At 56.6% G+C, this 57,671-nt stretch carries 50 protein-coding genes (1 of these 50 cut by a window edge); 20 read left to right on the top strand and 30 right to left on the bottom strand.

Annotated elements, in window-relative coordinates; all coding sequences use genetic code 11:
* Positions 1-220, bottom strand: the start of a protein-coding gene (locus tag C5Y96_RS03915; protein WP_105350222.1) for a 7-carboxy-7-deazaguanine synthase QueE. It extends 467 nt beyond the left edge of the window; the window shows 220 of its 687 coding nt (coding positions 1-220); the start codon lies at positions 218-220; the stop codon falls past the left edge of the window.
* Positions 221-488: 268 nt separating this feature from the next.
* On the opposite strand from C5Y96_RS03915, the gene queF reads away from it, so the two are divergent.
* Positions 489-872 carry a preQ(1) synthase gene (gene queF, locus C5Y96_RS03910; protein ID WP_214609071.1) on the top strand — a complete coding sequence of 128 codons (384 nt, stop codon included), beginning with the start codon at positions 489-491 and terminating at the stop codon, positions 870-872.
* Between the two features lie 37 nt (positions 873-909).
* On the opposite strand, the gene C5Y96_RS03905 is transcribed toward queF, so the two are convergent.
* The 4 genes from C5Y96_RS03905 to C5Y96_RS03890 all read right to left on the bottom strand — a co-directional run bounded on the left by C5Y96_RS03905 (position 910) and on the right by C5Y96_RS03890 (position 5,772).
* Complete coding sequence (locus tag C5Y96_RS03905) at positions 910-1,572, bottom strand: hypothetical protein (RefSeq protein WP_146115504.1); 663 nt, start codon at positions 1,570-1,572, stop codon at positions 910-912.
* 110 nt (positions 1,573-1,682) lie between these two features.
* A complete protein-coding gene (locus C5Y96_RS03900; RefSeq protein WP_233198764.1) occupies positions 1,683-3,200 on the bottom strand; it encodes an alkaline phosphatase D family protein in 1,518 nt (505 codons plus the stop codon).
* Between the two features lie 139 nt (positions 3,201-3,339).
* Positions 3,340-5,265 carry a HEAT repeat domain-containing protein gene (locus C5Y96_RS03895; RefSeq protein ID WP_105350219.1) on the bottom strand — a complete coding sequence of 642 codons (1,926 nt, stop codon included), beginning with the start codon at positions 5,263-5,265 and terminating at the stop codon, positions 3,340-3,342.
* A gap of 36 nt (positions 5,266-5,301) precedes the next feature.
* Positions 5,302-5,772 (bottom strand): nucleoside deaminase, encoded by a 471-nt coding sequence (locus C5Y96_RS03890; protein WP_105350218.1) that lies wholly within the window; start codon positions 5,770-5,772, stop codon positions 5,302-5,304.
* 280 nt (positions 5,773-6,052) lie between these two features.
* Here C5Y96_RS03890 and C5Y96_RS03885 point away from each other — a divergent pair, with 280 nt between their 5' ends.
* Positions 6,053-7,063, top strand: coding sequence for a sugar phosphate isomerase/epimerase family protein (locus tag C5Y96_RS03885; protein WP_105350217.1), 1,011 nt, complete (start codon positions 6,053-6,055; stop codon positions 7,061-7,063).
* Positions 7,064-7,150: 87 nt separating this feature from the next.
* On the top strand, positions 7,151-7,390 hold the full coding sequence (locus C5Y96_RS03880) for a hypothetical protein (protein ID WP_105350216.1): 240 nt from the start codon (positions 7,151-7,153) through the stop codon (positions 7,388-7,390).
* A gap of 3 nt (positions 7,391-7,393) precedes the next feature.
* On the opposite strand, the gene C5Y96_RS03875 is transcribed toward C5Y96_RS03880, so the two are convergent.
* A complete protein-coding gene (locus C5Y96_RS03875; protein WP_105350215.1) occupies positions 7,394-8,584 on the bottom strand; it encodes an LptF/LptG family permease in 1,191 nt (396 codons plus the stop codon).
* 95 nt (positions 8,585-8,679) lie between these two features.
* Positions 8,680-9,960, bottom strand: a complete 1,281-nt coding sequence (locus C5Y96_RS03870; protein WP_158261082.1) for a PP2C family protein-serine/threonine phosphatase — start codon at positions 9,958-9,960, stop codon at positions 8,680-8,682.
* Positions 9,961-10,424: 464 nt separating this feature from the next.
* Here C5Y96_RS03870 and C5Y96_RS03865 point away from each other — a divergent pair, with 464 nt between their 5' ends.
* On the top strand, positions 10,425-11,051 hold the full coding sequence (locus C5Y96_RS03865; RefSeq protein ID WP_105350213.1) for a PEGA domain-containing protein: 627 nt from the start codon (positions 10,425-10,427) through the stop codon (positions 11,049-11,051).
* A gap of 217 nt (positions 11,052-11,268) precedes the next feature.
* Here C5Y96_RS03865 and C5Y96_RS03860 read toward each other — a convergent pair whose 3' ends face one another.
* From C5Y96_RS03860 to C5Y96_RS03850, 3 genes are read right to left on the bottom strand one after another with little or no spacing between them, the layout of a single operon-like run.
* Entirely contained in the window at positions 11,269-12,345 is a 1,077-nt protein-coding gene (locus C5Y96_RS03860) for an MlaD family protein (RefSeq protein ID WP_105350212.1), read from the bottom strand.
* 18 nt (positions 12,346-12,363) lie between these two features.
* Complete coding sequence (locus C5Y96_RS03855) at positions 12,364-13,191, bottom strand: ABC transporter ATP-binding protein (protein ID WP_105350211.1); 828 nt, start codon at positions 13,189-13,191, stop codon at positions 12,364-12,366.
* A 3-nt stretch (positions 13,192-13,194) separates the two neighbouring features.
* Positions 13,195-14,028: an MlaE family ABC transporter permease gene (locus tag C5Y96_RS03850; RefSeq protein WP_233198814.1), complete on the bottom strand. Its 834-nt coding sequence runs from the start codon at positions 14,026-14,028 to the stop codon at positions 13,195-13,197.
* A 410-nt stretch (positions 14,029-14,438) separates the two neighbouring features.
* Between C5Y96_RS03850 and C5Y96_RS03845 the strand changes: the two genes are divergently transcribed.
* A complete protein-coding gene (locus tag C5Y96_RS03845; protein ID WP_105350210.1) occupies positions 14,439-14,885 on the top strand; it encodes a hypothetical protein in 447 nt (148 codons plus the stop codon).
* A 74-nt stretch (positions 14,886-14,959) separates the two neighbouring features.
* Here C5Y96_RS03845 and C5Y96_RS03840 read toward each other — a convergent pair whose 3' ends face one another.
* The 9 genes from C5Y96_RS03840 to C5Y96_RS03800 all read right to left on the bottom strand — a co-directional run bounded on the left by C5Y96_RS03840 (position 14,960) and on the right by C5Y96_RS03800 (position 23,845).
* Positions 14,960-15,445, bottom strand: coding sequence for a fasciclin domain-containing protein (locus C5Y96_RS03840; RefSeq protein ID WP_105350209.1), 486 nt, complete (start codon positions 15,443-15,445; stop codon positions 14,960-14,962).
* Between the two features lie 205 nt (positions 15,446-15,650).
* Positions 15,651-16,649, bottom strand: coding sequence for a response regulator (locus C5Y96_RS03835; protein ID WP_199188624.1), 999 nt, complete (start codon positions 16,647-16,649; stop codon positions 15,651-15,653).
* 266 nt (positions 16,650-16,915) lie between these two features.
* A complete protein-coding gene (locus C5Y96_RS03830) occupies positions 16,916-18,508 on the bottom strand; it encodes an arylsulfatase (RefSeq protein ID WP_105350208.1) in 1,593 nt (530 codons plus the stop codon).
* A gap of 141 nt (positions 18,509-18,649) precedes the next feature.
* A complete protein-coding gene (locus tag C5Y96_RS03825) occupies positions 18,650-19,804 on the bottom strand; it encodes an HlyD family secretion protein (RefSeq protein WP_105350207.1) in 1,155 nt (384 codons plus the stop codon).
* Between the two features lies 1 nt (position 19,805).
* Positions 19,806-20,201, bottom strand: coding sequence for a DUF3302 domain-containing protein (locus C5Y96_RS03820; protein WP_105350206.1), 396 nt, complete (start codon positions 20,199-20,201; stop codon positions 19,806-19,808).
* 183 nt (positions 20,202-20,384) lie between these two features.
* Positions 20,385-20,840 carry a GNAT family N-acetyltransferase gene (locus C5Y96_RS03815; protein WP_105350205.1) on the bottom strand — a complete coding sequence of 152 codons (456 nt, stop codon included), beginning with the start codon at positions 20,838-20,840 and terminating at the stop codon, positions 20,385-20,387.
* Positions 20,841-20,906: 66 nt separating this feature from the next.
* Positions 20,907-21,443 (bottom strand): GIY-YIG nuclease family protein, encoded by a 537-nt coding sequence (locus C5Y96_RS28095; RefSeq protein WP_105350204.1) that lies wholly within the window; start codon positions 21,441-21,443, stop codon positions 20,907-20,909.
* Positions 21,397-22,632, bottom strand: coding sequence for a DNA cytosine methyltransferase (locus C5Y96_RS03805; RefSeq protein ID WP_233198762.1), 1,236 nt, complete (start codon positions 22,630-22,632; stop codon positions 21,397-21,399). Before C5Y96_RS03805 ends, C5Y96_RS28095 begins: the two co-directional genes overlap by 47 nt.
* A 130-nt stretch (positions 22,633-22,762) precedes the next feature.
* Complete coding sequence (locus C5Y96_RS03800) at positions 22,763-23,845, bottom strand: thiamine phosphate synthase (protein ID WP_233198760.1); 1,083 nt, start codon at positions 23,843-23,845, stop codon at positions 22,763-22,765.
* A 256-nt stretch (positions 23,846-24,101) separates the two neighbouring features.
* Here C5Y96_RS03800 and C5Y96_RS03795 point away from each other — a divergent pair, with 256 nt between their 5' ends.
* The 4 genes from C5Y96_RS03795 (at position 24,102) to C5Y96_RS03780 (ending at position 29,183) form a co-directional block, all read left to right on the top strand.
* Positions 24,102-24,725 carry a tetratricopeptide repeat protein gene (locus C5Y96_RS03795; protein WP_105350202.1) on the top strand — a complete coding sequence of 208 codons (624 nt, stop codon included), beginning with the start codon at positions 24,102-24,104 and terminating at the stop codon, positions 24,723-24,725.
* Between the two features lie 71 nt (positions 24,726-24,796).
* On the top strand, positions 24,797-27,373 hold the full coding sequence (locus tag C5Y96_RS03790) for an ATP-dependent Clp protease ATP-binding subunit (RefSeq protein WP_105350912.1): 2,577 nt from the start codon (positions 24,797-24,799) through the stop codon (positions 27,371-27,373).
* A gap of 140 nt (positions 27,374-27,513) precedes the next feature.
* Positions 27,514-28,113 carry a hypothetical protein gene (locus tag C5Y96_RS03785; RefSeq protein WP_146115503.1) on the top strand — a complete coding sequence of 200 codons (600 nt, stop codon included), beginning with the start codon at positions 27,514-27,516 and terminating at the stop codon, positions 28,111-28,113.
* Positions 28,110-29,183: a hypothetical protein gene (locus C5Y96_RS03780; RefSeq protein ID WP_105350200.1), complete on the top strand. Its 1,074-nt coding sequence runs from the start codon at positions 28,110-28,112 to the stop codon at positions 29,181-29,183. Before C5Y96_RS03785 ends, C5Y96_RS03780 begins: the two co-directional genes overlap by 4 nt.
* On the opposite strand, the gene C5Y96_RS03775 is transcribed toward C5Y96_RS03780, so the two are convergent.
* The 5 genes from C5Y96_RS03775 to C5Y96_RS03755 form a co-directional block, all read right to left on the bottom strand.
* The gene (locus C5Y96_RS03775; RefSeq protein WP_146115502.1) at positions 29,176-29,625 is read right to left on the bottom strand and encodes a hypothetical protein; all 450 of its coding nucleotides are present in this window, start codon (positions 29,623-29,625) and stop codon (positions 29,176-29,178) included. The genes C5Y96_RS03780 and C5Y96_RS03775 overlap by 8 nt on opposite strands.
* 62 nt (positions 29,626-29,687) lie before the next feature.
* Positions 29,688-31,103: a carbohydrate porin gene (locus C5Y96_RS03770; protein ID WP_105350198.1), complete on the bottom strand. Its 1,416-nt coding sequence runs from the start codon at positions 31,101-31,103 to the stop codon at positions 29,688-29,690.
* Positions 31,104-31,343: 240 nt separating this feature from the next.
* Positions 31,344-32,405 (bottom strand): hypothetical protein, encoded by a 1,062-nt coding sequence (locus tag C5Y96_RS03765; RefSeq protein WP_105350197.1) that lies wholly within the window; start codon positions 32,403-32,405, stop codon positions 31,344-31,346.
* Positions 32,406-32,651: 246 nt separating this feature from the next.
* Positions 32,652-32,945 (bottom strand): hypothetical protein, encoded by a 294-nt coding sequence (locus C5Y96_RS03760; RefSeq protein ID WP_105350196.1) that lies wholly within the window; start codon positions 32,943-32,945, stop codon positions 32,652-32,654.
* 12 nt (positions 32,946-32,957) lie between these two features.
* Positions 32,958-33,248: a DUF4236 domain-containing protein gene (locus C5Y96_RS03755; protein WP_105350195.1), complete on the bottom strand. Its 291-nt coding sequence runs from the start codon at positions 33,246-33,248 to the stop codon at positions 32,958-32,960.
* Between the two features lie 199 nt (positions 33,249-33,447).
* Between C5Y96_RS03755 and C5Y96_RS03750 the strand changes: the two genes are divergently transcribed.
* The 4 genes from C5Y96_RS03750 to lpxK all read left to right on the top strand — a co-directional run bounded on the left by C5Y96_RS03750 (position 33,448) and on the right by lpxK (position 38,915).
* Positions 33,448-34,722, top strand: a complete 1,275-nt coding sequence (locus C5Y96_RS03750) for a PQQ-binding-like beta-propeller repeat protein (RefSeq protein WP_105350194.1) — start codon at positions 33,448-33,450, stop codon at positions 34,720-34,722.
* 398 nt (positions 34,723-35,120) lie between these two features.
* Positions 35,121-36,095, top strand: a complete 975-nt coding sequence (locus C5Y96_RS03745) for a hypothetical protein (RefSeq protein ID WP_146115501.1) — start codon at positions 35,121-35,123, stop codon at positions 36,093-36,095.
* Positions 36,096-36,639: 544 nt separating this feature from the next.
* Positions 36,640-37,740: an isocitrate/isopropylmalate dehydrogenase family protein gene (locus C5Y96_RS03740; RefSeq protein WP_105350192.1), complete on the top strand. Its 1,101-nt coding sequence runs from the start codon at positions 36,640-36,642 to the stop codon at positions 37,738-37,740.
* A 92-nt stretch (positions 37,741-37,832) separates the two neighbouring features.
* On the top strand, positions 37,833-38,915 hold the full coding sequence (lpxK, locus tag C5Y96_RS03735) for a tetraacyldisaccharide 4'-kinase (RefSeq protein ID WP_105350191.1): 1,083 nt from the start codon (positions 37,833-37,835) through the stop codon (positions 38,913-38,915).
* Here lpxK and C5Y96_RS03730 read toward each other — a convergent pair.
* The 4 genes from C5Y96_RS03730 to C5Y96_RS03715 are packed head-to-tail and all read right to left on the bottom strand — an operon-like array spanning position 38,909 to position 42,058.
* Positions 38,909-39,553: a histidine phosphatase family protein gene (locus tag C5Y96_RS03730; RefSeq protein WP_105350190.1), complete on the bottom strand. Its 645-nt coding sequence runs from the start codon at positions 39,551-39,553 to the stop codon at positions 38,909-38,911. The two genes, lpxK and C5Y96_RS03730, sit on opposite strands and share 7 nt — an antisense overlap.
* Positions 39,550-40,533: an ABC transporter substrate-binding protein gene (locus C5Y96_RS03725; RefSeq protein WP_158261081.1), complete on the bottom strand. Its 984-nt coding sequence runs from the start codon at positions 40,531-40,533 to the stop codon at positions 39,550-39,552. The genes C5Y96_RS03730 and C5Y96_RS03725 overlap by 4 nt, the downstream gene beginning before the upstream one ends.
* Positions 40,530-41,315, bottom strand: a complete 786-nt coding sequence (locus C5Y96_RS03720; protein WP_105350909.1) for an ABC transporter permease — start codon at positions 41,313-41,315, stop codon at positions 40,530-40,532. The genes C5Y96_RS03725 and C5Y96_RS03720 overlap by 4 nt, the downstream gene beginning before the upstream one ends.
* Positions 41,312-42,058: an ABC transporter ATP-binding protein gene (locus C5Y96_RS03715; RefSeq protein ID WP_233198758.1), complete on the bottom strand. Its 747-nt coding sequence runs from the start codon at positions 42,056-42,058 to the stop codon at positions 41,312-41,314. The genes C5Y96_RS03720 and C5Y96_RS03715 overlap by 4 nt, the downstream gene beginning before the upstream one ends.
* Before the next feature lie 353 nt (positions 42,059-42,411).
* On the opposite strand from C5Y96_RS03715, the gene C5Y96_RS03705 reads away from it, so the two are divergent.
* The 5 genes from C5Y96_RS03705 to C5Y96_RS03685 all read left to right on the top strand — a co-directional run bounded on the left by C5Y96_RS03705 (position 42,412) and on the right by C5Y96_RS03685 (position 49,754).
* Positions 42,412-44,358: a DUF1592 domain-containing protein gene (locus C5Y96_RS03705; RefSeq protein ID WP_105350187.1), complete on the top strand. Its 1,947-nt coding sequence runs from the start codon at positions 42,412-42,414 to the stop codon at positions 44,356-44,358.
* A gap of 37 nt (positions 44,359-44,395) precedes the next feature.
* Positions 44,396-45,760 (top strand): DUF1552 domain-containing protein, encoded by a 1,365-nt coding sequence (locus C5Y96_RS03700; RefSeq protein WP_105350186.1) that lies wholly within the window; start codon positions 44,396-44,398, stop codon positions 45,758-45,760.
* A 271-nt stretch (positions 45,761-46,031) separates the two neighbouring features.
* Positions 46,032-47,642: a sensor histidine kinase gene (locus C5Y96_RS03695; RefSeq protein ID WP_105350185.1), complete on the top strand. Its 1,611-nt coding sequence runs from the start codon at positions 46,032-46,034 to the stop codon at positions 47,640-47,642.
* 4 nt (positions 47,643-47,646) lie between these two features.
* Complete coding sequence (locus tag C5Y96_RS03690) at positions 47,647-49,017, top strand: sigma-54-dependent transcriptional regulator (RefSeq protein WP_105350905.1); 1,371 nt, start codon at positions 47,647-47,649, stop codon at positions 49,015-49,017.
* Between the two features lie 59 nt (positions 49,018-49,076).
* Positions 49,077-49,754, top strand: coding sequence for a hypothetical protein (locus C5Y96_RS03685; RefSeq protein ID WP_105350184.1), 678 nt, complete (start codon positions 49,077-49,079; stop codon positions 49,752-49,754).
* Positions 49,755-49,861: 107 nt separating this feature from the next.
* Here C5Y96_RS03685 and lexA read toward each other — a convergent pair whose 3' ends face one another.
* Entirely contained in the window at positions 49,862-50,473 is a 612-nt protein-coding gene (gene lexA / locus C5Y96_RS03680; RefSeq protein ID WP_105350183.1) for a transcriptional repressor LexA, read from the bottom strand.
* Positions 50,474-50,734: 261 nt separating this feature from the next.
* On the opposite strand from lexA, the gene C5Y96_RS03675 reads away from it, so the two are divergent.
* A complete protein-coding gene (locus tag C5Y96_RS03675) occupies positions 50,735-50,923 on the top strand; it encodes a Flp family type IVb pilin (protein ID WP_105350182.1) in 189 nt (62 codons plus the stop codon).
* Between the two features lie 73 nt (positions 50,924-50,996).
* On the opposite strand, the gene nagB is transcribed toward C5Y96_RS03675, so the two are convergent.
* Positions 50,997-52,886 carry a glucosamine-6-phosphate deaminase gene (gene nagB, locus C5Y96_RS03670; protein ID WP_199188623.1) on the bottom strand — a complete coding sequence of 630 codons (1,890 nt, stop codon included), beginning with the start codon at positions 52,884-52,886 and terminating at the stop codon, positions 50,997-50,999.
* 309 nt (positions 52,887-53,195) lie between these two features.
* Between nagB and C5Y96_RS03665 the strand changes: the two genes are divergently transcribed.
* Entirely contained in the window at positions 53,196-57,635 is a 4,440-nt protein-coding gene (locus C5Y96_RS03665; RefSeq protein WP_105350181.1) for a PVC-type heme-binding CxxCH protein, read from the top strand.
* Positions 57,636-57,671 lie beyond the last annotated feature (36 nt).

Here is a 57,671-nt window from a genome sequence, read left to right as displayed (position 1 = left end):
GCTCGCCACCGGTGAGCACGACCTTGTCGACTTCCAGAAGCTCGATCCGCCCCAAGATCTCGGCAACCGAAAGATCTTCCCCCTCGGGGTTCCAAGAGGCGTGCGGCGTGTCGCAGAACCAGCAGCGCAGATTGCAGCCGCTGGCCCGGACAAACGTACTGGGCTCGCCGGTCAGTAGGCCTTCGCCTTGAATCGATCGATATATTTCCGCTATTCGCACGCTGGCAGCACCGCTGTTCGGATGGTTCGTCGCTTTTAGTGCGAGAAACCGCTCCCTGGTTGTTACGTTCCGGCATTCCGCTCTTCACACATCCTGGCGGCATGGTCGAGGGAATCCTTCAGAATACCCGCAAGGACGGACCTCGTGTGGGGCAAGTTCGGCAGACCGCAGGGGAATTTGGGCAAATATCCGCCAAAAGCCGGGTCTAGTCAGGCCGGCGGTTTGCCTCCAAAATAGCAGTTTACCCAACCAAGAGGAGAATCGGACCGTGTCAGAAGAGAATCGCGGACTTCTCGAAACCTTCGAGAACCAGCACCCCAACCGAGATTACGAGATCGAAATCAGCGTGCCTGAGTTCACTTCGGTCTGCCCTAAGACCGGCCAGCCTGACTTCGGTACGATCCACATCACGTACATTCCTGAAGCTCTGTGCGTCGAACTGAAGAGCCTGAAAATGTACATGCAGGCCTACCGCAACCAGGGGATCTTCTACGAAAACGTGACCAACGTCATTCTCAACGACCTGGTCGAGTGCCTACAGCCACGCTGGATGCAAGTTCGGGCCGAGTTCACCCCACGCGGCGGCATTAGTTCGACGATCACGGTCGAGCACTACAGCGAAACGCCACCGGATGAATTAACGGTGATCTAAGGTTCACGCCAAGAGGAGTCAGGCCGCCCCTGTTTTATCACGCAGCCTGACTTCGTGGCTCCGCCGGCGGCAAGCCGAGATCTTCTTGAACCTCTAGCAGCAGCGTGTCCAGACAGCGCTGGCTCATTCCCCAGTCGAACGCCTGGCCGGGGATATCGGTAGCAACCGTGATAACACAGCCGTTGTCTTGCCGCATCAGCTTCACAGTCAAGACACCCTTCATGGCCCAGATGCTCGAGGGCAACTCGGCCTGAATGGTGCATCCATCGGCCTCTTGCTCAACCCTTTGTACCGCCTGTTGATTCTTGGCCAGACTACACAGCACGCGGGCTATTGCTCGACCGATTGGCACGGTCATCACCGCCGATCTTTGTTTGCCTGTTCGTACACCCAGCGAAGCCCACATCGGCTGGGCAACGGCGGCCACGGCCGAATAAGAGATACCGATGGGAACCACCTTGTCGGCGATCTCCATCAATGCTTCCGCCGAGAGTCCAGGACGTGCTTGCGCTGCATGGCTGGCAATGACAGTACGCACCTCAGGGTGCTTGGCAATACGCTCGTAGTCAGCGTCGTCTTCCCAGGAAAGAACCGCGGGCACGAGATCTTCGAAAGCGACTACACCTTCATGCTGAAGTCGATACCCGCATTGAAAACAGAAGTTGCCGCCTGCTTTGACGCCACAGTTCGAACAATACATCCGTCGCATCCCTTCCTCGTCGGTCCCCATTTCTCTTTCTTTTCATCGGAAAGATAAGGAGGAAGTCACGAGAAAAGTTACCCACAAATGCGCCGCTGGGCATTCCGTGATCACTTCGCCGTAAACGTTTCCTGATACAACGGCTTCCCAGCTACGTCGTAATAACGAAACGTCAACGTCGGCTTGCCATCTTGATTTTCGACGAAACCTCCCAGAAATCCGCCAGTGACGTTCAGGTAATGATGCTCAGCGCGAACCTCATCATTCGTCCATCCGCCTGCGTGCTCGTCGGAAGCAGGTCCGCACGAGAACTCGCGGATGCCGGTCTTCAGGTCCTTGGAAGCGAATTGCCAATGGCGATCACCGCAAACGACGAACATGTTCTTCTGCTGGGCGATGAAGTTCCGCACGATGTCCCCTTCGTGCTTCCAATTGATGTTGGAGTGGTTGTCGAACTTGTTATCACGATCAGGCCCGACGATCGGTGTCGGCGACATCAGGATCTTGAACGTCGCGTCCGATTCGCTCACCGACTTCTTAAACCATGCCATCTGCTCAGCTCCCCAGATCGTTTTATTGGGGCCGTCAGGATCCTTATTGTTGGAGCGGAATTCACGACCTTCCACCAGCCAAATCTGCAAGTCCTTCCCCCAGCGAAACGTTCGATAGGGTTGCTCGCTCATCGGCAATTGCTCCCGGAACAGTTGCTTCCCCTGCTCGAACGTAAACGTTCCCATGAAGACCGACTCCATCTGTGGATAGCAGTCGTCCATCCACGTATCGTGGTCGTCTTTCATGTAGTAACACGGCACCACCTGATGAAAGTGGCGGAGAAACGGCAGGCTGAACATGCGATGAAAGTGCCAGCGGGCCAGGTCCAAGTTCTTCGCCATTCGGTCGAAGTAAACGAAGTCGCCGCACTGCACGAAAAAGTCGGGATGCAGCTTCTCCATCTCGCGATAGATTTTGAAGCCCCCTTCCCGGTCGTCTTGATGGATGTAGGCCTGGCAGGTGGAAACTACAAACGAAATCGGTTTCTCAACGGAAGCCGCCGGTGCCGTGCCAAACTCTCCAGTGAGCTTCGCTCCGATATGGCCTTCTTCCAGTTGCGATTCGACGATCACCTGGTAGCGTGTGCCTGGCTTCAGATCTTTCAGGCGGAACGAGTGAGTGTAATCCTGCTCCTGATCGACGGTCTCCCACGGGGTCTCTTGCCACTGGTTGCTTCCCTTGGCCTGATAAAGAACACGTACCTGGCCTGGGGCACCGGGCACAGCGCCGTCGACCGTCTCGGGCGACTCCCCTTCGGGATACTTCGGTACCGGGGTGTAAACGGTATCTTTGTTGGCAACGCTGTTGTCAACGTTTTCGACGATCCAATCTTCCCGCCCGTCGTCAGGTTTAAGCAGCAACTTGCCGGTCTTTGAGTTTTGATAATAAATGAGCGGCTCGATACCGGGGCGATCGATGCGATCCTGGTTCTTGGTCAGGCGAGTCCAGACAACCGCAGTCGTATCCGAGACTTCCCCGACCTTGAATCCATTGGCCTGCCACGGACCAGCAGCGGCCATGGTGGCACTTCCCCAGACCATCGACACAACCATCAGGGCAACTGGCAAGCTTCTCACTTCGTTCTCCACTCACTGGAAGAGGATCAAAATCAGGCATGATGAGGGCGGCAAGATACGGGGGCCGCTCACAGGATCGATCCCTCAAAGTAATTGACCGGCCATGCCGGTTCAACGCTCCGTTTGCACTAGCATCGATTTACTGGGAGCTTTCTCGCACTCGCTGTTCGAATTCGATCCCTTTCTGCATGGCCTGAGATGCGTCCTCGGCCAGAGGGATACGATACTTTTCGGCTAATGGAAAGAACTTGGCCGGATCGGCAAACACCAGGCTGACAAACTGCCCGGAACTTTCCAGCGAGATAAACCGCTCAGCATGGCCAGTCTCAGTCAAGGTAAAGTTGGCCAGGTTCATCACGGCCTGAACATCGTACCAATCGCCGTAGTTCTCGGCCCCGCAGCGGAAGAGCCGCCCGTCGGAAATGAACTGGACAATGTACGGACCGTCGTAATCGTCCTCTGCTTTACGGAGCCAGAACTGAACCGGGGCCTCTGGGGCGAACTTCCCGCGAGATGCGCGGGCGAAGTCGAACAGCAACTGCGCATGGTCACAAGGAATCTGCCCCGATTCGGCATCGAACATCACCACGATCTCAGCAAAGGCCAGTGCTCCAATTAACTCGTAGGGATTGTTGAAGTCGATCTCTTTCGGGCCATCGCCACTCGGACCAGGCTTGGCCATCTCGGCCAGAAGTTCGTCGGGCATCTGACTCACAATGCCCGCAGCATGAAAGTCGGCGAGCGCCACTTTCAAATCGATTCCCTGCGATTTCCAGTAAGCAACCGACTGGGCAACAGGGTCAAGTCGATCTTGATTCTGCTCGATAAACTTCTTTCCTGCTTCATCGAATGTGTCGTAACACAGCAAAACGACCGACCCGTCCCACGGCTTATCCATCGCCAGCAGCCGCTGCGAGATTCGCTCGAAATCGCCCGGCTTGGCATACTTGGCAATGTCATCCGAGATGTTGCCATACCACTTATTATCATCGACAAACGCCAGATAGAGATTCACTCCCTGCTCAGGCTGTAGCCGTGCCAAGGCTTCGGTGGCGTACATTCGACTAACCGGATCTTTGGCATTCTTTTGGATGTCGGACAGGACGTCGGTCGCATCGGGCCCGGCGGCCGCAGCGAGATCGCGAACTAGCGATTGATCGTAGCGCTGCTGCGGGAACTTGAGTGTGTACGCGTAAAGTGCCTTACGAATCGGTCCGGATATCGCTGCCTCAGGATTCTTAAGCAAATTGCGAAACGGATACCCAGCGTTCCAGTTGTACTTTTCCGGCGAATCTTGCAGCACGTGTGGCAAGATCGCCTCGACCGTTTCCCGGTTCGTTGCCAGTTCAGCGAGGTTCTCGGCAAGCTTAGCGGGGCTTTCGGCTTTGCCTGACTCGAGTGCCGCCAGCATCGCCCCCTCGGCCCCAGGTATCTTGCGGGTCCAACATAGCCGCGAGGCGACTTCGACAACTCGAGAATCGGGATCGTCCAATAGCCCGATGACAAGTTCGCTCATCCCCTCGCTGTTGAAGTCGGTACGAAGTTCGTATTGCCCCAGGCTATTAAGAGCCGCCAAGCGAAGTTCGGCATCCGAGCTATTCAGGCTATCAAGCAGAAACGCTTCGCCACAGGGATCTTTCAATCGAGCAAACATCTCCGCCGCTTTCGTCCGTGACTTGGCCGGCAGCGACGAGCTATTCATGATCTGCTGAAGGTCGGCCGTGGCTTTCTGCGATTGGGCTTCCAGCGCACGTATGTATTCGAGAAATACCCAGTCCCCCTTCTTCACCTGAGAGATCGCCGTGGCGTAACGTTGATCGAGCTCGCGCTGGTATGTCTCGCGGGTCTTACGAATCTCTTCGGCATCCTGCAGAAGGACTGGGTTCCGATCAACACGGGCCGGGGCATCGGGCGAACGTCCCTCGTGCAGCATCACTCCATCGGGCAGTTCCCCTTCGCCAGAGTAACTTCCCACCAGCATCTTCGGCTTGTCGGTGTCACCACTATCACAGCCAAACCCGAGACTGACGGCCAACAGAGACAACAACCGGCTGAACCAATTCATGTGTTTCACCCTTCCGCCCTTCGAGTGATCGCGCGCTTAGTAAAGTCGCCGCATGTCGTCCTGCAGCCACAGGTCGAACAATTCCCGGCATTCATCCCGCAACAAATTAGGCACCAGGATCGTCGAACCACCGCCGGCGGCGATCACCGTTTCGGCCGGCAGGTCCAACTCGCTGAACCCAGCCGCGTCGGCATCGGCGATCGTTGCGCCGAAGTACACCTTGTCGACCCGAGCCCAGTGCAGCGCCGCCGCGCACATCGGACACGGCTCGCAGGTCGTAACCACAATAGCCCCCTTCAGTAGCGGATGCCCCGTGTGCTGACACGCTTCTCGCAAGGCGTTGATCTCGGCGTGGGCCGTTATGTCGATCGTTTGCCAGACGGTGTTATGCGCGACGGCAATCACCTGGCCATCCAACTCAATCGCACAACCAAACGGCGTCTGACCTTGGGCGATGCCTTCGCGGCATTTGTCGATCGCCAATTGCATCAAAGATTCCGGCGTCATGGGGCAGGCCTACTCAAGAAAAGGGTGCTTGTGGGCATATCAGTTGTATCAGAACGGAAGGTCGCATCCGAAGACTTTTCTTGCCATAGAGGTCACCGAGAGAGCCGTACAATCCGTGGTCAAAAACCTCTTCCCTCCGTGATCCCTGTGCTCTCTGTGGCAAACCCCTCTTTTCGCAGGGCACTTGCGATGGCGCGTCCTGGCATTCACAATACGACTTCCCGTGCATGAAACTTAATGCATTAGAGAATTGTTACGCGACACAAGCTGGAATGACGACATGACCACGTCCCAAGTGATATTGACCGGTTTTGCTGACGAATCAGCCAATCAGAAGACGGCCGAACAACAGTTCAGTGCGTTTGCTGCTTTGGGGCTGGAATACTACAGCATTCGCTTCATCGACGTCGGCAACGGCATCAAGAATGTCATGGACCTGACCAAGGCCGAGATCGCCAAACTGCGAACCATGGAAGGTGAGTACGGCCTGAACGTTTCGTCCCTCGGCTCGCCGATCGGCAAGGTCAAGCTGTTGGATCAGGAAGACGGCACCAAGAACCGCTTCGTTCCTTTCAAGAAGTACCTGGAGAAGGACGTCGCCAAGGCCTGCGAACTGGCTCATGCGTTCGAGACCAAGTTGATTCGTGGCTTCTCTTTCTATCATCCGAAGGGAACCGACCCGAAAGACCACATCTCCCAGGCCGTCGATCAACTGGGACAAATTGCCGAGGCCTGTCACCGCAGCGACCTCACCTTTGGCCTGGAAGTCGAAGCGAACCTGATCGGTCAAAACGGCGACATCCTGGCCGAGATTCATAAGAAGGTGAATCACCCAGCGATGATGCTGATCTTCGATGCCGGTAACCTCGTCTGCCAGGGCTACACGCCTGACGAAGTGTACGACCAGTACGTCGCCATGAAACCAGGCATGGGCTGGATGCACGTCAAAGACTACAAGATCACCAAGCCGGTCGGCGAAAAGGGACACATCGACGAAGACGCGCTCAAGAACTTCGTGCCGTCCGACCTGGGCGATAGTGCCTACGAACGCATCATGCGGGACTTCGCCTTGTCGATTCCGAAGTTGGAAAAGAAACTGAAGAAGCGCGGCATCCCAGGCGTCTTCTGCGACCTCGAACCACACGTCAAAGGTGGCGGCCAGTTCGGCGGCTTCAGCGGTCCCGATGGGTTCGGCGTTGCCCTGCGTGGCTTCTGCCGCGTCCTCGACTTCGCCGGCGTCGGCTACCACCTGCGCGACTTCGACGACGTCATCGCCGCTCGCGGTTTTTAACGCGCGATGACTCGCGAAGTGTGATAGAAAGTTAAATAGCAGGTTCTTTTGGGAGCCTGCTTTTTTTATCTAGGGAAGTAAGAACTTATGTCTCGCGAGCGGATTACAATCGGCGGTTGTCCCAAGTGCGGCAGCGAACTTTTAACCTGCCAACAGAATCATTTCCAGAACGACGAGCTAGAGATCTACTCTTGGGAGCACAAGTGCCCTGACTGCGGGTTCCGCCAGACTGAAGCGTTCCGCAGTGATGACGAAGACGAACCGCTCGATCCGGCCGCCGCTGCTACGTGCCCTTTCTGTGGACGCACGGCGGCGACTTCCGAGTAGCACTTAGTTCTTCATCGTGCGGTGCAATAGCCATCCACCGACCGCGATCACCACCACGTTCCCCAACCAGACCATCGCAGCCGGCCACTGGCCATCTTTGGCGCGATCGACCCCCAGGGCCATCAGCGGATAATAAAGAAGCAGCACCGGTAAGAAGGCTGCGAAGAAGCTGGTGATGAAGTCGTTGCTGCGTTGGCGAATCGCCAGAGGAATGCCGAGCAGCGCGAAGCACAAACAACTGAACCCATTTGCCCAACGGCGATGCGGTTCCGTTTTCAGGCGGCTGATCTGAATCTTCGACCACTGCTGTTCGTTGGTCCAATACAACCACGAGGGATCATCGATCGACGGAGATTGTCCCGTCACCAGGCACGCCGCTCCTTTCGCAGCCAATACCTGCGATACCTGGTGATGGTAGTTTTTCATCTTGGCCTGCCATGCGGGAATCCGCCGCATCGGCTGATGCGAGGCATCGCGAATCCCTTCCACTGCCGTAGGATCTTCGAGCGGAATCGAAGTCACGAAACTGCCGGGGTGCTCGAAAAGCTGGCCTTCGGGGCCGGTGCAATGGATCCGGCTATCGGTCAGCGTCACCATTACACGCTTGTGCTCGGGATCCGATTTCAGCTGAGCCGTTGCCGCCGAAATGGTGACCAGCCCCTGATTACCGGATTGGGCCATCGTGATTTCAGGTCGAATCAAGAGATCTCCCTGCACGTCCTTGACCAGGATCGAGAACTTATCGCTGTAGAATGATTTCTTCGTACGGAGCACGCTGTAGGCGATGTCGTCGATCGATTGCATTACCACGTGCCGCAGCCCCATGTGCCCCCACGATACGGCCACATCATTCAGCCAGACACAAACCAGCGAAAGTACCAGGGCCAGGATCAGCCCTGGGGCAATCAGCGAGATCGGCGAGATGCCAGCCGCTTTGATCGCGGTCAGTTCGTTGCTAGCACTGACGCGTCCGTAAACGTTGCAGACGGCGAATAAGATCGTTCCGGGAATGGCAAACCGCAGAGCATTGGGAAGCAGGTAAGGAATGGCCTTCAACAGAGGAATGAACCCCAGGCCTTCCTTGATCGCTTGCTGACCGAGCCCGATAAACAGCAACAGGGCCGTCAACGAGACGAGCGCGAGAAGGAAGACCTTCAATAGCTCTTCGACGATATATCGTTGTAATATGCCCATCGCGATCGAAATCCATTTCGATCCGGTCTCGGCACCGTGCCAAGAAGAGAATCGGCCAGTACTGTAGCAACTATCAGAATCTGGGAAAACGACAATCAGGCCAGATCGAGCCGGGAATCATCTTCCAAGGGGTTTTTGGCCCCTTTCTGGCCGCGAATCTGCGACATGAGCGAGCCAATTGCTAGTAGAAAGTGCTTGGCTGCCCCGTAATACTGCCCCTTCTTCATTTCCCCTTCGGCCCGATCCCCCATCAGCCGGACGCTTTCCCATTCGATCGTCCAGTTATTGGACTGGGCCGCATCCGAGAGTTCGTCGTACAGAATCTTGAGGTTTAAGGCCGTGTTGGAATCGGCGTGACAAGGGACCTCTGAATACGGCCCTTTGCCGAAGCGAAACTTCTTCTTCACCGGCACCGGAATGAGTTCACCGGTAAACTTATAGACAAATGCCATAATGGTCGCCACAAACGCCACCATCACGCCGGCCAACGCGTACGGCATCTGCTCCAGGTAATAGGCCATTCCAGCCGCTACCAATAGCAAACCAATCCCTAGCCAAAGGGTGAGCGGAATACGACGTACCTGTCGCTCGACCGGCGGTGGAGGGAGGTCCTCTTCTTCGATCAGCGGATCACTCTTACACCGATCGTTGGTCATCTTCTCGTCGGTGACCTTGGCGACGATCACGGTAATGTTGTCCGGTCCACCACGCAGGTTGGCCAGGTCGATCATTAACTGAGCCGCTTTGTTCGGGTCGAGCGAATGCAGGATCAGGGCAATCTCTTCGTCGGTGACCGGGCCGGAAGCCCCGTCGCTGCACATCATAAACGTGTCGCCGACTTCCAGCGGAAAGGCCCCCTCCAGGTCGACCTCGACCTCAGCCGAAGGCCCCAGCGAGCGGGTAATCACGTTCTTGGGAATTGCCGCGTAGACATCCGAGGAATAGTCTTTGCCGGCGGTAGCGGCTTTGATCTCCCAGGCCATGCTATGGTCGAACGTCATCTGTTCGAGCTTTTCGCCCCGCAGCCGATAGATACGGCTGTCGCCGACATGCCCCATTACGGCCCCTTGCGGAAGCAGCAAGAGACAACTGCACGTCGTTCCCATTTTGTGGAACGCGGCGTTCGATTCCCCCCGGCGGTTGATGATCGTGTTGGCTTCCTCGATGGCCGAGGTCAGCGCCATCGCCGGACGCTTACTGATGTATTTCTTATAGAGATGCCGAACCTGTTCGACGGCGATTTCGCTGGCCAGTTCCCCGGCCGCGTGGGCTCCCATACCGTCGGCGACGATGAACAAATGCCCCCGGGCCTGCCAGTCTTCCCACGTCTGAGCCAGGGCCACGCCAAAGTGATCTTGATTGTTGGAACGTCGCATCCCAACATCGCTCATTGCAGCGACTTGGAGACATCCGGCCCAATCATGCTTTTCATTCTGGGGCATACCAGGGGAAACCTACGCGATCCTCGTCCAGCAGGGTCATTCCAATCATCACTAGATCGAGATATCGATCTGCGTCGTGCCCTGCATCCTTGATTCAACAAAGGGCCCTGTTCGAGCCCCAATGATATATCAACAAAGTTTATCGGAAGCCTTCGATAATAAACGCCGCCGCTAGCAAGGGCAACTCGCCCGGGCCTCGCTGGCTACGAATTGTTCTAATCTCAAAACGGCAAAAACCAAGCTCGCCGGTGCACCATCATTGCCGGAAAAGGCTTCTTTTCAACGCGAAAGCCTCAAGTTCTTCTGGGGTGCCAGCACGGCTCGGAAAACTATCTAGCCATGGATCAGGCAGATCGCTATACTCCCGCCCCACGTCTCCCCAGATTTCAGGATAGCTCATGGGGCATTTTTTCACACAAAAATCGACCGTTTTTCATCACATTAGTGTGCTGGCACTGCTGGTCACCCTTTTGATGAGCTCGGGCTGCGTGCGCCGCCGCTTCACCGTCCGGACCAATCCGCCGGGTGCCGTGCTGTACGTCGATAACCAGGAAATTGGCGTTACGCCGGTTGCCACCAGCTATACCTATTACGGCACACGCGAGATCCGACTTGAGAAAGACGGGTACGAACCAGTCGTCAAGCTGCACACGTTTCGGACACCTTGGTACCAATACCCGGGCCTCGACTTCGTGAGCGAAAACGTCATACCGTGGGAAATTCGAGACCAACGAGAGCTCGATTTCGAGATGGTTCCGCTGCGGATCGTTCCGCCGGAAGAACTGCGGGCCAGGGCCGAACAACTGCGGGCCAATGCCCGGGCAGGCTACATGACCCCGATCGTTCCGCCTCAACAGCAGATCGTCCCATCGACGGTCGTTCCTCCATCGGCCAACCAACGCGTTCCTTACTGGGACCCGGCCACGCTGCCACCACCGGCCGAGCAAGTTCCGCTGACAGCCCCTGGCATGAACAGCCTCCCCTCAGGCGGCTACGAACTACCGCCTCTGCCACCTGGCAATTAGCAACTTAAGTCCCCTCTCCACCGTCCTCGGGGGAAAGGGGTAGCGGGAATCCCGGTAGCAACGAGTGATTCCACGGCCAGCATGCCGATTAGTCTTTTCGTACTTCGACTAACGCTGTTAGAAGAAGCTTCGCGTAGAAAACCCTCACTCTAGCCCTCTCCCTGCACGGGAGAGGGGACAAGATTCATAGCGAAGCGTGTGAGAGGCCGTCGCCAGCCTACTTGATGCCGGACTGAGTCCGGTCCCGCAAACCCTTCACACCGATACGGCCTGGGTCGCGGGCGATCTTGTCGGCAAACACCCGTGCATCTTCCACAATGGGGCGCAGACGCAGCGTCAACTCGCGGATATTGGCAGCCGCATCGTTCAGGTTCTGGTAGAGATGGGGGTCATTGATCAACTGCCCCAGCGTACCATCCGATTCGTTCACCTTGCGTCCGAATTGGGCCAACTGAGCTACCAGGATGTTCAGGTTCTCGGTGCTGTTTTCCAGGTTAGCCACCAACTGTTCGCCGCGTTCGCCTAGGGGTTCGGTGAAGCCTTCCAGATTTTCCAGGTTACGGTCCGCACGACCGGCGACCGTTCGTAGTTCGTCAATCAGCTTACGCGATTCGGTAAGCGTTTCTGGCAACCCTTGCAAGGCCGTTTTCAGCTGCTCGTTGAGTTGCTGGTCGCCGACCAGGTTCTGTACCGCGGCCAATGCCGAGTCGAAGCGATCGAGCGCCCCTTCCGTTTTCGTCATGATGCGGCTTACACCGTCGCCGTTCTGTTCGAGCAGCCTGTTCGCGTTCTCGGCAAACTGACCGACGTTATTGCCGGCTTGCTCGATCGTCGTAAGCGCCGAGACCATCGACCCTTCCAGCTTGACCAGCACATCCAGTGGATTCGTTTGGACAAGCCCCTTGATCTTCGCGCCGTCAGGCAACGGTTCGCTGGGAAGTCCTGTCTGAGCGGTGGGGACAAATTCGAGCGCGGCATCCCCTAGCAGCGACTCCGACACGATCCGCACCACTTCGTTCTGGTGCGGCATGTTTTCCTTTTCAACTTTGAGCGTCACGAGAACCGATCGGTCGTCCTGCAATTTCACGTTGCTGACGCGGCCAATCAAGATACCGCTGGTCCGCACCGGCGTATCGATGGTGACACCAGGAGCGGTCTCGAACACAACGTAAACAGTTTCTTTCTTCGAGAGAAACTGCGGCTGTTCACCCAACAAGAAAAAGAGAATCCCTGTTAGCAGCACGGCCACTAACATGACGAAACCAACTCGGAATTGTAGTACTCGGTCGTCCATGACCTTCGCTCCTTCGGGCTAATCGCCGATGAAGGCTCCCAGTTCTTCGATGCGCTGACCTGCCTCGCCACGGACAAACTGCGTCACGCGCTCGTCCGGGCAATCTTCGACCTCTTCGGGTCGTCCGTCATATAAGATCTGCGGCTCGGCGTCTTTCAGCCGGGCAGCCGGATACATCATGATCATCCGATCGGCCACCTTCTGGGCCGTTCGCATATCATGCGTGACCACGATACTGGTCACAGGGTATTTACTGCGTGTGCGCAGAATAAGTTCATTGATCACGTCGCTCATGATCGGATCGAGCCCGGTCGTTGGTTCGTCGTACAGCACGACATCCGGCTTGAGCACCAAGGCCCGCGCCAGCCCAACCCGTTTTCGCATCCCGCCGGAAAGCTCGGCCGGCTTCTTCCATACGACCGACTCCGGCAAACCGACTTCTTTCAAATGCTGAAAGACGATGTCGCGGATTTCGGATAATGGTTTGTTGGTGTGCTGTTTCAGCGGAAACGCCACGTTCTGCCCGATCGTCATGCTGTCGAACAGGGCCGCGTTTTGAAACACAAACCCAAAGCGAATTCGCTGCTTGGTGAGTTGCTTGTCGTTCAGATGGTGGATATTCTGCCCGTCGAAAATGACGTCGCCATGGGTAGGATTCACCAAGCCGATCAGCGACTTCAAAAGGACCGTCTTGCCGCAACCACTTTCACCGATTAAGGCCAGCGTTTGCCCACGTGGGATACTCAGCCCGATATCGCGCAGAATGGTCTGGCCATCGAACTTGACCAGCAAGTCGTCGACTTCAATCAAAGGGCGGGCATCGTCGGCTTCCAGGCGGGCATGCATTACCTAGCCACCTCCGATCGATACGATGGCATCTGGCCACAACGACATGTAAACGCGTTCTAGCCCAATGTTCAGGACCAGGTCGATGATCAGAATCAGGACGAACGAGTACACAAACGCATTCGTCGCCGCCTTACCAACCCCTTCGGCACCGGCGGTACAGTAGAACCCTTGATGGCAACTGACCAGGGCAATCACCCCTCCGAAGAAGACACTTTTGAACAGCCCACAGAAGATATCCCACGAGCCGACAAACACCTGCGAGTTATACAGGTAAAAGTGCTTGTCGATACCGATGATAATCACGCTATAGAAATAGCCCCCCACGAATCCCATAAAGTCGGCCATCACCGTCAAGGCCGGGATCAACAGCAGCATGGCCAGCACACGGGGCACCACCAGGTAATGAATGGGGTTGGCCCCCATCGAGGTCAGCGCGTCGATCTGCTCGGTCACGCGCATCGTTCCCAGTTCAGCCGCCATGGCACTACCGACCCGGCCGGCCAGCATGGTGGCGGCCAGCACTGGTCCCAGTTCACGTACCAGCGACATATTAATGACAGCCCCAAGCCGGGTTTCCAGACCCAACTCGCGAAACTGGTAGTAGCTTTGAACGGCCAGCACCATCCCGATGAACGTACCCGTCAGCGCAACCACCGGCAGGCTCATCACCCCGACCTGGTAGAAGCTAGGGAGCAGCGTTTCACGCTTCGGCAAACGGCCAAACGTCCAGACAATGGTTCGCCAGGCAAAGAGAGTTAGCTCCCCAACGGCGACTACGCAGTCGATTGCCACGGCACCCCAGTCAGCCAGCCAATTGAAAAGGGCCAATTGGATTGCGGCGAACACCGAGCCTGGCTCGTGCTGCTGGTCGCCGTTCGAGTTTTCAGCCGTCCCTGTGGCCAAAGTGCTTTTCTTTCCGTGCTAGCATTGGGTTCACGATAGCGCTATGCCGCTTCGTCTCTCTCATCATCGACGAAACGCACCCTGCGGCTTCAGTAAGTTGTAACGATTAGAGAAACTATTCGCACACTTATTAGCTGCGATTGCTAGCAAGAATGGACCAGTCAGCCAGGGGCGAACAATTTACCGCAATCCGCAGGAATGCTATTATCGAAAGCATTCGCCCCGTCGATAATTGTCCGACGAATCCCACCCAAATTCACGTCGCGAGGGATTATCAGTTCGCGACGTCCTCCCCTCCCCCAATACACGAGGCCGCATTTCCACCTGGAGCGGCGACCAACATGATGGCAACCTTACGGGCCATTGTTTCCATTCCTTTGGGTGTCGTTGTCGGCATGGCCATGATGGTCTTGTTGTTGACCCCCTGTTTTTTGATGTACCCGCTCCCCTCTGGAATTGACGTTAACGACCCGAGCGATGCTGAAGCTTTCGGCCAACACATCGCTTCCCTCCCCTTCACTGCATTTGTTTTGGTTTGGCTGGCTCATGCTGGCGGTTCGCTCAGCGGGGCAGCTTGCGGACGCTTGATTGAAGGGGGCAAAGTATGGCGAGAATCGCTGGCCATTGGCGGTCTCTTCACCGCGATGGGGATCATCAATGCCATCTCGATGGCGTTTCCCTTCTGGTTTGTCGTGATCGATCTGGCTTTGTACTTGCCGGCCGCGATCCTCGGTGGATGGGGTTCCGATCAACTACTACACAATCGCCCGGTCGCCAACAACAAGTAAGCCCGTTCACTGTGCGCATAGAAAAAGACCAAAGTCGCATGGGACTTCGGTCTTCTCGTTTGTTGAAATCAGCACTACGGCATAATGACCTTATCAATCACGTGGATCACACCGTTCGAGGTAACGATGTTCGCCTTGACGACCTTGGCTTCGTCGATCATGACCGAGCCATCCTTTACCTGGACATCAATCGTCGAGCCTTCGACCGTCTTGGCTTCTTTCAGTTTCATCGCATCCTTTGCCATAACCTTGCCGGGCACAACATGATAGGTCAGGATCTTGACCAGCTTTTCCTTGTTCTCAGGCTTCAGCAGGGCTTGCACGGTACCTTCAGGCAAGGCGGCAAAGGCCTCGTCCGTCGGGGCAAAGACGGTAAATGGTCCTTTACTCTTCAGCGTTGCGACCAGATCAGCTTCCGAAACGGCCGCAACTAACGTCTTGAACGAACCGGCTTCAACGGCCGTGTCGACGATGTCCTTCTTCGCATCAGCCGCGAAGGAAGTCGAGCAAACCAAAACAAGAGAGCACAGAGCAGCGAGAGCAATCTTAGGGAAAGCCATAGCGATTAACCTTTGGGTTACAAATGAAAATTCAGTTTTGGCAAATCCCGAAGCAAGGCGGCAACGCATCAATGCATTTACCATGGCACTTGGCTACCGGGAACACGTTGACGAGATCTCGTGTTCTCGGTCAGCAACCGCCAGCAGGGCGGCTGGATTAACGAAAGATTTTTGAACTGGTCAGAAGTTAACCGGATCGATCAACCTAGATCGATACCTCATCAAAGGCCAGACAGTCCCCCATCTTGGGACGGAAGATCATTGTGATCTCGTTGCCGACTTCATTGAAGTTAACCTCGTCCATGAACGTACGAATCAGAAACAGCCCTCGTCCGCTGGGCCGGGTTAGCTGCGTCGGATCGGCCGGATCGAATGCCTGCCCCTTCACGTCGAACCCCACGCCATGGTCGCGAATCACAAACCGGATTTCTTCGCGGCGGCAAGTCAACGTGAAGTGAACCGTTCGATCGCGATACGGATCGACCTGTTGCCGCCGTTCGGCTTCGGCATAGAACTTCTCAGGATCGACTGCCCACAATTCAGATTCCAACTGCAAGTTGCCGTGGAACATAGCGTTACGCAGCGCTTCATCCAGGGCAACACCCAGACGAACCAGTTCGTTCTCCGGCACACTGCGAAACTTCTGCAGGTAGTTCTGAACGTGCCCCGTCACGGCTCCAATCAGACTCGCGTCATTCGAGAGCGTAAAGTGTGAGGTCGTTTCCAGCCAGCAGTCATCAAAGCGCCGCGAAACTCGCTCGTGGTGGGCAGATGCCAGCACGTTGATCAGCGTCGACGCAAGTTTCTTGATCAAGTCCGTCTTGGGCACATAGCTCGCGGCCCCTTGCCGCAGGGCCTCGGCGGCAATCTCTTCGCTACCGTGCCCGGTCATCAAGATACATGGTATGAACGGGAACTCGAAACGCATCGCCTTGACCAGTTCCAGCCCGTCCATGCCTGGCATCCGCAGGTCGGTCAACACCACGTCTGGCTCTTCCGAGGCAACCATCTCCAGGGCTTCTTCACCACTCTCGGCAAAATGGATCGTCAGATTACCGGAATTATTCTTTTGCAGAATGCCCCCAACCAGCGCACGATCAACCGCCGTGTCGTCGACGACAAGGATTGTGATTTCTTCGTACCCGGAGATAAAGATTCCACCCCTGGGAAGATGAGCATTTTCCGAAATTTGAGACAACTCCACGGGCAGCCTTCACACGACTACTTCACGGTAATTGAAGCCAGTTATGACATTAACGTCCTATTAAGCCCATTAAGCTATCGCGTGAGGATGGATACCGTGTTCAGAGATTGTAAAGTTCCGATGAAGCCTGGATGGGATCGGAACGGCCTCGCTCGCATTCTCGGCAAGAAATCGGCGATCACCTCTGCTTCGATCCGTTGAATCCAGTTGGACTTACAATCGGAGCAGCTATAGTCGCCGTTACATAATCTTCAGCGCAGGCAAGACTACTTCTTACCCTTCTTCGCAGGCTTCTCTGGCTTCGGCATGACGTCGGAAGTTGTCGCCCATTGTCGCCATTGCTTTCGCATCTGCTCGACTTTCTTCGGCTGGCTCTCGGCCAGGTTGACCTGCTCGGTACGGTCTTTACCCAAATCGAACAACTCCCAGTCACCTCGAATGCCCTGACGAACGAGCTTCTCGTTTCCCACTCGGATGGCCGCGTTCCCTTCGTGCTCCCAGAAGAGTGCCCGCTGAGGGAAGCTTCCTTCCGCGGTGAACAGCGGCTTCAAGCTTTGCCCGGCCATTGGCGTAATCGTGCGATCACCGATCGTCTCGGGATACTTCGCCCCAGCTAGATCGACGCAGGTACTCATGATGTCGATCACATGGGTCGGCGTGTCGATCCATCCAGACGACGCTTCCAAGCTGGCGGGAATTCCTTTCGGCCAATGCGCAATCAGCGGAGTCGCGATGCCTCCTTCGTGATTGTAATGCTTGTAGAGCCGAAACGGGGTGTTGTTCAAATGAGCCCAACAGCGGCCAATGAAGACGTTCGAATGAGGATCGCCGGGCGAGTCGCCGTCGTAGTGCCCCTCGACGCCAGACTCGGCATTGCCGCCGTTGTCGGAAAGAAACAGGATCAACGTATTGTCGAGTTCCCCTCGCTCTTTCAAAGCAGCGACCAGGTCGCCGACACTCTGATCGATCTCGGATATCATCGCGGCATAAATGGCCATCATGTCGTCGTAACGAACTTTTTGCTCTTGCGAAAGCGACTCCCAAGCAGGGATCGGTTCGGGGCGAGGTTCCAACTGCCATGCTTTATCGATCAGGCCTGACTCAAGCTGCCGGGCATACCGTGCTTCCCGCAGCTTGTCCCACCCTTGCATATACTTGCCGCGAAACCTGGCGATCGTTTTTTCCGGGGCCATGCACGGAAAATGAGGTGCTGTGTGAGCAATGTACAAAAAGAATGGCTTGTCTTGCTCGATCGCTTCGTCAATGAACTTCACCCCTTGCCGGGTCCACATGTCGGTTCCATACCACGGCGGATCGAACTGCGGATCGTCGCGTGCGACCTCCTCACCATTGAGATACAGTTTCGAGCCCCCTTTCGATCCCGTTTGGTTCGAGAAATGAATACCGCCAGCCGGCAAGTTCAAACTCCGATCGAAGCCTCGTTTCCAAGGGGTGCTGCCGTGATTAAAACCGACATGCCATTTACCGGTCATCGCCGTGAAGTAGCCGGCATGTCGCAAGACCTCGGCGATTGTCACACAGTCGTCCGAAAGCTGACCTCGATACCCCGGTGCGTGCTGGTCGGTTGTCATCCAGCCGATACCAGCCTGATGCGAATAAAGCCCGGTAAGCAGCGAGGCTCGCGTCGGGCAGCAACGCCCCGTGTTATAGAACTGCGAGAAACAAACGCCAGCTTTTGCCAGCGATTCGAGATTGGGGGTGGAAATCTCACTGCCATAGGGGCCAATATCGGAAAAGCCCATGTCATCGACCATGATCAACACGATGTTCGGGCGATCGCTGGCTTTCAGATACGCAGGGGCGAGTAAGACGAAACCAAGTACGAGCAGTCGCAACATGAAGGGTTCTCGCAAGCACGATGAGATGGGACAGCAGAGAGTTCCGCGGCAAGGCAGCTTTGAAGTTGACCCAAAATGAAACGAGAATCAATGAGATTCCGCGTCAAGCCTGTAAGAATTATTGCCCCCCACGGCAGAACCTCAGTGGGCATTGGGTAAACTATGGCCGTCGGAGAAGACAAAATTCGTCCACGACTTCATCCTCATCAGTATGCGACGAACCACAGCCGTCTCTTTCATATACTGGCTGTAAACGGCGACCTCCCCCGTAAAGCCGTCAGCAATTCGGAAATCATCGAGCTCCCCTTCGTCAAACTCAATCACCACGTTAAGCCGACCGTCATACTGGATTTGTTCCGCATCAATCATATTGCCACTTGGCTGCAACTGCCCGGGAGCCACAGCGGATGCGATGGTCTTTACTTTTCCTTTGAAGATGTACCCGGCCGCGGCTGGAAACGCGACCTCGGCTTCGTCCCCCACCTCGATACGCTGGGCACTATTTTGCAGGAACGATCCGACGAATAATCGGTTTTCGCTATGGCTGAAAATCATGACCGGCTTCAGGGGAAGTGGCACCGCCATCATGCCAGGCCTGAGCATCACCTGAAGCACTCTTCCGTCGGTCGGCGCTCGCACGACGGTATTCTCGAGGTCCACCTCCGCGGCTTCTAAATTGGCTTTCGCTTCGGCGACTTCAGGGGTCACACCATCGATCATCGACTCGACCTCCAAACGCACCGTTTCGAGTTCGGCTTTGGACCGGCTCACCAAAGCGACCGACCCCAGATAGGTCTGCCGTGCCTGTTCAAGTGCCTGTTCCGAGACCGAATTGCTTTCCCGCAACTTGATATCGCGTTCATAGACATCCTTGGCGGCATCTCGTTCTGCTTCGGCAGCATGTAATGCCTCTTCATAGGCGACCAAATTCACTTTAGACTGTTCCGCTCGACGCGTGGCCGCGGCCAACTGCGCACGCTTCTGATCGACGATCTTTTGAAACGGAACCGGGTCGATTTTGAAAAGGAGATCTCCCTTTTTGACCTCTTGGGCATCACTTACGGCAACCTCGATCACGTTCCCGCGAACTTCGGGAACAATTGGTGTCGTGTGGAAATAGAACCTCCCCATGCGCGTGTATGGATGGTTGTAATTCATTGCCAGCATCAGGCCTGACAATATCCCCACGCCTACCAACACGGCCGTTAAGACCGTAAACCCGTTGACCGGTACCCTGAATAGCTTGAAGACCACGATCGTGATGGCACCGTACGTCAGCATGATAAGGATGTCCATCTTACTTTTCCTCCGCCGGCGGCTCAGTGTTTGCGTTTGTCTCGTGGGAGGCCAGCTTGGCTTCCAGTTCGGTGATGCGCTGCTCCAAGGCCTTCAACTTCTCCCCATCGATTTCCTCCAGAAGCTCTTGCGTCGTGCTGACTATCTCTCCCTCGATCTTCCGGCCGAAGTAGCCTGTTTCCGGGTCGTAGGAATACGCCCACACCCACAACAAAGGCCAAATCGCATGCAGCGTGAACAAGCTGATCCAACCGCCCGCATGTATGGCGTCTTGATGTGGATGATTGCGTGCCTTGGCAATGTGATACGGGACATCGTGAAGAGCGATGATTCCGTACGACAACACTAAGATCACAAAAAAGATGAGCCCTAAGGCAAACCAGCTAAGTGCGTCCATCGAACGAACTTTCGGAACCGAAATCAAGAAGACGATCAGCGCACCAACTCAGGCGATATCGGATTTCAGAATTCCATCACCGGTGCGGCAGCAGTATCTGAATTCTATCTTGCTAGTATTTGCAGTCTCAAGCAAATTCGCACGGCTCACGCAAGAATTAACCTGGACACCAAGCGATGAATCTCACGCTTCCGCACCAGACAAGTCGTCCCAGTTCTGCATCATCCGGTGCAAGATATCGCACTCGTAATACTCCGGGCCGTAGGCATGAAAGCCGTACTTCTCGTAGAACCCGATCTTGTCGGACTGGGCACTCAGAAAGACGCGGTGTTTCCCTTTCGCTTTCAGGTCGGCAAGCACAAACGCCATCATCCTCCCCCCAACCCCCAGACCGCGCACCGCCTTGCGAACGGCAAACCGCGAGAGCTTGCACCCTTCTTCTTTATGAATCACCCGCGACGTCGCCACCACGTCCCCATCCCGAACCAGCACATAGTGATCCGCCGTCATGTCGTACTCGTCGAGCTCCCCTTCGGCTGGCACGCCTTGCTCGGTAACGAAGACTTCCCGGCGCAGGGTGAACGCGAGATTGGCGAGATCGCTGAAGACAGGGACTTGAAGGATGGTTTCAGTGGGCATTTACTCGTTTCTTCAACCACGACGCGAGATTCACTCCGCAAACACAAATCACTCTTCCGCTGATGACTAAATAAAGCCTTGATAGTATCGCTCCAATCTCTCAAAGTGTGCCATCAACGATCGTCGCAAATGTGCCTTATCAGACGTTTCTAGAATGTAATCCAGTAAGATTGCAAGTTGTTGAACTTGCCTTGGAAATCGAAGCCTTGGTTCTTTTCGTCTTGTTATCTCTTCCTCGCTTAGAACACTCAGCGTGAGCTTTTCGGGAATCTCAGGCTTTTCGGAGGGGGAATTCAACGTCGACCCATTCATCAGTCGTGACTGGTTATCGAACTCATTGAACAGCCAAGACTCAATCGAACTAATCAACTCCTTTTTTTGCACTGGCCATGCCCATACGAATGCGACTTCCCAAACATCGATCTGCCTGTTTGCAATCACATCACTTCTTGCACTGGTCAAATGCCTTCGTACTCGCGATCGAATTCCATCTGTGGATTGGCCAACATAAATCGGAATTCCATCTAGATCACAGAGCGCGTACACGCCGATATCGTTAGTTAGTTGCCGAAGTTGTAGATCGCGAAATTTTTGAACGTCCATTTGAGCCAGTCGTTAAATATTTTCGTCCGTCAACAAGATGCAGCAATGGCTCTAAGTAATTTTTAGAAATCCACCTAATGGCATCGACACAGACCCCATCTCCGAAAGCAAAGTAAGCGTTAGATGCTGATACACCGTCGAGATTGTAGCCCCTCGCTCCCATTAAGGCAGCACACTCACGAGGAGACACTAACCGAACGGCCAATTTACCCTTTCCAGCACGAACCAGGATTTGACGCCCGCTCCCGCCCTTAGGTGTTCGTAGGCAACCAGCTATCCCATCGGTTCTCAATTCTGCCATCGACCTCTTTGAACCATCAGGCTGTGGACGAACTCGCCGAAAAGCAGTTGCGTAATGATAGTGCGATGAACCTATAAACTCTTGGACCCAAGACTGATGACGCTCAAACATTTGATCATATAAATAATCACGTCGATCCGTATTCCACCAATCCTTATGTTCATCCGGGGGATCTTCAATAACACTTGGTAACATAGCGTTTGAAACTTCAGGCTGTGGTAATTGCGGACCACGATACTCAATGTCGCCAGACGTCTGTGAAATGAATTCCGCAAGCTGCTTAGATCGCAACGGCCCAACTTCCACCCTGCGGTAAAGACGCAGTAAATTCCTTGAAAATGATTTCTTTGCGCACACGATGAAGAGCCTTGGCCGACTCTGTGGCACAAACCACTTCGCATCAAGAATAAATGGATCTACTGAATAGCCCAGACTATTAATAGACCGCAGTAACGTCCTTAGGTCTTCTCCTCCATGAGAATTTAGAAGGCCCGTGACGTTTTCAAGCATTATTAGCCGGGGACGATTTCGCGTCGTCATGCTCTCTAACAATCTTGCAAATCCCCAAAATGCTGAGGACTGCCCAGAATGAAGCCCCATCCTTGAACCAGCCAACGACAAATCAGTACATGGGAAAGACGCAGTTGCGAGATCTACTACGGGCACTCGTTGAATTTGCAACGCATTAACATCGCATTCCATCAACTCATCTGATTTCCGAGCGAAGTGGTTTCGGTATATTTCGCATTTAACCGGATCGAAATCATTCGCGAAGGAACACTTCCAACGCGAACTAGCGTCCTCAAGCCCCATTCGTACGAGACCAATACCTGAAAAGAATTCAGCAAAAGTCCACATCTGGTCACTTGTTTCTTCCCTGCGTTTCATCCTGATCGTCCATTTCTAAGTAACCAGAACCTCGAACCGAAATACACTTCTTCGAACCGTAGCAACCAAATTTATTTGAACATTAACCAACAGGAATCGCTAGTTGCATTTCACGAGTGCGTTCTCTTCACTACATATTTTGGCACTTCTCTCGCAGCTGACGAACCACCATCCCAGGATCATCCGCCTTCGAAACGCACCCTGAAACAGCCACACGCCGGATACCGGCCGCGGACACTTTTGCCACGTTGCCAAGATCGATCCCGCCAATCGCAAACCCAGGCAGCGTGATCTCGCCGGCTACCTCGCGTAGTAGATCGACGCCGGGAAACGCATCAAACGTTTTTGTCCCGCTGGGAAAGGTCGGGCCGATGCCGATGTAGTCGGCTCCATCGCGAACCGCTTGCCGGGCCTGGTCGATGCTGTGGGTCGAAACGCCTACCAGCTTCCCTATGCCCAGCACGCTACGAGCCTGACTTACCGTTAGTTCTTCCTGACCGACATGCACCCCGTCAGCACCGCTGACCTTGGCCAGGTCGGCTCGGTCGTTCAGGATCATCTTCGTGGTGGTGCCAGCGGTTCGTTTTCGCAGCAGTTCAGCGCGGACCAGGAGCGTGCGGTCGTCCAGGTTCTTATCACGTAGTTGGATGACCTCGACTTCCGCTTCGACCAGTTGCGCCACAAAAGTGTCGAACAACTGTCCATCGGCCCAGCCGTCGGTCAGAACGTAGATCGATACTTCAGGAAATACACCGCTGGCGGCGACCGTGGTCATCACCATCTTTTCCAGCGAGTAGGCGAGGTAACGCGCTCGCTCGAAATTGGCGGCGACCTCCCCGTCGATCAGCTTGGCATGTTCTTCCAGGCTACGCAGGGCTTGTTGTAGGCGTTTGAAGTTAGCCGTCAGCAGATCGGACCAGCCAGAGCGAGCATGTTCCAGCTTCCCTTGCACGGTCGTTCCCACATCGCCAAAGGTGTCTCGCGAAGTAATCGCCTGCAACCGATCGAATCGCTGGAGGGTACTGTCCAGTTGATGCCGCAGTGATTTCAGTTCGGTCGTCAGGAAAACGTCGTTCTGACCGTAACGGACGAAATCTTCGATGACTCGCAGCCCTTCGCTGGCCCGGTTGGCGGCGGCGTCCAAGGTCCGCCAGAGCGAAATGTCCATCGTCGGCGGTAAGCCGCCATCGGCCGGAATATTGGGGTCGGTCATGAACTTACTGGTTATGCGGATAGATTTGCCCAGGCAATTGGTGCGTTTTCGGCCGGTTTTCAGGCTCGGGAAAGGAGAATTACTCACCGAATGATGGGCTATTAACGATTGCGGGATGCTCCTAGTTTAGCTAACTGCAAGCACTCTGCCGACTTACCTTGCTCCCCCTGGTTTCTGAAGTTACAATTCCCCGGCGTTTCCTAGCGGATCAGGCCTGAATTCCCAGTTGCCTTCCGCACATTATGGAATAGTAAGGATGCTATCAACGCCATGGATTACCTGCCTGTGGCCGGGGCTCAGCGAGCTTTGGGTACGCGGGCGCTGGACTGGACTGGTCTGGGCTCTAGGATTCACGCTGCTATTGAATGCGGCGCTGGTATCCAAAGGAGTTTGGCCAGAGCTGGGAAATGTCTGGGTTCGTAGTGGACTCTGGTATTTCGTCCTTGGCTTCTGGCTAATAAACGCAGGGTGGATGGGCTTCCGAATTGCCTCTGGCAGTTGGGATGCCATCGATGCCACCATCGACCAACTCTACCAAAGCGCCCAAACTGCCTATTTAAAAGGTCAATGGTACCAAGCCGAGGCAGTATTACTGAGGCTTCTACGGCGCGAGCCAGATGACGCGGAGGCGCTCCTATTATTAGCGACGCTGAAGCGGCATACGAAGCAATTTGATGAAGCACATCAGACGCTCGAAAAATTAGAGCGGCTCGATGCAAGCCGACGTTGGTGGTTTGAAATCCATCGCGAAAAGCAGCTTCTCGCTGATCGAGAAGAGGGGGAATCGGAAGCCCACGTCGAAGCATCCAAACCTTCGACAACAAACTTGGGTGAACAAAACGCGGAGAGAGGCGAACCCAGCCTACCGGAAGCCGCGTAATTGTGAGACAACATAGAGTTGGAACGACAGTAGTTGATGCAGTCGCCAACTCGATATGAGGACGGATGACCATGTACGAACGATTTACAGATCGTGCTCGCAAGGTGATGCAGCTGGCCAACCAAGAGGCCCAGCGGTTCAACCACGAATATATCGGCACCGAGCACATCCTTCTGGGCTTGATCAAAGAAGGTAGCGGCGTGGCTGCCAACGTCTTGAAGACGCTGGAAGTCGACCTGCGGAAGATTCGACTTGAAGTCGAAAAGCTCGTCCAGTCTGGTCCCGACATGGTGACCATGGGCAAGTTGCCGCAAACGCCCCGGGCCAAGAAAGTCATCGAGTATTCGATGGAAGAGGCTCGCAACTTAAACCACAACTACGTAGGCACCGAGCACATCTTGCTGGGTCTTCTGCGAGAACAGGAAGGCGTCGCCGCTCAGGTTCTCATGAACTTGGGTCTGAAGCTGGAAGACGTTCGCGAAGAAGTTCTCAACCTGCTGGGCCACGGTATGGAAGGGGACAGCAGCCGCGAAGGTCGTGGCGAGCCTGGCGGTACTTCCGAACCTGGTGGCACCCCCGGCAAAGGCAGCAAGAGCAAGACCCCTGCCCTGGATAGCTTCGGTCGCGACCTGACCGAACTGGCCAAGCAAGGCAAGCTCGACCCGGTCATCGGTCGCCAACGCGAAATCGAACGAGCCATTCAGGTTCTCTGCCGCCGTACCAAGAACAACCCGGTTTTGCTGGGTGAAGCTGGTGTCGGTAAGACAGCCATCGTCGAAGGTTTCGCCCAACGCGTGATCGACGGCGACGTGCCGGAACTGCTGGCCGAAAAGCGAATCGTCGTGCTCGACCTGGCCATGATGGTCGCCGGTACCAAGTACCGCGGTCAGTTTGAAGAACGCATCAAAGCCGTGATGAACGAAGTGCGTCGTGCCAAGAACACGATCCTCTTCATCGACGAGCTTCACACCCTGGTCGGTGCCGGTGGTGCCGAAGGTGCCATCGACGCAGCCAACGTGCTGAAGCCTGCTTTGGCTCGTGGCGAAATCCAATGTATCGGTGCGACCACCCTGGACGAGTACCGCAAGTACATCGAAAAGGACAGCGCCCTCGCTCGACGTTTCCAGGAAATCCAGGTCGATCCGGCCTCGAAGGACGAAACGGTCGAGATCCTCAAGGGTCTGCGGGATCGCTACGAAGAACACCATAATGTTCAAATCACCGACGACGCCATCGTCGCCGCGGCTGAATTCTCCGATCGTTACATCACCGGACGCTGCCTGCCTGATAAGGCGATCGACGTGATCGACGAAGCAGGTGCCCGTGTGCGGCTTCGCGTGATGACCCGTCCGCCGGATCTCAAGGAAATCGACGAAGAAGTCGAAACCTTGAACCGCAAGAAGGAACAGGCCGTCGCCGATCAAGACTTCGAGAAGGCTGCCTCCCTGCGTGATCAGGCCGACAAGCTGAAGAAGAAAAAGGAAGACATCGTCAAAGAATGGCAAGCCAAGAGCCGCCAGAAAGACGGTGTGGTCGACGAAGAAGTGATCGCCGAAGTCGTCAGCAAGATGACCGGCATTCCTCTGACACGTATGTCGACTGAAGACAGCATGCGTCTGATGCAGATGGAAGACGTACTGCATAAGAAGGTCATCAGCCAGGACGACGCCATCAAGGCGATCTCCAAGGCGGTTCGCCGTAGCCGTAGCGGTCTGAAAGATCCGAAGCGTCCCACGGGCACCTTCGTGTTCGCAGGCCCGACCGGTGTCGGTAAAACCTTGCTGGCCAAGGCCCTCGCTGAATTCATGTTCGGTGATGCCGACGCTTTGATTCAAATCGACATGTCCGAGTACATGGAGAAGCACAACGTCAGCCGTCTGATCGGTGCCCCTCCAGGCTATGTCGGTTACGAAGAAGGTGGTCAGCTGACCGAGAAGATTCGCCGTCGTCCTTACGCGGTCGTGCTGCTCGACGAAATCGAAAAGGCACACCCGGACGTCTTCAACATGCTCCTGCAAGTGATGGAAGAAGGCCGCCTGACCGATAGCTTCGGTCGCAACGTCGACTTCCGGAACGTGATCTTGATCATGACCACCAATGCTGGTGCCGGCGCGATCAAGAACGAATCGGCTTTCGGTTTCCAGGCTCCTGACGAAGGTGCCGAATACCAAAGCATGAAGGTTCGCGTGGAAGAAGAAATCGGCAAGGTCTTCCGCCCTGAATTTATCAACCGCTTGGACCAGGTCATCATCTTCCATCACCTGACGAAGGAAGACCTGAAGCAGGTCATCGACCTGGAACTGGCCAAGGTTCGCGAACGTCTGGTCGAACGTGGCTACAACCTCGTCCTGACCGACGCCGCCAAGGAACTGATCATCAAGCGAAGCCACCAGTCGGACAAGGGCCAAGACTTTGGTGCCCGACCGCTTCGCCGTGCGATCGAAAACTCGATCGAAGATCCACTGTCCGAGGAACTGCTCAAGGGCGAGTTCCAAGGCCAGGATACGATCACGGTCGACGCCATCGCCAACGATGAAGGCAAACTGACTCGCTTGGACTTCAAAGGTTCGATCCAGGAACCAGAAGCCGAACACGCAGTCGGTGCCGGCAGTGGCGGCGAAGGGAGCGATTCAAGCGACGAAGGCTAGTCCTTCCTCGCCAGTTCCCATTTGAAATCAAAGAGCCCCGCATCCAATCGATGCGGGGCTCTTTTTTTGTATCTCCATCAAGATCCTGATAGAAAGCAGGGATCATACCTCGTCATCAACCGTCAGAAGCTTCGACCTGCATGTCTACGAATCCATATCATTCACCCCAAGCAGAGAGTGCGCCTCTCGAAACGCAACCGCCACTACGACGCGAAGCATTGAAGTCGGTGCGTGTGGCAACCGCCTTATTGACGCTCGCTGGCGTGTTTAACTTCTATTGCTTTTGCGTCCACGGCAGGACGTTGTATCTCGGCACTCCGGCCCCCTCAATGCTCGACCTTACAGAGTTCGCCGCCGGCAGCGTGGGGATCGGACTCATTGCGGTCGTCTGTTGGTTTGCGTTCGTACCGGTTCTCGAATTCCTGAGTCGAACGATCCGTTCGATCGTCGCGCGGAATACCGATCCCAAGCAGTGGGACGAAGTGCTCTACGTCAGCCTGAAACCCGCCGCCCTGCTCGCCATCCCAGGCATGATCCTGTGGATCATCTGGGTCACCGGCTTTTACTTCCTGGGGGCCAACTTCTTCGTGATCTCCTACGCCGTTGGCATCCCGTCGCACATTCTGGCCGCCTGCCTCTATGTGCCGCTACTTTATCGCTGGTACAAATTATGGGACCGTAGCGTTCCTCGCCCCGATAGCGAAGCAAGTTCAACCTCCCTGGAAGTTACCCCGTCGTGAACCACAGAATTGAACTCCCCGGCGGCTTGTCCGTCACGATGTGGCTTCCGCTCGTGCTACTTTGCCTGATCGCCTTGTTCGTAGGCTGCGACATGCCGGTCGATCCCACCATGAAGTTGGATCAGGCAAAACCGAAAGTCGATCTGCTTCGCTTGGACTTCGATCGCTCGAACCTTGAAATTGACGTCCATACGAAAGACCAGCTATCCGTATTCAATGATCAGTGGATGGCCACCCTGACCCCAATCACCGGCGAGGCGCTCATCAACACCGAGTTGGCACTTCGCCGCATCATCCGGCAAGGGGGAGAGACGTATCATTCCAGTTCTACCGAAAGCGAAGCCAAGGGACTGACGGTCTATCGTTACCTGCGTGTCGTGAAGAACGATCACTTCGTCAGCCAGGGTGATTACCTGATCAACATCGACGGCTACTGGCTCAACGGCGTCGTCTTCTCGCGCAAGACACTGTCCCAGTTCGATCAGCGGCAAGTCGACCAGTTCTTCTTCTCTCTGAAACTGCTGGATCAACCGCAGCCAGACCATGAAGTCCTACCGGCCTGGAAAGAGTACCAACAAACCAGAACCGCCGATTCGCCCGATGGGAAGTTCAGTCTCTACATGGACCCCGCCCCTGTTTGCCTGGGCAGTTACGACGACTACCTGGCACGCCTCGATGCGTCCTCCTCCTATCTCGACATGGCGTTCACCGAAGAAGATTACGCCAACGGCGGAAGAATGATCGGCAACGAGATCCTCGAGTTCTATTCCCTAGATGACCCCACTGGGATCCGCGTCGATATCTGGGTCGATCGCCAGCCAATGCATGGCGTGAAGCCAGAAAACATCTACGCCAACACGCTGACCATCGAAAAGTCACCGGTGAATCTCTGGTCGTTTGACGAACCATGCACACTGGAAATCGAACCGGGACGTTACGATGTAGAGATCGTCCTAGTGAACCGAGGCAAGTACTCCGAGGAGTTCCTCTTTGACCGCGACCAGTTCCAGCGCGACGACCTGGAACGCTACGAGATCTACCTAACGCGAACCGAGGAGCCATCTAAGTAGTTCCGTCCTGCGTATCGCGTCTTTGTTCCCACTGAATAAGCGATGCCACGTACTTTTCGACTTCCTCTTTCGATCGCCAAATCGGCAGCCAGTCTTCATCCGTTGCCGTCCGCAAACGGCGAATCACCTCAGGGTTGTACACAACCTTGGCACGCCAATTCGTGATGTGCGCGGACGGGATAACCATCGTGACAAAATCCTTCGACCCACGATGACGCCCGATCACCTTCACGCGTTCGTACCCATCACCCCACTGCGCAGGTAAACAGTAGACTTTCGTGCCTGGTGAGAAGTGCTTTGTACCGCGTCGAGTTTCCAGCCCACCTTCACCATACGGGTGCTGCTCGACAATGTTGCCCACCAGGCACCTGAGGGAATCGAGATGCTCGCTAATATCGTTGATGATTAGCCTCCAATGGTCATTCGCTGAATTCAAGAACATAACGAAAAAGCCCCACGTCAATCAGACGCGAGGCTCTCGAATTTGTTCACTGCGATTTCAGCTTAGAACGCCAGCTTACCACGCAGACCCAACACAACAGCCGTGTCATTGGCATTCACGGCAGGGTGAATCACCTGCAGATCGGTCGTCAGGTGGAACCAGGGGGTGATCTCGGCGTTGTAGTAAACTTCGCCGCCGTAGATGTCACCGATTGGGGTCACCAGGCTAACCGTGTTCTGGAAGTCGGAGTTCAGCCCGTTGTAGAAGTACCCGATCCCGGCCCTGTCGTTCGGACGGCAGGCAAACGGCCCGAACTTTTCGACCGACAGGCTCGTCGTGAACTGGTAAGGGCTGTTATCCGGGTCCGAGAAACCGATGTAGCCAAACATGCTCACCTTACGAGCCGGATTGCATTGATCCGACCACAGTTGCTGTTGCCCCAGGTAACCAGCGACCCACGTTCCCTGCTTGGAAGCCGGAGTCACGCCGCTGCCAGGAACGACAATCCAGCCCGAGGTATCGTACGAGGTGTAATCACCCGTCGCATAAACACCAATAAGCGTATGCGAGCCCGGCTGACAGAAGAAGTCGGTGTACTTTCGGACGGCCCCCACAATTGTCACGCCGTTAGGAAAATCCATGCCCACAGTCGTAGGGCTTGATTGGCTCTCGAACACGAGCAGCGCACGCTCGACGCCACGTTCGCCGGCCTTGATAATTCCGGCACCATTGGTGACCAGCGGCAAGCTGGGAATCACATTCAAAGGAAGAATCATCGACGTGTTCATGAAGCCATCCAAGCCCAGCCCGTATTCCGGATAGAACGTCGCCCACAGATCAAGCATGTTGATGCGACCTGCGGTAATCATATAGCCACCGCCAAGTGCCTGCGTGTACTGCACGCTGGTCGTGGCAAACGTTGGCTCACCGACTTTCGGCAACAGCATGGCCGTGTTCACAGGAGCAAGCCCGGTGGCATCCACGATCGCATTCTGGCCCAATTGCCAATCGACGGCGTGCATCGTGAGCGTGCCCCCTTCGCAGAGGCCCATCTTGCCCATATCCATGTTGACCCACACATCGAACTTGTCGCCGTAGCGAAAGACCTGCTCGTTGCCGCCGCTGGCAGGGCCTTGATAGAACTGCGTAAAGGCCCCATTCACGGTAATACCGCAATCGGCCAAACAGCTGCGATGCCCGTGCCAGTCGCCGGTCAGCTGGCTGCGGCTCCACAGACAATCGTGGGGAGCTTCCATGCAGCAATCGCCACATCCCATAGCGACGTCACCGCAAGACATTCCGCAAGAGTCGTAGTACGAAACCTGATCGATGGCGGCAGCGTACTGCTCGCCCGCGATGGGTGCTTCTTCTCCGAAAACCGTTTCGGGAAACGCAACCGATTGCTGAGCCATCGCACTGGTGCCGGCAAAGCACAACAGCGAGGCCGCTAGTAGACTCGTCGAAAATGTCCTGCGCATGATGCCTCCGATGCATCGAAAGAACGGGCGTTCACGGGAATGCGAGAGGGGAAAATCAGTAATCGTATCGGCGTCAGAAGAGACGTCTCTGAATCGGCCGGCGAAGATTACGCGGTTCCTAATACCATCGTTGTGGGGGAATCGCTACAACCGACACAGGGCTGCAAGAGTGCTAGCACCTGAGGTAGAAATAGCGCAGACGCTGCCAGCCTGGCCGGCAGCGTCTGCACTAGAAAAACCTTACGGTAGATCAACCGTCTTCAAGACAGCCGGCTGACCTTCGGCCTTGGTGATAATGACCGCGGTCGTATCGTTCAGTTTGTCCAGTTGCACAACCCCTTCCCAGGCAATCGCCTCGAAGGTTTGACCGGCGGTGCCGCCCCCTTTGACTGGTTCAGTCAGGCCTTCCTCGCGTTCGATGTCCTTCGTGCTGACCTTCATCACGCCACGAGCACTGTTGGCCATTAGCAGGTACTGCTGACCATCTTTTTCGTACACAACCATATCCAGCGGCTTGTTACGGTTGCCCAGTTCGGCCACGGTCGTTCCGCGGTAGGCCTGCTTCGCCTTGGCAATTTCACCCAGCGGGAACTTCACCAGCGGCGTGCAGGTAAAGCCAGCGAGCAAGTGCGGCTTGCCATCGATGGTGAACGGCACGAACACGCGGGCCACGGCGTCGTCTTCATAACGACCATGCGCGGCGTGATAGATTTCGATCGGCATGGCGCTGCCTTGTTCCTGGAACGGATAGGCGATCGAATGCACGCCGGCCGCCGCATCGCCGGTCACACGACCAGTCACAATCACCTGGTTGTCGACGTAAGCGATATCGGTGATCGACTCTTCACGAGGATTTCCCCGACGACGACCTTCCCCCACAACCTTGTCTTCCGGGGCATTGGCCAGCTGAGCCACGGCCCGCTTCACCTTGTCCAGGGCAACCGGTTCCAGCTTGTCGCCGTTGACACTCACGATGCTGGCCTTGCCGTTTTCGGTCACCGAAAGATAGATCACGCCCGTATCAGGGCTGACAGCCAAGTCGGCCACTTCAATTCCATCCGGAATCGGCAGTTCCAACTTCTCCGGCGACTTGGTCGCGGTCTTGTCCAACTGAACGGCATAGACGGTGGCGGCCTTCGGATCGCCGACAATCAGCACGTTGTCCGGGGCAAACGAAAGGGGCCCGGCCGACTTCAAACTAACCTCACCAACGGAAAAACCTGGCAGGTCCACCGCATAAACAGCGCTGGCACACAGCATCACACAGAAACTAGTGGCAGCAACCAACGACAAGCGTCGCATGAGCATCTCCTCTTTGGGCATACAGGGGGAAACGGAGTGATCCGAACATCCGCGCAAGCTCTAGTTGAACGGTTTGGCAAAGAGGATGCAAGAATATTCACCCGCCGATCATCGCAGGATGGCTACCGACGCCCTGGTCGGACAGCTTTCTTGAAGTGGGGAATAACGTGAATCAAGGCCAAGATGGCTATCAACTAAGAAGGTGTAGCCATCCTACGACTCGGTGTTCTCTGTAGCGCATCCCTCTTAGTCTTCGGTACTAGAAAACGTCCCCACTAGTTCCCCTTGTGTGACCGTGAACGAGAGGTTCGCGTCTTCCATGCTGGCCGCTGGGACCAGTTGTTCGTCGATCTGTTCCAACAGTGCGCGAATGCCCGCTTCATCGGTCACCTTGGATGCGACCAGAAACAGGTTGCCGGCCACGGTTCCATCGGCCAGGAAATGGAGGTCGATCATGCCCATCTCTGCGCTGCCATTATCGTGCAGCAGAAAGCGTTCTGAACTCGACGTGCGGAAGATTCGGATGAACTTGGCTTGCATCGTGGGGGGCCTTTACCAGAATGATTCTTTCTTGGTCAGTTTCTTCGCTGGTTTCTTCTTCGGTGTCTCTTCCGCTTCCTCTTCCTCGCCGCCGAACCATTGGTTCCACAGGCCCGAAAGGGACTTGGTCGACTTGTAATACCGTGCACCCGTACCTGGCACACTCGCCGAAACGTACTTCCGCCCGTTGGCACTATACCCGGCACGCAGTCCCTTCATGCCAAACGAGAACCCGATCCCAGACTTGCTGAAATTGACCCGCAAAGGACCGAACGTGTACGACTTGCGAAAGGAAAAACCCATGTTGAGTTCCCCGAAAACGACCAACTTACTAGTGCCGAGTCAGCATAGCCCGAACCCTTCTCAGCCACAATCATTTTATCCCCTGCTCCAGCAAACACCTCACGAGTCAGGTTTTGACGCGCCGTGGGAAGCGCTATAATCGCAGTACCTCACAGCATGTGGTCCAACTAGCTCCCCTGCCCTTAAAAGGAATCGGTTGATGCCTCGTAACTTTGCCCAGCTACTTTGCCTCCTTGCCGTTGTCTTCCTGACACTGCCGCTGCAAGCAGAAAACTGGCCTCGCTTCCGCGGACCATCCCAGGCCGGGATCGCCAGTGACCAGACCGTTCCCACCCAGTGGAGCGACACCGAAAACATCGTCTGGAAGACCGACCTGCCCGGCCCAGGTGCTTCCAGCCCGATCGTCTACAACAATCGCATCTACGTGACCTGTTACACCGGCTATGGCCTCAACGAAGAAGAACCCGGCGACAAAGCCAATCTGAAGCGGAATCTCGTCTGCATCGATCAGCAATCCGGCAAGATCGTGTGGAATAAAGAAATCCCCGCCGACGCCGAGCACACCGGCGACTTCAGCGGATTCGTCGCCTTGCACGGCTTCGCTTCCAGCACCCCCATCGTCGACGACACCGGAATCTATGTTTACTACGGCACCACCGGAGCCGCTGCCTACGATCTCGACGGCACGCACCGCTGGACGGTCAGCCTGGGGGACAAGACCCACGGCTTCGGCACCGCCAACTCGCCGGTCCTGTACGACGACCTGGTCATCTTGAACGCTGGCGTCGAAGGAAACGCGATCGTCGCTCTCGATAAGAAGACCGGCAACCAGGTGTGGAAGCACGAAGGGGTCAACCGCTCGTGGAACACACCGATCCTGGTCAAAGCCAACGGACGCGACGAACTGATCTATAGCGAACAAGGCGCGGTGCGCTGCCTGAACCCAGCCACCGGTGAAGAACTGTGGCACTCGAAGGGGATCGACGACTACATCTGCCCCAGCGTGATTCCGATTGGCGACGACATGATCGTTGCCATGGGGGCTCGCAAGAACACGACGATCGCCATTCGCACCGGCGGCAACGGCGACGTGACCGACAGCCACTTGGTTTGGGAAATCGACAAAGGCTCGAACGTTTCGTCCCCCACCTACCACGATGGCCATTTGTACTGGGCCAGCGAAAGCAAAGGGATTGCCTACTGTGCCGACGCGAAGACTGGCGAAATCGTCTACCAGGAACGGATGGAACCCCGTCCGAAACTGATCTACGCTTCGCCCGTGGTGGCCGACGGCAAGCTGTATTATGTTACGCGCGAGAATGGCACCTACGTGATCGACGCCAAGCCCGAGTACAAGCTGATCAAGATCAACGAGTTCGAAGAAGACAAGTCCATCGCCAACGGCAGCCCCGCCATGGTCGACAACAAGATCTACCTTCGCACGAACCAAGCGTTGTACTGTATCGGCAAGTAACTCCACCCATCCGATCCCCTCGCCCGCAACGGCATCTACCCAATCCCGTCCCCTCTCCCCGCCGGGGAGAGGGCCAGGGTGAAGGGCAAACCAAGTACCAGTTCTCAAGTTCTCAAGTTCTCAAGTTCTCAAGTTCTCAAGTTCTCAAGTTCTCAAGTTCTCAAGTTCTCAAGTTCTCAAAGAGAAAGAGAACCGCGGATCACGCGGATAAGAGCACACAAAAACTATCTTCCAAAAAATCTCCCCCAAACATTTGACATGTATACACATGTTCACATATCTTAGGGAAACCCCTGCGATTCCCCCTCGAATCCAGGACCCGGAAACAGATCCCCCGGGTACCACGCCCAAGTCTGCTTGGGCGTGCGAACACCGTTTTCACTCAACCCAAAAGAAAAATGTCCCATTCCGACCCCCAACCTGAAACACACGGAGCTGGCCATCACAGCCAGACTCCGCAGGTTGCCGTGCGCGATGGGAACCGCATCATCTGCCCCTGCTGTGGTGAGGTGCTCATGGTCATCCCCGATCGACCGATCGAAGAGATGACCATCTTCCAGCAGGCCAACCAGGTCCGCGTCTCCCCCAAAGGGGACCCGCGGCGAACGTGCGCGGCCCTGGAAGAAATGATTGCCCGGCAAGAGGCCGAAGAACGGGGCGATCACAAACCTCCGCAAGAGGAAGAACCGCCGCCGGAACCGTTCGTCTACGTGCCAGACCCCAACCGGCTAACGTACCGGGCAGACCCGCTCGTCGAACCGATTGATCCCGAAGTCGCGGCCCATCAGTTCCCCGACATGCGACCTCCCTGGATCGTTCCCCAGGCCAAGAAACCGCGGAAACCGCCTGCGTACCGAGCACCGCGCGAACGCGACGACAACACGCGCGAACGGGAATGGCAACTACGACGCATGAAACGCCCGCCCGAAGAGGCGTGGACCTACGAGTTGGCGCGGCTCTATGCGTGGACCTATTACCGCCTGCAGAAGCTGGACCGGCAATTACAGGGAGAGATCTGCGCGAAGCAGGCCGAGTTGGATCGGTTGGAGCAAGAGTTGTTCGAGTTGAACCCGGAGCTCCAGCCCTTCAAAACGCAACCACGACAAGTGGCGCTAACGGCAACACGTTTGCTAAGTGAAGCGAATGCGAACGTCCCGACATGTAATGCGAGCGAACTGCCAACCGGCGCTCCGCACGCCCAAGCAGACTTGGGCGTGGCACCCGGGGAATCGTCTGGTGTGTCGTCCGAAATGTTGAGCAACGTTTCATCTGGCGAGTTGGTTCACGCGTCATCTGCCAAGCCGATCGACGAGCCGACCGTCGAGTTTAAACACGAAACGCCTCACGCCAACGAACGCGGCCCGCCAGGCTAATGTCAGCTCCAACGGAGCGACCGTTAATAGCCAGGGGCGGCAGCCCCTGGTACCCGTGCCACCAACATCGAGTCCTAAGCCCCAAGGGGGCGGCCGAGTGTGCGCGCACCGGCACCGGTTCGGCCGCCCTTTCAGGGCTTAAGATGTTTGTTGGGTGATCGCTTTCCAGGGGCTGCCGCCCCTGGCTATGAACGGTCGCCCCTTTGGGGCTGGCGAAACTCTTGTCCCCTCCGCCTCTCAGGGAGATGGTGAGGACTTCTTGTGCGCGTGTTGCCCCTCACACTAACTCTCTCCCCCAAGGGGCTAGAGGGCCTGGATGTTGCTGCGCACGGACTGTCCGGTGGGTGCCTGGAGGGCCTCTGCGTCCTGGCGGGCAGGGGCTGGCACCCTAGAGAACTAGGCCAGAACATCCTGCGGCATGTCCTGGTACTAGGTTTACCACCGGCGGTTGGTCTGGTATTTTGGGCTCTTTAACGCAAGGTGTTCCATTCGCCTTAAATCGCTTATCGCAACCACGATATCCCTCAGCTGCCAGGAAAACCTCATGGCCTACGAAGTCACTCTGATTACCGGCGACGGTACCGGTCCCGAATTGGCAGAAGCTGCCCGCAAGTGTGTTGACGCAACCGGCGTTGCCATCAACTGGGACGTTCAGGAAGCCGGCATCGACGTGATGGAGCGTATCGGTACGCCCATCCCCGATTCGACCATCGAAAGCGTTCGCCGCACCAAGTGTGCCTTGAAGGCCCCGATCACCACCCCCGTGGGGACCGGTTTCCGCAGCATCAACGTCTACCTGCGTCAGGAACTGGGCCTGTATGCCTGCATTCGCCCCTGCAAGTACTACCCCGGCGTTCGCAGCTACTTCAGCGAGCTGGGTGTCGATATCGTCATCGTGCGTGAAAACACCGAAGACCTTTACGCCGGCGTCGAATTCGAGAAAGGCAAGCCTGAAACGGCTCAGCTGATCGAGTTCATCAATGGCCTGCCGTCCGATCGCAAGATCAAGACGGGTGCCGAAGAGACCGGCGTTTCGATCAAGCCGATCAGCGTCAGCGGTACCGAACGCATCGTGCGTTGTGCATTTGACTACGCCCAGAAGAACGGTCGCAAGAAGGTCACCGCCGTTCACAAGGCGAACATCATGAAGTACTCCGACGGCTTGTACCTGGCCACGGCCACCGAAGTCGCCAAGGACTACCCAGATATCGAATTTGAAGAACGCATCGTCGACAACATGTGCATGCAGCTGGTCCAAAAGCCAGAACTGTACGACGTGATCGTTCTGCCGAACCTGTACGGCGATATCCTCAGCGACCTGGGTGCCGGTATTGTCGGCGGCCTGGGTGTTGCCCCTGGTGCCAACATCGGCCCCAATGGTGCCGTGTTCGAAGCCACCCACGGTTCGGCTCCGAAGTACAAGGGCCTCAACAAGGTCAACCCGACGGCCCTCATTCTGTCCGGCATGCTGATGCTTCAGCACATGGGCGAAACGGATGCTGCCAAGCGTCTGGAAACGGCCGTTGCCGATGTCATCGCCGAAGGCAAGAACGTCACCTACGACCTCAAGCCAAACCGCGACGACCCAACCGCTGTCGGCACGCAGGAAATGGCCGCAGCCATTTGTGCCAAGCTGCAAGGCTAAGCCGACGTCGTCAATCGAACGCGATCGAAAGGGACAAGCCGCCAGGTTTCGTCCCTTTCGTTTTGAATACACCTCTCCCATAGAACGAACTGATGCTCACTGCCCGAGATTTCAAAGCGATTGTCAGCGGCCGCCAAAAGGGAATCGGCACGTCGATGCTGCGAGGTCTGATGTGGGTGACTTCCCTCTTCTACGGAGTTGGCATCGGCATTCGTAATCGGCAGTATGACACCAAGGTCAAGCCCGGCGAAAAGGTCGACGTGCCGGTGATCAGCGTCGGCAACCTGACCCTCGGCGGCACTGGCAAAACCCCCATGGTTGCCTGGTTGGCACGTTGGTTTCGCGAGCAGAACATCCGCGTCACGCTGATCAGCCGCGGCTATGGTGCCGAGCAAGGTGCCCAGAACGACGAAGCCAAAGAGCTGGAACAGCTGTTGCCGGACGTTCCCCATCTGCAAAACCCCGACCGGGTCGCCGCCGCCCAGGTAGCCACCGAAGAACTCGCCGCCCAGGTTCTTTTGCTGGACGATGCGTTCCAACATCGGCGGATTGCCCGCGATCTCGATATCGTCCTGATCGACGCCACCGAGCCCTTCGGCTACGACTACCTTTTCCCCCGCGGCACCCTCCGCGAACCGGTCCAAAGCCTGGGCCGGGCCGACGTGATCGTGCTGACCCGCGGCGACATGGTCGACGACCAGCAAAGGGCAGCCATCTGGGAGCGGATCGCCAAGCTGGAAGACGATGCCGTGCTGGTCGAGATGCGGCACCAGCCCAGCCGCCTGTTGAACTTCAGCGGCGAGTCGCAGCCGATCGAGCAGCTCTTGGGAAAACGAGTGCTGGCCTTCTGCGGCATCGGCAACCCAAGTGGCTTCCGTCACACGCTGACCGATGCAGGAATAGAAGTGGTCGAGCTCCGCGAGTTCGACGATCACCACGATTACCAGCGTGAAGACATCCACGCCTTAGAGCACTGGACCACCGAGCACAACGAGGTTGAAGCGGTCGTCTGCACGCACAAAGACCTCGTGAAGATCGGCCTCGATCGCTTCATGGACAAGCCGCTGTGGGCCCTAACGATCGAAGCGAAGATCGTCGACGGGCAAGACGAACTCGAAGAGCGTCTGCGGGAACTGGTCGCCCAGATCCCGGAAGATCCGTACGCCGACTACTGATTCAGCTCACGCAAGTGAAACGTCGAATTGCACGTTACCAATTCCGCTTTTTCCTGGCTGTAGCGAATCAGATTCACGCAGCAGTTGTCTTGCCGGATCGTCCGCATTTGCTTCAGCGGGATCTGATACAGATGGGCCACCATCACGCGAATGACGATGTTATGCGCGACCACGAGAACCCGCTTGCCTAGGTTCTGCTGCATGATTCGGGTGAGCGTCGGCACCGTTCGCCGTGCCACATCGCTGGCCGATTCTCCTTCGGGATACGGATGAATCGACGGGTCTTCCTGGTGCAAGCGATACGCCTGGGGATCGGCGTTTTGAATGTCAGCCCAATCGCGTCCCAGCCACCGCCCGACATCCGCCTCGACGATTTCCGGCACTGGTACGATCGTCTGGCCAGGCACAATCCGCTCGGCCGTTTCCATGGCCCTGATCATCGGGCTGGCATACACGCCGTCGAACGAAAACTCGCTTAAGAACTTGCCGGTCAACGAGGCCTGCTGTTGGCCGATCGCGGCGAGCGGGCCATTGATTCCATTGCCTTGCAACACGGTCGGCTGCTTCAGGTTGTAGTCGGTCGCTCCGTGCCGAACCAAAAACATCCAACACGTATCGTCAGAAAGCGTATCGATCATGATGCCTCGAAAAAACAGTCTTCCGGTTTCACGGCGTCTTTCTCAATCAGTCCGACTTCAACCAGCTGTTCGACAAGCGTCTTCCAGCGATCGAGTTGCATCTGTCCGAAGCTTCCGTCCTCGACCGTCGTCAGCGGGACGATCGCCTTGACACCGAATTCAAGTACGCCGGGGGTAAGCTCGGGATTGAGGGACTGCAGATGCTCGTTCGTTTCCAGCGGCTCGCGGAGATAGGCCTGCCATCCTTTGCGGCAAGCTCGTGTCATCTTGGCGACCAGCTCCGGGTGATCTTTTTTCAGCTTGTCGGAAGTGAACAGCAAGCTGGCGTATGGGTTGTAACCGATCGCCCGAATGGGCAGAACGCGAACGTTCGCTCCTTCCTGCTTGGCCAGAAACGGCTCGCTGAATTCGTACCCTTGCTGAGCGAAGTTCTTGTCTCGCAGGAACGCGGCAATGCTGCCGTCGTACGGCACGATACGTACGTTTTCCAGCGGGACATGCTTCTTGAGGTACTCAGAGAAGGCCCGACCGCTGTTCATGGCCAGGGTGACGTTTTTGAGTTGCTCGAGCGATTCGATGCCTGACTCTTCATGCACCAGGAAGCAACGCGGACTTTGATCGATCGCAGCAAACGTAGCCGTCACGTTCGCCCCCTGGGCTCGGCCAAGTGGAATTTGATCGGCCGTGGCGACGCCGAACTCGACGCTGCCGCGAGCCACCTGCTGAATCACCGGCGAGCCAGGGCCGCCTGGGATGATCTCGACGTTGAGACCTTCCTCGGCGAAATAACCGTTGAGCTGCGCCGCGTAGAAGCCACCATGCTCCGCCTCGGGAAACCAATTCAATGCCAGCTTCACATCGGTGCGTGCGTTGGGGTCGTTATCTCTCGGACCGGTGTGGTACGTGTCGTCCTTTTTCTGGCAGCCAACCATCCAAGCGACGGCGACCAGCAGCAGACAACCTAGCAGCATGCGTTTCATGGTGATCCTTCCCCTACCCACCGCCCCAGCAACAAACGCCCTAGCAGTGAAATCGTGGCAAAAACGACAACACCCAACAGCGTACTGCATATCGTCCCGGCGAACAGGCTCGTCGTGTTAATTTGGTTTTGCGAGACGAGAATAAAATAACCCAGCCCTTGATGGCCACTCGAATGCCCGGCGAAGAACTCACCAACGATCGCCCCCACAACCGCCAGCCCGGCACTCGTTTTCATACCGGTCAGCAGGTACCGCAGCGATCCGGGAAATTGCAGCTTCCACAGAATCTGCCAACGGGTCGCTTTGTTTACCCGAAACAAGTCAAGCAGCCCCTGGTCGACGGTAATCAAGCCGGTAGTCGTCGCGGTGATGATCGGAAACAGGCTGATCATTGTCGTCACCACAATCACGCTCAGCACACCGTATCCGAAGATCGCGATCACCAGCGGAGCGACCGCCACGATCGGTACCGTTTGAAAGAAGATCGCGTAAGGGTAACCGCTTTGGCGAATGATCGACGACTGCGAAAACAGCAGCGACACGCTCACCCCCAGCACGACCGAAATCAGAAACCCACTGATCGCCACCATGCCGGTCCGCAGCGAATAGTGAAAGAGCGCATCGCCACGCAGCCACATCGTTTTGCCGACATCCAGCGGGCCTGGCAGGATGTACGGTTCGAGCCCGCTGACGACGATGATCGCCTGCCACAGGCCAATGGTCAGCACCAACACCATTAGCGGCAACACGATTGTTTTCCAGCTGAAACGGTCTTCCTTCATAACGCGGCGACTCCTGCCAGTTTGCCCATCACCTGGCCACAGAAGCGGGCAAAGTCCGGATCGCTGCGAAGCTGACTGCGGCGTGGGTAAGCGAAGGGAACTTCCATGTCGGCCACAATGCGACCTGGCTGGGCATGCATGACCAGGATGCGTTGGCTCAGGAAGACCGCCTCGGCAACGTTATGCGTGACGAAGAGGGTCGTCCACTTCTGCTGCTGCCAGAGGTCGAGCAGTTGCTCGTTGAGTTGGTTCCGCAAGAGGTCATCCAGCGCGGCGAACGGTTCGTCCATTAGCAGAATGCTGGGCTGCGTGACCAAGGCCCGGGCCAGCGAGACCCGCATCCGCATCCCGCCGGAAAGCATTCGGGGAAATTTTCGAGAATCTTCCACTCGCAGCCCGACCATCGCAATCGCGGTATCGATCGCGTTTCGGTCGTCATGAGATAGCTTCCCTCGGAGCTCGAGTGGTAACTGAATGTTCTCCCAAGCCGTCCTCCAGGGGATGAGGTTTGCATCCTGGAAAACGAACGCCCGCTCGCTGGCCTGACCATCGACTAGCGTCAATTGGCCGGCGGTGGGCTGGTCGAGATTGGCCACCAATCGCAGCAGTGTCGATTTCCCACAACCCGAGGGCCCCACAAGGGATACAAACTCCCCCGCCGGGATATCGAGCGTATCGACCGCCAGGACCAACGAGTCCGGCGAGAAACGCTTCTCCAGTTGACGAAATTCAATGGCAGACACAGTCACCTATTTCTGACATACGAGGCAGCTAATTTCCGCAAGAAAACCACACAAAAACACTGACTTAGGCAAAACCCCCTGGGGTTACCGCGAAAAACCTATCCCCTCTAACCTGACCACCCTGTGGGGTAATTGCTACCTGCGGGGAATAAATCTTTACTTCTAAGACATCCCTCCCTACGATAACTAATTGAAGCCTTCCTTTGTGCGCGGTCACAACCCCCTCCAATTGCAGGACCGTGTTCGAAACAACCCCCACGAACTTTCCCCGCCGCAAGTAACTTTTAGCGACCGGTTCGCCGATCGTGTCGACTTGATGCGGTGATCGCTTCGTCCCTGCCTAAACAAAACTGATGCAACGACTTTCCCTCATTGCGATCTTCGTACTCACGGCTGCTGTCAACGATAGCATTGCCGCCGAGACGAAACAGCCCACCGCCGACTTCTCGAAGATTCAACCCGTCTTAGAGAACTACTGCTATGGGTGTCACGGACATGGTGCCGACGAAGGTGGCGTCGTGCTCGATACGCTGCACGAGAATCCCGAGGCCGCTCAAAAGACCTGGGTCGCCGTGCTGAAGAACATGCGTTCGCAAACCATGCCCCCGGCCGACCAGGATCAACCGACGATCGAAGAACGCGAACTGGTAGGCAAGTGGATTCAAACGAACATCTTCAAGCTCGATCCTAAGAACCCGGATCCAGGCCGCGTGACGATCCGCCGCTTGAACCGGGACGAATACCGCTACACGATCGAAGACCTCTTCGGTTACCGCTACAAGGTCGACGAGAACTTCCCGCCAGACGACACCGGCTACGGTTTCGACACGATCGGCGATGTGCTTTCGATGTCGCCGCTGATGACCGAGAAATATTTCGACGCGGCGCAAGAGATCGTCCGCGAAGTCGTTCCGACCCAAGACAAGAACAGCACGATGTACAAGCGGGTCTTCTTCGATGGTCCTCCGCCGGAAGGTGAGAAGGAACGTGAAGAGTACGCTCGCAAGATTTTGAAGCACTTCAGCTCGAAAGCCTTCCGCCGCCCTGTGCCGGATGAAACGCTCGACCGCCTGGTCGCCATTCAGAAACAGATCAGCTCGCTGCCAGACCGTTCGTTCGAGCAAGGAATTTCGCAGGCCTTCGCTGCTATGTTGATTTCGCCCCAGTTCCTTTACCGGGCCGAGATCCAGCCGGAACCCAACAATCCCGGCAAGGTGGTGAACGTTGACGAATACGCGTTGGCATCGCGGCTATCGTACTTCCTGTGGAGCTCGCTTCCAGACTACGAGTTGACCAAGCTGGCCAGCGAAGGAAAGCTACGCGAGAACCTGCACGCCCAGGTCGATCGCATGCTCGACAATCCCAAGTCCCAGCGATTCATCCAGCGTTTCGTCGGTCAGTGGCTGCAAGCCCAAGACGTTGAAGGGCTGAGCATCGATCCCCGCCGGGCACTCGAACTTCGTGACCTGGGTGATGCCCAACGGATCTTCAGCCGGACCGTTCGCCAGTCGATGCGGCAAGAGACCGAGATGCTGTTCGAGTACATCCTGAAGGAAAACCGCTCGGCAGGCGAACTGCTGACCGCGAACTACACCTTCCTCAACGAGCCGCTGGCTAAGTTCTACGGTTTGGAAGATATCAAAGACCTCGACAAGAACCGCCTGAAGAAGGTCGACCTGCCGGAGGATAGCAAACGAGGTGGGATCCTCACCCAGGGAACATTCCTGGTAGTGACGTCGAACCCCACGCGTACATCGCCGGTCAAACGCGGCCTGTTCATCCTCGACAACATCCTGGGTTCGCCCCCTCCACCGGCACCGCCAAATGTGCCTGCATTGGAAGCCGTTCGCCAGCGTGGCCAGAAGCTGACGATGCGTGAGCAGATGCAACTGCACGCCAGCGAAGGTCTGTGCAAGTCGTGCCATGCCCGCATGGACCCCCTGGGGCTCTCGCTGGAGAAGTTCACCTACATCGGCCAGTTCCAGGAAGAGGACGACGGCCAGCCAATCGAGACCGCCGGCAAACTGATCACCGGCGAAGAGTTCGCCAGTGTGAAAGAGCTTTCCCAGGTACTGGCCAACGAACGAAAGATCGATTTTTATCGCTGTTTGACTGAAAAGCTGCTCACCTACGCCTTGGGGCGGGGTTTAGAGTACTACGACACTCCCTCCATCGACATCATCGTGGACGAAATGCTTGCCAACGATGGGAAGCTGCGTGACACGATTCACACCCTTATTGATAGCGCCCCGTTCCAGAAGCGTCGTGGCGACGGCGACTTGTTGTCGTCTGCCAACTGATCCTGCCAGCTATCCGCGCAACGAAGGAATTGATGCCATGAAGATGCAACCTACCCGCCGCCATTTCCTCAAAGGACTCGGTCTGGCTGTGGCTCTACCTGCCATGGAAAGCCTGATGCCAGGCACCGCCCAGGCTGCCACCGCCGCCAAAACGGCCACCACTGCCGCTGGCGATCCTTTGCGATCGGCCTTCCTGTACGTCCCTAACGGGGTGAACGTCGAGAAATGGTTCCCCACCGGAACCGGCAAGGACTACAAACTCAACGCAACCATGCAGCCGCTGGAAGGTCTTCGCGGCGACTTCCAGGTCGTCAGCGGTTTGGCTCACCAGCACGGCTTTGCCGGGAAAGATGGTGCCGGCGACCATGCCCGGGCACACGCATCCTTCCTGACGGGAGCCCGCCCGAAAAAGACCGCCGGTTCCGATATCGAAGTCGGTATCTCCATCGATCAAGAGATGGCCAAGTCGCTCGGTCACGAAACCCGCTTGCCGTCGTTGGAACTGTCGTGCGATGGTGCCCGCAAGTCTGGCTCGTGCGACTCGGGCTATTCGTGTGCTTACCAGTTCAATCTTTCGTGGCGTAGCCCAAACACGCCCATGGCTGCCGAATCGAACCCACGCCTGGTATTCGAGCGTCTGTTTGGTCGTGGCAATGGGGACGAACGTCAACGCAACTTCGATCAGCGGATGGCCGAGCGCCGCTCGGTGCTCGACTTCGTGATGGGTGAAACCAAGACGATGTCCAAGCAACTGGGCCGCAACGACGTGAAGAAACTGGACGAGTACCTGACCGGCGTTCGTGAAATCGAACAGCGGATTCAGAATGCCGAGAAGTTCCGCGATCTGCCCGAAGCAGCCATGGATGCCCCGAGCGGTATCCCCAAGGAGTACGCCGACCACATGAGGCTGATGTTCGACCTGCTCGCGTTGTCGTTCCAGACCGACTCGACCCGCGTCGCTTCGTTCATGCTGGCTCACGACGGCAGCAACCGCAGCTTCCGCGAAATCGGTGTTTCCGAAGGGCATCATAGCCTGTCGCATCACAAGAACGAGAAGGAAACGCTGGAGAAGATCGCCAAGGTCGACCACTTCTACGTCACTCAGTTGGCTTACTTCCTCGAGAAGCTCAAGTCGCTGAAAGACCCATCGGGTGCTTCGGTGCTGGACAACTCGATGATCGTCTACGGCAGCGGCCTTTGCGATGGCAACCGCCACAACCACGACAACCTGCCGGTGATCCTGGCTGGTAAGGGGGGCGGCACTTTCGAGACCGGTCGCCACGTGCAGCTCGACGTGAAACAGCGTACGCCGATGTCGAACCTGTTTGTCACAATGATGGACCGCATGGGCATCCGAGAACCCGAATTCGGCGACTCGACCGGCCCACTGACGGTCATCTAAAGCTAACTCCGGTCCCCTCTCCCTTTGCAGGGAGAGGGCTGGTGGACAGGAAAAGTGTCTGGCGCGCCCTGTGTCCCGGGCTTTATGCTAGCGGCTTCTTTTGCCGAGCAAACGCAACTTCCTGCTCGAATTCCCCCACATCGGTCTTGTAAAAATTGCAAATCTCTTGCTAGACTCACTCCCGCGCACCAAACACCACTTGGCTGCGTAATGGATCAACCGGCCCCGATTTTTGGCCGGTCTCTGATGCTTCTGCGACAAGGAGGTCGCGGTGCTCAACCGACGTCCACTCAAACACAAACTGATCATTGGCAGCGGTCTGCTGCTGGCGTTGGTGCTCGCGCTGTTCATCGTGACGATCACCGGCGGTCTTTCGTATCGGCAAGTCGCGCGGGACATCAGTGCCCGCTCGGTGGAACTGCCCCTGGCCATTGATTTCTCGTTGGCCGTGACCGAACTGCGTCACACGCTGAACCAGGCCCGCAATTCCAAGCGATTCGGCTTCCACGATTCCACCACCGACCCTCCCCTGCTGCGGGAAGAGTTCCGCGCCAAATTCCTTTCCGTGCAAGAGGCCCTGCGTCGTTACGAAGATCAGCTCAACCGCAGTTTCGCTGGCGATAGCGACATCGGCGACGACTCGGACGAACGCAACACGATTGGCGAAATCCACGGTTCGCTCCAGAAGTTGGACGAACAATATCAGGACGCCGACTGGTACCTGAACGACATCAAGAACGACGAACTGAGCGGCGAGATCGATCACCTGCACGTGCTGGCCAAGAAGCTGCCGACGTTTCTGATCGAAGACATGCAACAACTCAAAGACGAAGTCCGCGGCCAATATCGACTATGGATCACGGCCTCGGTTGTCGTGATCACGTTGACCGTGTGTGCGATCATTTCGGCCGCGTATGCCTGCTGGCGTTGGCTGTTCAGTCCACTGAAGATCCTGATGGATGGCTCAAGACGTGTGGCCAACGGCGACTTCGACCATCGCATTCAACTGGAAGGGCACGCCGAGTTGGCCATTCTGGCCGATGCGATGAACGCGATGACGCATCGTTTTCAGGCCATCGAAAGCAACCTCAACGAACAAGTCCAAGACCGTACCAAGCAGGTCGTCCGCAGCGAACAGCTGGCCAGCGTTGGTTTTCTGGCCGCTGGCGTAGCCCACGAAATCAACAATCCGCTGGCCTCGATCGCCTTCTGTGCCGAGTCCCTTCGCGAGCGTATCAGCGAAGGAGAAACGGATTCGGACGGAGAAACGACCTATCTGCGTGACAGCGACGTAACCGTAATACAAACCTATTTAGGGATGATCGAAGAGGAGGCCTTCCGCTGCAAAGAAATCACGGAACGCCTGCTCGACTTCTCGCGTCTAGGTGATGTCGAGAAAACCGAAACCGACGTGCGAGATCTCGTTCAAGGCGTGATCGACATGGTCCGCCACTTGGGCAAGTATCGTGAAAAGAACTTGATCTTCGAGGACGACCAGGTCGCCCTCGCGCCGGTGAACGGACCGGAAATCAAGCAAGTCGTGCTCAACCTGATTACCAACGCCCTGGACAGTATCGACCCCGGCGGACACGTGCTGGTCAAGTTGAGCGAAGAACGCGGGCAGGTCAAAGTAACCGTCAAAGACGACGGCTGCGGCATGACCGAGGAAGTCCGACGGCACTTGTTTGAACCCTTTTTTACCCGACGCCGGGACGGCCAAGGGACAGGACTGGGGCTATCGATTTCGTACCGCATTGTGAGTGACCATGGTGGTCAGATCGATGCGTGGAGCGAAGGGCCAGGCCTCGGAAGTGAGTTTAGTTTTACGCTGCCATGCAGGGAAGCAAGTAAGCGAAATGAGCGAAGACACCAAGCAGCCTGAGTCGCTGAAGATTTTATTTGCCGATGACGAGAAGTCGCTCCAGAAACTGATGGGGATGGAACTGCCGCGTCTCGGCCACACGGTCACCGTCTGCCCGGATGGCGTTACCGCGATTGCCGCACTCGAAAAAGAAGACTTCGACTGCCTGCTGGTCGACCTCGATATGCCTGGCAAGGGTGGTATCGACGTGATCAAGAAGGCGAAGGAATCGAAGCCGGACACCGAAGCGATCATTCTGACCGGTAAGTCGTCGACCGAGAGCGCCATCGCCGCGGTCGAGTTCAAGGTTTTCGCCTACCTGACCAAGCCGTGCCGCTTGATGGAACTGAAGACCCTGCTGGAAGGTGTGGCCAAAAAGCGCGAACAAGATCGCCGCATCAAAGCCCTGACCAGCCGCTTGGATCGCATTGAGGGAAAGTCGAAACTGATCGGCGATTCGAGCGCGATGGAGGTCGTCAACAAGATGATCGCCAAGGTCGCTCCGTCGAACTCGGCCGTCCTCATTCGGGGTGAGACCGGTACCGGCAAGGAACTGGTCGCCAAGGCGATTCACGATCAGAGCCTGCGTCACTCCCAGCCGTTTGTCGCGGTGAACTGCGGTGCGCTGCCTGAGAACCTGATCGAAAGCGAACTGTTCGGCCACCGCAAAGGGGCGTTCACCGGAGCGGAAGAAACACGCATCGGTCTGTTTGAAGTCGCTCATGGTGGCTCGCTGTTCCTCGACGAAATCGGCGAGCTTCCCAAGGCCCTCCAGGCGAAGCTATTGCGGGTACTGGAAACCGGCGAAATCCGCCGCGTGGGCGAAAACGTTTCGATCAAGGTCGACGTCCGCATTATCAGCGCGACCCACCGCCACATCGAAGACATGGTGCAGGATGGCGAGTTCCGCGAAGACTTGATGTTCCGCATCAACACCTTCGAGATTCAGCTGCCGCCGCTGCGCGAACGAACCGAAGACATTCCACTGCTGGCCGAGCACATCAGCCGCCGGTTCTGGCCAACCATTCCGATGACGCATACCGTCTTCGCCACGGAAACGATTCATGCACTCAAGTCACACTCGTGGCCAGGCAATGTCCGCGAGTTGGCCAACGTGGTCGAGCATGCCACGATTCTGTGCGAAGAGCTACCGATCCAGCCGCAGCACCTGCCGCGTCGCTTCAGCGAACAAACGCCGCCCACCAGCGGCGAGCGACCGGAACTGCGGGCAGTGAGTGGTCCGCTGTCGCTGCGTGAACTCGAAATGCAGGCCATTCACGAGGCACTCGATCGCCACGAAGGCAGCAAACCGCTGGCCGCAGAAGAGTTGGGAATCAGCCTGAAGACACTTTACAATAAGCTGAACCAAGCCACGGCCAACGAAAAGACGGCCTAGCGCGGGAAGGGCCCGCGTGCCGTGGGCCCGCATCACTCATCTCGCAGAGAATTCGCGCGATGTCTCTTACCCCTGCTCAGCAAAAGAAGATCCGAAATCTTTACGAGTCTCACACGCTCGAGGTCTCGGATCTGGTCAAGATCGCCCTTGCCCGATCCAAGAGTGACGCTACCTTCCTGCAAGCGCTGCGGGCCGAGTATGCCTGGCCCGACGACGAACTGGAGGCAGGCGATCATGTCATTCCCTGGGGACGCTGGTGTGAGGTCGCTTGCCGATACATCCACGGAGGTCCAGCAGCGCTGGGCAAGCTGGGCACCGACGCGAAGACATGCCTGGACTACTTTGATTATTGCGTAAGCTTCCTGTCTTCGATCCAAACGAAGGAAAGCGTCGCGGCCGTGTGTCAGATCGCGGAAGCGACTCCTCCCCAATGCGCGAAGCAGATCGAACGCCCAACGCTACAACTTGCCGAGGCATTCAACCTTCTACTGTGCATCAAAGGTGCCCCGAAGATTTCGAAGGCCACCGAAAAACGCGTGCGTGATTACCTGCACAGGCAATTCGATCAAGAGCTCGAGACGGTTGAACGGGCGTCAGTCTTTGATGCCCTGCGCGGGGTGGGTGACAAGACTTCGCTTGAGCTGCTCGAACAGGCCGAGGATCTGCCGGAACCTTTCGAGGACGAGCGAATGGATGCCGTCAAGGCGATTAAAAAACGCATCGCGGCGAAGAAGTGAAACTTGTAGGGACTGCTGGCAAAGCCCCTCACCCTAACCCTCTCCCCTCAGAGGAGAGGGGACAAGAATTCGCTTGTTGCCGCTCGCTTTCGCGGGGACACATTGTCCTAGAACTTTCGCACGACACCAATCACGACGCCTCGGACCTTGGCGTTTTTGACGTAGATGGGCGGCATGCTGCTGTTGGCGGGTTGCAGGCGGATGCGGTTCTTTTCGGGGAACCAGTATTTGAGGGTCGCTTCCCCTTCGTCGGTCTCGGCCACCACGATCTCGCCGGAACGGGCTGTCGACTGCTGTTTGACGACGACGTAGTCCCCGTCGTCGATGTGGGCCTCGATCATCGAGTCGCCGGTGACTTCCAGGACGAAGTGATCTCGGTGGCTGAACATCGAGCCGAAATCTACTCGTTCGTCCTGGCCGATCGCCTCGTGCAAAACGCCGGCAGCGATACGCCCGACGTATGGCAGCCCCGATTCTTCCTCGACCTCGGCTTTGAGCTGGATGGCTCGCGACATGTTCTTTTCACGCGAGATAAGCCCTTTGCGTTCGAGGGCCTTTAGGTGGCACACGACGCCGTTGGGCGAGCTAATCTCGAATTCTTCGCCGATTTCTCGCACGGTAGGACCGTATCCGCGATTCTGGATTTTCTCGCGGATGAAGAAGAAGACGTCTTTTTGACGCTTAGTGAGGGAATCGGTGGCTGATTGCGAACTTGCCATGTCCTGGGATCCTGATCCGTCGCGGGGCTCCCCCTTCCGGCGTGGAAAGGCGATGTCTTACTAGAAGACTAGCCTGATGCTGTACAGATGTCAACTCCCATAACGCGCAAGGTCGAACGATTTTCTTGCCAACTACCGATCGTGACGTAGGGTTCAGTTGACTCATTGCCGTGAATCGCCGGCCAGCGGAACTCCCCCTCTCGTAGGCATGGACTTTCACGTTTCCTACTTTTCGTCGGTCCTTTCTCAAGGAACGGTTCCATGCTCCCCAAGATTCTCAATTTTTTGCGTAGTGAAGATGGGCCCACGGCCGTCGAGTACGCAGTCATGATGGCCATGATTTTGTTGGCCTGCCTGAGTGCGATCTTCTTCTTCGGTCAACAAACGGTAGCAAGCTACAACTATTCCGCCAGTGAAATCGAACGCACGTTCCCCGATTTGGGCGTGTAAAAAAGAAAAGGCTGCCAGGGGCGATTCTCCCCGAGCAGCCTATGGATTTTTGTTCGATCTTACCGACCGATGGTTATAGCGGTTGCCCGTTCCAGCGAACGAACGCTTCCATCGCGAAGTACTCGGGCAAGCCGATCTTGTTGTAAGAGTCTGCGGTGCCGGTGTTGCGGTCTTCGGCTCGTTCCCAGAACTCTCGCGGGTCGGTCCCCGGGAACAACGCACTATCCTTCTGGCTCTCGTGCATGAAGATCGCCTGACGCTTCTTGAACATGTCGTTCGGCGAAAGCGGCACGCAAATCTCGATCTCGTGCAGCGGATACTCTTGCCAGGCACCACGGTACAGCAATGCTTCAGGACGGCTGCCGGTTTCGGCTTCGATTTCCAACAGAGCGTTGAAGATCGCCATCGCGCACACACGGTGCGTTCCGTGCGGATCGGAAAGATCGCCGGCGATGTAAACCTGATCGGGCTGAACCTTGAGGATCAGATCCTTTACGATCTTCACGTCTTCGTCACCCAGCGGGTTCTTGGCGACCTTACCGGTGCGGTAGAACGGCAAGTCGAGGAAGTGCAGATGCTCTTCCTGGCAACCGGCTTTCAACGCCCCGGCGATCGCTTCGCTACGGCGAATCAGACCTTTGATGGTGAGTACTGTATCAATGTCAGGCTCGCCAGGCGGCTTGGCCTTAAGTGACTCGGCGACCTGCTTTTCGACCTCGGCCGACTTGGTCTCTTCGATACCAAACAGCCGGTTATACTGCGTAACAAAGTCTGCGAAACGCTGAGCATCGTGGTCAAATACCGCGATATTCCCGCTGGTCATGTAGGCAACGTGAGCTTCGTGACCGTCGTCGACCAGGCGAATGAGCGTACCGCCCATGCTGATCACGTCGTCGTCCGGGTGAGGACTGAAGCAGATGGCCTTCTTCTTTTCCTTGCCGGCCGGGTGATACTCGATGGTATCCATCATCCAGCGGAACACGCGGTGAGCCAGGCTCGGCGCGGGGCCGTGATGACGCAGCAGCTGGTGCAGATTGTGCTGACGGAAGTCATCGTCGGCCAGTTTCAGCAGGGCCTTGCCGGTCTTTTCGCAAAGCCACAACATGGCCCGCTTGATCATCGTCTGATCCCACTCGACTTCCCCTTCAGTCCATGGCTCGGCCACGGCCGTCAGTTTGCTGGCAGCCGCGGAATCGATGAAGACCGACGTGTCGCGATGTTCCTGCAAGATGGTCGCCGGCACGCGGTTGGTGATCGGCCCTTGCAACGTTTCGCGAATGATCGTCGATTTGCCTTGACCGAGGGCCAAGAGCAGAATCTTGCGAGCTTCGAGGATCGTCCCGATGCCCATCGTGATTGCCTGGTGTGGGACGTTCTCTTCATGAAAGAAGTCCGACGCGGCACTGCGGCGGGTAATCGGATCGAGCGTGCAGATACGCGTTCGGCTATTGCGGATGCTGAACGGCTCGTTAAAGCCGATGTGTCCGTTGGAGCCAATGCCCAAAAGCATCAGATCGATTCCACCGGCGGCGCGAATCTTACTTTCGTAGTCGTCGCAATACGCATCAACTTCATCCAGCGGGATCGTTCCGTCTGGGATGTGAATATTCTCCGACGGAATATTCACATGCTGAAAGAAAACCTCGTGCATCGTTCGGTGGTAACTTTGCAGCTGGTCTGGCTTCAGGCCGTAGTATTCGTCCAGGTTGAAGGTAATGACATTGGAAAAATCCAATCCTTCATCCCGGTGCATGCGAACCAGTTCTCTGTAGACGCCCATGGGCGTGGAACCGGTTGGAAGTCCGAGCACGGCCGTCGCTTTTTGAGCTTGTCGTTCGCGAATAATCGCGGCGACGATTTCAGCGACGTGGCGAGAGAGGGCTTCGCTAGTGGAAAAAACAGCGCAAGGCAAAGCAGTTGACTGGATCGACATCTCAGGTCGATCAGCGGTTCGTTCAGTCATGATTCTCGTTGTTCAGGTTGTAGGAAAGCGAAGGGGTTTCCTTCGCCGCAAAATAAATCTCGAACCGAATCGGCAAGTATGAACGATCGCGCAGAGCTTGAATAGGGAGTCATTCGCTCCATTACGCTAAATCCTTGCAAAATACCTACAATCCCCGGGACTTATTTAGGAAGACGTCTGGCGAAACGCCACTATATTGAAATAAGTCGGAAAACTAATTTTTTACCTCGGCTTATCCCTATTTACGGGGTCGCATTTCCGGCTCTCAGCTTATCTCAAAAACGTATTCCTTCAGCCCACCCTCGTGCCATGCAACGCGACACTCGCAGCTATCGTTTCGCATCACTCGCCGCCAGCTTGCTCATTCTGATGTTGGGCCTGAGCCAACTTGCCGCCGCCGAGCCGCAAACTCAAAAAGAACGCATTTCGGTGCTATTTTTGGGTGACAACGGACACCACGAGCCCGCCAAACGGTTCGTTGAATTACAGCCCGCTTTGGAAGCCCGCGGCATCGATCTGAAGTACACCGATTCGCTGGCGAATATCAATCCGGAAACACTGGCCCAGTTCGACGGGCTGATGATTTACGCCAACATCGAACAGATCGACCCAGCCAGCGAAAAGGCGATCATCGACTACGTCGAAGCGGGGCACGGACTCATTCCGCTGCACTGTGCTTCGTACTGTTTTTTGAACTCGCCGAAGTACATCGCGCTGGTGGGTGCCCAGTTCAAGAGCCACGGCACCGGCACCTTCCGCACTCAAATCACTGAAACGTCGCACCCGATCATGCAAGGGTTTCAGGGCTTTGAAAGCTGGGACGAAACCTACGTGCATACCAAGCACAACGAAAAGAATCGTACCGTGCTGACCTACCGCGTGAACGATAGCGAGCGAGAACCATGGACCTGGGTTCGCGAACAAGGCAAAGGACGCGTCTTCTACACCGCTTGGGGACACGATGCCCGCACGTGGACCAACCCCGGCTTTGCCAACCTGGTCGAACGTGGCGTGCGCTGGGCCATCGGACAAGATCCAAGCGTGGTCCCCAACTTCCCACCGCAGCAGAAGGGCCTGATCACCGCGTTCGATAAGCCCATGAACGTCCCCAAGGCTCAGAAGCCCAATACCGATGTGAAGCCGTTCGACTATATCGATGTGGGTGCCAAGATCCCCAACTACACCGCCAGCAAGACCTGGGGCACGCAGGCCGAGAACCTCAACCTGATGCAGAAGCCACTGCCGGCCGAAGAATCGAAAAAGCACTGGGTCCTGCCGGAAGGTTTTGAAGCGAAGCTCTTCGCCTCGGAAGAGATTTTTGAAGGTGGTAAGCCGATTGCGATGACCTGGGACGCTCGCGGGCGACTCTGGATGTGCATGACGCTCGACTACCCGAACGAGTTGCACGCCAAGGGGCCCGGCCGCGACCGCGTGGTGGTATGCGAAGACACCGACGGCGACCTGAAAGCCGATAAGGTCACCACCTTCGCCGAAGGGCTGAGCATTCCGACCTCGATCGCCTTCCATAACGGCGGCGTCATCGTGCAGAACGGCGAGCAAACCTTGTGGCTGAAAGACACCAACGGCGACGACGTAGCCGATGTGAAAAAAGTGATGTTCAGCGGCTGGAACATGAAAGACACCCACGGTGGTGTAAGCAACTTCCAGTACGGCCACGACAACTGGATCTGGGGGATGCAAGGCTACAACGATTCGCACGTGGTGGTGAACGGCGTTGAACAGCCTGGCTTCCGCAACGGCTTCTTCCGCTTCAAGCCCGATGGCAGCAAGCTCGAGTTCATTCGTTCGACCAACAACAACACGTGGGGGCTGGGCATCAGCGAAGAAGGGATCATCTTCGGCTCGACCGCCAACCACTGCCCTAGTGTCTACATGCCCATCCCGAACCGCTACTACGAACAGGTTCGCGGCTGGACGGCACGCCTGGTCTTGGACTCGATGGCCGACTCGCACAAGTTCCAACCAGTTACCGACAAAGTTCGTCAGGTCGATCATCACGGCGGTTACACGGCCGGTGCCGGACACTCGCTCTACACGGCTCGCAACTACCCCGAAGCGTTCTGGAACCGCGTCGCTTTCGTCAACGGTCCGACGGGGCACCTCACTGGTGCGTTCGTAATCTCGCGCGACGGCAGCAACTTCCACTCGACCAGCCCGTTCAACCTGGTGGCCTCCGACGATGAATGGTCGGCCCCCATCCAGGCCGAAGTCGGCCCCGATGGCAACGTCTGGGTTCTGGACTGGTACAACTACATCATCCAACACAACCCGACACCGCACGGCTTCAAAACCGGCAAAGGTGCCGCCTACGAGACCGACCTGCGTGACAAACGCCACGGTCGCATCTACCGCATCGTTTACACCGGCGAAGGTGCCAAGGCCGACAAGGATTGGCACGTGAACCTGGAGAAGGCCGCCCCCGAGAAGATCGTTGCGACCCTGAAGAGCGACAATTTGCTATGGCGTCGTCATGCTCAGCAAATCCTGGTCGAAAGGGGCGAAACCGATGTTGTCCCCGCTTTGATCAACCTACTGCAGGACGACTCGGTCGATCGCATCGGCCTGAATGCCGGAGCGATTCATGCCCTGTGGACCTTGCAAGGACTGGGCGTTCTGGAAAATGCCAACGGCACCGCGACCCAGGCCGCCTATGCCGCGCTGAAGCATCCGGCTCCTGGGGTTCGCCGCAACGCCGTGCAAGTGTTGCCACGCATCCCTGAAAGCACCGCCGCGATCCTGGAAAGTGGAGTATTGAACGATGCCGATCCGCAAGTTCGCCTGATGACACTGTTGGCCCTGGCCGACCTGCCAGCCAGCGACGCCGCGGCGATCGATATCTTGGCGATGATCACCCAACCTGAAAACGCCAACGACCGCTGGATCCCCGATGCAGCGACCTCGGCCGCCGCGAATCAGGGAGGCAGCTTCCTGAAAGCGGTTGCCAAGAGCGATAAGATCGACAACAAGACGATGAACCTGGTGGCGATTGTCACCGAACATTACTCGCGTGGCGGTCCGGTCGATACGATCGCTGACCTGCTGCCAGCCATCGAAAGTGCCCAGCCACAAGTCGCCGAGGCGATTGTCACCGGCCTGACCAAAGGTTGGCCACAAGACAAGAAGCCGCAGATCACCGAAGCGGTCGATGAGTCGCTGGCCGGGCTGATCGAGAAGCTGCCTGCTTCCTCGCGTGGCCAGCTGATTTCGATGGCCGTGAACTGGGGCAGCACCAAGCTGGCTGCTCAATTGGAAGAGTTGGTCGAGAACGCTCTGGATCAAATCGAATCCGGCGACCTCAGCGCGAAAGACGCGCAGCGATTGGCTCGTGAGATCGTCGAACTGAACGTGAAGATGGATCCGCCGGTGGAAGCCGAGCTACTGGCCACCATCGGCCCGCAAACCTCGGCCGATGTCACCACGGCTCTGCTTAGCAGCCTGAAGGCCAGCGAAAACGACGACCTGGGCAAGTTCGTTCTGGAAACGCTACCCAGCCTGACGCCAACTGGCCGCAAGGAAGCAATCACCTTGATGCTTGGTCGCCCAGCCTGGACGGCCGACCTGTTGGCTTCGATGGACAAAGGTGCGATCCAACTGAACGAACTGGCCCTCGACCAGCGTCAGGCCCTTTCGCAGCATCCCGATAAGAAGCTGCGTGCGAAGGCCGAAGAGATGTTTGCCCGCGGTGGTGCCCTGCCCAATGCCGACCGCCAAAAGGTGATCAAGGAACTGTGGGCGACCACCGAAGCCCAGGGGGACGCGGCTGCCGGTAAGCTGGTCTTCAAGCGAGAATGCTCGAAGTGCCACGTGCACAGTGGCGAAGGCTCGAAGATCGGTCCTGACCTGACCGGCATGGCCGTGCATCCGAAGTCGCAACTGTTGACCGAGATCCTCGATCCGAACCGTAGCGTCGAGTCGAACTACCGCACCTACATGGTCGCCACCATAGACGGACGCGTGCTGAGTGGTCTGTTGGCCTCGGAAAGCCGGACGGCTATCGAACTGGTCGACGCCGAAGGAAAGCAGCAATCGATTCTGCGGGAAGACATCGACCAACTGATGGGGACTCCCCAGTCGCTCATGCCGGTTGGTTTCGAGAAGCAGATCAAGCCGAAGGAATTTGAAGACCTGCTGGCCTTCCTGACCCAGCGAGGCAAGTTCGTTCCGCTGCCGCTGGAAAAAATCGCCACGGCGGTCAGCACCCAGGGGATGTTCATCTCGAAGAACGCCCCGGTCGAAACGCTGGTCTTCAGCGACTGGCAGCCCAAGAACTTTGAAGGGGTGCCATTCCAACTGATCGATCCGCAGGGAACCTCCCAGCCGAACGTCGTGATGCTGTACGGCCCCGGCGGCTATCTGCCTCCCAAGATGCCGAAGTCGGTCTCGCTGCCGTGCAACATGCCACTCAAATCGGTACACATCCTGGGTGGTGTCGCTGGCTGGGCCTATCCTTATAGCGACCAGAAGACAACCTCGATGATCGTCCGCTTCCACTACCAGGACGGCGCAACCGAAGACCACGAACTGAAGAATGGCGTCCATATTGCGGACTACATTCGACGGGTGGACGTACCGGAATCGAAGTTCGCGTTCGACCTGAATGGCCGCCAGGTCCGCTACCTGGCCGTTAGTCCCAGCCAGTCCAAGCCGGTCAAAACGATCGACCTGGTCAAGGGAGACGACGCCACCGCCCCGGTCGTGATGGCCGTAACCGCAGAAGCCGTCGAGTAACAGCGATCGTTAATGTAAGTTGTTGCCAATAAAGAG

The organism is Blastopirellula marina (assembly GCF_002967715.1).
GTDB lineage: Bacteria > Planctomycetota > Planctomycetia > Pirellulales > Pirellulaceae > Bremerella > Bremerella marina_B.
The sequence above is the reverse complement of the archived record's forward strand: the minus strand, read 5'-3'. Positions and strand labels throughout refer to the sequence as shown.

Excerpts from the sequence above, each read along its gene's own strand:
- C5Y96_RS03905 (WP_146115504.1), bottom strand. The coding sequence starts at position 1,572 with ATGTATTGTTCGAACTGTGGCGTCAAAGCAGGCGGCAACTTCTGTTTT.
- C5Y96_RS03775 (WP_146115502.1), bottom strand. The coding sequence starts at position 29,625 with ATGTTCTTGAATTCAGCGAATGACCATTGGAGGCTAATCATCAACGAT.
- C5Y96_RS03815 (WP_105350205.1), bottom strand. The coding sequence starts at position 20,840 with ATGCCCACTGAAACCATCCTTCAAGTCCCTGTCTTCAGCGATCTCGCC.
- C5Y96_RS03790 (WP_105350912.1), top strand. The coding sequence starts at position 24,797 with ATGTACGAACGATTTACAGATCGTGCTCGCAAGGTGATGCAGCTGGCC.
- C5Y96_RS03840 (WP_105350209.1), bottom strand. The coding sequence starts at position 15,445 with ATGGCTTTCCCTAAGATTGCTCTCGCTGCTCTGTGCTCTCTTGTTTTG.
- C5Y96_RS03760 (WP_105350196.1), bottom strand. The coding sequence starts at position 32,945 with ATGCAAGCCAAGTTCATCCGAATCTTCCGCACGTCGAGTTCAGAACGC.
- C5Y96_RS03825 (WP_105350207.1), bottom strand. The coding sequence starts at position 19,804 with ATGGACATCCTTATCATGCTGACGTACGGTGCCATCACGATCGTGGTC.
- C5Y96_RS03745 (WP_146115501.1), top strand. The coding sequence starts at position 35,121 with ATGTCCCATTCCGACCCCCAACCTGAAACACACGGAGCTGGCCATCAC.
- C5Y96_RS03705 (WP_105350187.1), top strand. The coding sequence starts at position 42,412 with ATGCAACGACTTTCCCTCATTGCGATCTTCGTACTCACGGCTGCTGTC.
- C5Y96_RS03785 (WP_146115503.1), top strand. The coding sequence starts at position 27,514 with ATGTCTACGAATCCATATCATTCACCCCAAGCAGAGAGTGCGCCTCTC.
- C5Y96_RS03870 (WP_158261082.1), bottom strand. The coding sequence starts at position 9,960 with ATGCGACGTTCCAACAATCAAGATCACTTTGGCGTGGCCCTGGCTCAG.
- C5Y96_RS03845 (WP_105350210.1), top strand. The coding sequence starts at position 14,439 with ATGATGGCAACCTTACGGGCCATTGTTTCCATTCCTTTGGGTGTCGTT.
- C5Y96_RS03890 (WP_105350218.1), bottom strand. The coding sequence starts at position 5,772 with ATGACGCCGGAATCTTTGATGCAATTGGCGATCGACAAATGCCGCGAA.
- lexA (WP_105350183.1), bottom strand. The coding sequence starts at position 50,473 with ATGGCAAGTTCGCAATCAGCCACCGATTCCCTCACTAAGCGTCAAAAA.
- C5Y96_RS03755 (WP_105350195.1), bottom strand. The coding sequence starts at position 33,248 with ATGGGTTTTTCCTTTCGCAAGTCGTACACGTTCGGTCCTTTGCGGGTC.
- C5Y96_RS03765 (WP_105350197.1), bottom strand. The coding sequence starts at position 32,405 with ATGCGACGCTTGTCGTTGGTTGCTGCCACTAGTTTCTGTGTGATGCTG.
- C5Y96_RS28095 (WP_105350204.1), bottom strand. The coding sequence starts at position 21,443 with ATGGACGTTCAAAAATTTCGCGATCTACAACTTCGGCAACTAACTAAC.
- C5Y96_RS03725 (WP_158261081.1), bottom strand. The coding sequence starts at position 40,533 with ATGAAACGCATGCTGCTAGGTTGTCTGCTGCTGGTCGCCGTCGCTTGG.
- C5Y96_RS03675 (WP_105350182.1), top strand. The coding sequence starts at position 50,735 with ATGCTCCCCAAGATTCTCAATTTTTTGCGTAGTGAAGATGGGCCCACG.
- C5Y96_RS03860 (WP_105350212.1), bottom strand. The coding sequence starts at position 12,345 with ATGGACGACCGAGTACTACAATTCCGAGTTGGTTTCGTCATGTTAGTG.
- C5Y96_RS03720 (WP_105350909.1), bottom strand. The coding sequence starts at position 41,315 with ATGAAGGAAGACCGTTTCAGCTGGAAAACAATCGTGTTGCCGCTAATG.
- C5Y96_RS03730 (WP_105350190.1), bottom strand. The coding sequence starts at position 39,553 with ATGATCGATACGCTTTCTGACGATACGTGTTGGATGTTTTTGGTTCGG.
- C5Y96_RS03855 (WP_105350211.1), bottom strand. The coding sequence starts at position 13,191 with ATGCATGCCCGCCTGGAAGCCGACGATGCCCGCCCTTTGATTGAAGTC.
- C5Y96_RS03880 (WP_105350216.1), top strand. The coding sequence starts at position 7,151 with ATGTCTCGCGAGCGGATTACAATCGGCGGTTGTCCCAAGTGCGGCAGC.
- C5Y96_RS03740 (WP_105350192.1), top strand. The coding sequence starts at position 36,640 with ATGGCCTACGAAGTCACTCTGATTACCGGCGACGGTACCGGTCCCGAA.
- C5Y96_RS03750 (WP_105350194.1), top strand. The coding sequence starts at position 33,448 with ATGCCTCGTAACTTTGCCCAGCTACTTTGCCTCCTTGCCGTTGTCTTC.
- C5Y96_RS03830 (WP_105350208.1), bottom strand. The coding sequence starts at position 18,508 with ATGTTGCGACTGCTCGTACTTGGTTTCGTCTTACTCGCCCCTGCGTAT.
- lpxK (WP_105350191.1), top strand. The coding sequence starts at position 37,833 with ATGCTCACTGCCCGAGATTTCAAAGCGATTGTCAGCGGCCGCCAAAAG.
- C5Y96_RS03700 (WP_105350186.1), top strand. The coding sequence starts at position 44,396 with ATGAAGATGCAACCTACCCGCCGCCATTTCCTCAAAGGACTCGGTCTG.
- nagB (WP_199188623.1), bottom strand. The coding sequence starts at position 52,886 with ATGACTGAACGAACCGCTGATCGACCTGAGATGTCGATCCAGTCAACT.
- C5Y96_RS03795 (WP_105350202.1), top strand. The coding sequence starts at position 24,102 with ATGCTATCAACGCCATGGATTACCTGCCTGTGGCCGGGGCTCAGCGAG.
- C5Y96_RS03685 (WP_105350184.1), top strand. The coding sequence starts at position 49,077 with ATGTCTCTTACCCCTGCTCAGCAAAAGAAGATCCGAAATCTTTACGAG.
- C5Y96_RS03885 (WP_105350217.1), top strand. The coding sequence starts at position 6,053 with ATGACCACGTCCCAAGTGATATTGACCGGTTTTGCTGACGAATCAGCC.
- C5Y96_RS03875 (WP_105350215.1), bottom strand. The coding sequence starts at position 8,584 with ATGGGCATATTACAACGATATATCGTCGAAGAGCTATTGAAGGTCTTC.
- C5Y96_RS03800 (WP_233198760.1), bottom strand. The coding sequence starts at position 23,845 with ATGACCGACCCCAATATTCCGGCCGATGGCGGCTTACCGCCGACGATG.
- C5Y96_RS03770 (WP_105350198.1), bottom strand. The coding sequence starts at position 31,103 with ATGCGCAGGACATTTTCGACGAGTCTACTAGCGGCCTCGCTGTTGTGC.
- C5Y96_RS03865 (WP_105350213.1), top strand. The coding sequence starts at position 10,425 with ATGGGGCATTTTTTCACACAAAAATCGACCGTTTTTCATCACATTAGT.
- C5Y96_RS03820 (WP_105350206.1), bottom strand. The coding sequence starts at position 20,201 with ATGGACGCACTTAGCTGGTTTGCCTTAGGGCTCATCTTTTTTGTGATC.
- C5Y96_RS03895 (WP_105350219.1), bottom strand. The coding sequence starts at position 5,265 with ATGAATTGGTTCAGCCGGTTGTTGTCTCTGTTGGCCGTCAGTCTCGGG.
- C5Y96_RS03665 (WP_105350181.1), top strand. The coding sequence starts at position 53,196 with ATGCAACGCGACACTCGCAGCTATCGTTTCGCATCACTCGCCGCCAGC.
- C5Y96_RS03805 (WP_233198762.1), bottom strand. The coding sequence starts at position 22,632 with ATGAAACGCAGGGAAGAAACAAGTGACCAGATGTGGACTTTTGCTGAA.